General features: G+C 52.5%; 57 protein-coding genes and 2 tRNA genes (2 of these 59 only partly in view). 16 read left to right on the forward strand and 43 right to left on the reverse strand.

The window, feature by feature from the left end; all coding sequences use genetic code 11:
- The 9 genes from R2K26_RS04325 to R2K26_RS04365 all read right to left on the reverse strand — a co-directional run.
- Positions 1 to 1,307, reverse strand: the 5' portion of a protein-coding gene (locus tag R2K26_RS04325) for a DUF5067 domain-containing protein (protein WP_316518942.1). Its footprint begins 547 nt before the window's first position; 1,307 of the gene's 1,854 nt are visible here — the first part of the coding sequence; it begins with the start codon at positions 1,305 to 1,307; its stop codon lies beyond the left edge, outside the window.
- 104 nt (positions 1,308 to 1,411) lie between these two features.
- Positions 1,412 to 2,068, reverse strand: a complete 657-nt coding sequence (locus R2K26_RS04330; RefSeq protein ID WP_316518943.1) for a TM2 domain-containing protein — start codon at positions 2,066 to 2,068, stop codon at positions 1,412 to 1,414.
- A 59-nt stretch (positions 2,069 to 2,127) separates the two neighbouring features.
- The gene (locus R2K26_RS04335; RefSeq protein WP_316518944.1) at positions 2,128 to 2,457 is read right to left on the reverse strand and encodes a DUF5640 domain-containing protein; all 330 of its coding nucleotides are present in this window, start codon (positions 2,455 to 2,457) and stop codon (positions 2,128 to 2,130) included.
- A 40-nt stretch (positions 2,458 to 2,497) separates the two neighbouring features.
- Entirely contained in the window at positions 2,498 to 3,268 is a 771-nt protein-coding gene (locus R2K26_RS04340) for a DUF4428 domain-containing protein (RefSeq protein ID WP_176821163.1), read from the reverse strand.
- Between the two features lie 43 nt (positions 3,269 to 3,311).
- On the reverse strand, positions 3,312 to 3,719 hold the full coding sequence (locus R2K26_RS04345; protein ID WP_316518945.1) for a hypothetical protein: 408 nt from the start codon (positions 3,717 to 3,719) through the stop codon (positions 3,312 to 3,314).
- A gap of 110 nt (positions 3,720 to 3,829) precedes the next feature.
- Complete coding sequence (locus tag R2K26_RS04350) at positions 3,830 to 4,393, reverse strand: hypothetical protein (RefSeq protein WP_316518947.1); 564 nt, start codon at positions 4,391 to 4,393, stop codon at positions 3,830 to 3,832.
- Complete coding sequence (locus R2K26_RS04355) at positions 4,390 to 5,808, reverse strand: SPFH domain-containing protein (RefSeq protein ID WP_316518948.1); 1,419 nt, start codon at positions 5,806 to 5,808, stop codon at positions 4,390 to 4,392. Before R2K26_RS04355 ends, R2K26_RS04350 begins: the two co-directional genes overlap by 4 nt.
- 25 nt (positions 5,809 to 5,833) lie before the next feature.
- Positions 5,834 to 6,328 (reverse strand): DUF6935 domain-containing protein, encoded by a 495-nt coding sequence (locus tag R2K26_RS04360; RefSeq protein WP_316518949.1) that lies wholly within the window; start codon positions 6,326 to 6,328, stop codon positions 5,834 to 5,836.
- Between the two features lie 454 nt (positions 6,329 to 6,782).
- Positions 6,783 to 6,992 (reverse strand): hypothetical protein, encoded by a 210-nt coding sequence (locus R2K26_RS04365; RefSeq protein WP_316518950.1) that lies wholly within the window; start codon positions 6,990 to 6,992, stop codon positions 6,783 to 6,785.
- A 69-nt stretch (positions 6,993 to 7,061) separates the two neighbouring features.
- Between R2K26_RS04365 and R2K26_RS04370 the strand changes: the two genes are divergently transcribed.
- A complete protein-coding gene (locus R2K26_RS04370; protein ID WP_316518951.1) occupies positions 7,062 to 7,406 on the forward strand; it encodes a hypothetical protein in 345 nt (114 codons plus the stop codon).
- Between the two features lie 485 nt (positions 7,407 to 7,891).
- Here R2K26_RS04370 and R2K26_RS04375 read toward each other — a convergent pair whose 3' ends face one another.
- Positions 7,892 to 8,275: a hypothetical protein gene (locus R2K26_RS04375; protein ID WP_176821169.1), complete on the reverse strand. Its 384-nt coding sequence runs from the start codon at positions 8,273 to 8,275 to the stop codon at positions 7,892 to 7,894.
- 227 nt (positions 8,276 to 8,502) lie between these two features.
- Between R2K26_RS04375 and R2K26_RS04380 the strand changes: the two genes are divergently transcribed.
- From R2K26_RS04380 to R2K26_RS04390, 3 genes are read left to right on the forward strand one after another with little or no spacing between them, the layout of a single operon-like run.
- Entirely contained in the window at positions 8,503 to 10,149 is a 1,647-nt protein-coding gene (locus R2K26_RS04380) for a histidine kinase N-terminal 7TM domain-containing protein (protein WP_316518952.1), read from the forward strand.
- Positions 10,150 to 10,155: 6 nt separating this feature from the next.
- Positions 10,156 to 11,124 (forward strand): hypothetical protein, encoded by a 969-nt coding sequence (locus R2K26_RS04385; protein WP_316518954.1) that lies wholly within the window; start codon positions 10,156 to 10,158, stop codon positions 11,122 to 11,124.
- On the forward strand, positions 11,105 to 11,731 hold the full coding sequence (locus tag R2K26_RS04390) for a response regulator transcription factor (protein ID WP_316518955.1): 627 nt from the start codon (positions 11,105 to 11,107) through the stop codon (positions 11,729 to 11,731). Before R2K26_RS04385 ends, R2K26_RS04390 begins: the two co-directional genes overlap by 20 nt.
- Before the next feature lie 171 nt (positions 11,732 to 11,902).
- Here R2K26_RS04390 and R2K26_RS04395 read toward each other — a convergent pair.
- A tRNA-Ser gene (locus tag R2K26_RS04395) sits at positions 11,903 to 11,992 on the reverse strand.
- A gap of 23 nt (positions 11,993 to 12,015) precedes the next feature.
- A tRNA-Ser gene (locus tag R2K26_RS04400) sits at positions 12,016 to 12,104 on the reverse strand.
- Positions 12,105 to 12,345: 241 nt separating this feature from the next.
- Here R2K26_RS04400 and R2K26_RS04405 point away from each other — a divergent pair.
- Positions 12,346 to 12,873 carry a DUF1836 domain-containing protein gene (locus R2K26_RS04405; protein ID WP_316518956.1) on the forward strand — a complete coding sequence of 176 codons (528 nt, stop codon included), beginning with the start codon at positions 12,346 to 12,348 and terminating at the stop codon, positions 12,871 to 12,873.
- Between the two features lie 135 nt (positions 12,874 to 13,008).
- Here R2K26_RS04405 and R2K26_RS04410 read toward each other — a convergent pair whose 3' ends face one another.
- From R2K26_RS04410 to R2K26_RS04420, 3 genes are read right to left on the reverse strand one after another with little or no spacing between them, the layout of a single operon-like run.
- Complete coding sequence (locus tag R2K26_RS04410; RefSeq protein WP_316518957.1) at positions 13,009 to 14,079, reverse strand: Ger(x)C family spore germination C-terminal domain-containing protein; 1,071 nt, start codon at positions 14,077 to 14,079, stop codon at positions 13,009 to 13,011.
- On the reverse strand, positions 14,076 to 15,179 hold the full coding sequence (locus R2K26_RS04415) for a GerAB/ArcD/ProY family transporter (protein ID WP_316518958.1): 1,104 nt from the start codon (positions 15,177 to 15,179) through the stop codon (positions 14,076 to 14,078). Before R2K26_RS04415 ends, R2K26_RS04410 begins: the two co-directional genes overlap by 4 nt.
- The gene (locus R2K26_RS04420) at positions 15,176 to 16,633 is read right to left on the reverse strand and encodes a spore germination protein (RefSeq protein WP_316518959.1); all 1,458 of its coding nucleotides are present in this window, start codon (positions 16,631 to 16,633) and stop codon (positions 15,176 to 15,178) included. The genes R2K26_RS04415 and R2K26_RS04420 overlap by 4 nt, the downstream gene beginning before the upstream one ends.
- Positions 16,634 to 16,743: 110 nt before the next feature.
- Here R2K26_RS04420 and R2K26_RS04425 point away from each other — a divergent pair, with 110 nt between their 5' ends.
- Entirely contained in the window at positions 16,744 to 17,439 is a 696-nt protein-coding gene (locus R2K26_RS04425; protein ID WP_316518960.1) for a DUF421 domain-containing protein, read from the forward strand.
- On the forward strand, positions 17,436 to 17,816 hold the full coding sequence (locus R2K26_RS04430; protein WP_316518961.1) for a DUF4363 family protein: 381 nt from the start codon (positions 17,436 to 17,438) through the stop codon (positions 17,814 to 17,816). The genes R2K26_RS04425 and R2K26_RS04430 overlap by 4 nt, the downstream gene beginning before the upstream one ends.
- 54 nt (positions 17,817 to 17,870) lie before the next feature.
- Here the strand turns inward: R2K26_RS04430 and nrdR are convergent, their stop codons facing one another.
- Positions 17,871 to 18,332: a transcriptional regulator NrdR gene (nrdR, locus tag R2K26_RS04435; RefSeq protein WP_176821179.1), complete on the reverse strand. Its 462-nt coding sequence runs from the start codon at positions 18,330 to 18,332 to the stop codon at positions 17,871 to 17,873.
- 243 nt (positions 18,333 to 18,575) lie between these two features.
- On the opposite strand from nrdR, the gene abc-f reads away from it, so the two are divergent.
- From abc-f to R2K26_RS15435, 3 genes are read left to right on the forward strand one after another with little or no spacing between them, the layout of a single operon-like run.
- Positions 18,576 to 20,504: a ribosomal protection-like ABC-F family protein gene (gene abc-f / locus R2K26_RS04440; RefSeq protein ID WP_316518962.1), complete on the forward strand. Its 1,929-nt coding sequence runs from the start codon at positions 18,576 to 18,578 to the stop codon at positions 20,502 to 20,504.
- Between the two features lie 19 nt (positions 20,505 to 20,523).
- Positions 20,524 to 21,816 (forward strand): tRNA (N(6)-L-threonylcarbamoyladenosine(37)-C(2))-methylthiotransferase MtaB, encoded by a 1,293-nt coding sequence (gene mtaB, locus R2K26_RS04445; protein WP_308448349.1) that lies wholly within the window; start codon positions 20,524 to 20,526, stop codon positions 21,814 to 21,816.
- Between the two features lie 18 nt (positions 21,817 to 21,834).
- A complete protein-coding gene (locus tag R2K26_RS15435) occupies positions 21,835 to 21,984 on the forward strand; it encodes a DUF2087 domain-containing protein (protein ID WP_396897226.1) in 150 nt (49 codons plus the stop codon).
- 59 nt (positions 21,985 to 22,043) lie between these two features.
- On the opposite strand, the gene R2K26_RS04450 is transcribed toward R2K26_RS15435, so the two are convergent.
- The 4 genes from R2K26_RS04450 to R2K26_RS04465 all read right to left on the reverse strand — a co-directional run bounded on the left by R2K26_RS04450 (position 22,044) and on the right by R2K26_RS04465 (position 25,948).
- On the reverse strand, positions 22,044 to 22,883 hold the full coding sequence (locus tag R2K26_RS04450) for a putative manganese transporter (RefSeq protein ID WP_316518963.1): 840 nt from the start codon (positions 22,881 to 22,883) through the stop codon (positions 22,044 to 22,046).
- A 139-nt stretch (positions 22,884 to 23,022) separates the two neighbouring features.
- Complete coding sequence (locus R2K26_RS04455; RefSeq protein WP_316518964.1) at positions 23,023 to 23,277, reverse strand: DUF6171 family protein; 255 nt, start codon at positions 23,275 to 23,277, stop codon at positions 23,023 to 23,025.
- Positions 23,277 to 24,740: an alpha-N-arabinofuranosidase gene (locus R2K26_RS04460; protein WP_316518965.1), complete on the reverse strand. Its 1,464-nt coding sequence runs from the start codon at positions 24,738 to 24,740 to the stop codon at positions 23,277 to 23,279. Before R2K26_RS04460 ends, R2K26_RS04455 begins: the two co-directional genes overlap by 1 nt.
- 101 nt (positions 24,741 to 24,841) lie before the next feature.
- Entirely contained in the window at positions 24,842 to 25,948 is a 1,107-nt protein-coding gene (locus R2K26_RS04465; protein ID WP_316518966.1) for a D-TA family PLP-dependent enzyme, read from the reverse strand.
- Positions 25,949 to 26,077: 129 nt separating this feature from the next.
- On the opposite strand from R2K26_RS04465, the gene R2K26_RS04470 reads away from it, so the two are divergent.
- Positions 26,078 to 26,329: a hypothetical protein gene (locus R2K26_RS04470; protein WP_316518967.1), complete on the forward strand. Its 252-nt coding sequence runs from the start codon at positions 26,078 to 26,080 to the stop codon at positions 26,327 to 26,329.
- Positions 26,330 to 26,435: 106 nt separating this feature from the next.
- Here the strand turns inward: R2K26_RS04470 and R2K26_RS04475 are convergent, their stop codons facing one another.
- From R2K26_RS04475 to R2K26_RS04550, 16 genes are all read right to left on the reverse strand, one after another.
- Positions 26,436 to 26,681: a hypothetical protein gene (locus R2K26_RS04475; RefSeq protein ID WP_316518968.1), complete on the reverse strand. Its 246-nt coding sequence runs from the start codon at positions 26,679 to 26,681 to the stop codon at positions 26,436 to 26,438.
- 36 nt (positions 26,682 to 26,717) lie between these two features.
- Positions 26,718 to 28,115, reverse strand: a complete 1,398-nt coding sequence (locus R2K26_RS04480) for an MATE family efflux transporter (protein ID WP_316518969.1) — start codon at positions 28,113 to 28,115, stop codon at positions 26,718 to 26,720.
- A 244-nt stretch (positions 28,116 to 28,359) separates the two neighbouring features.
- On the reverse strand, positions 28,360 to 29,931 hold the full coding sequence (locus R2K26_RS04485) for a sugar isomerase (RefSeq protein ID WP_316518970.1): 1,572 nt from the start codon (positions 29,929 to 29,931) through the stop codon (positions 28,360 to 28,362).
- Between the two features lie 2 nt (positions 29,932 to 29,933).
- On the reverse strand, positions 29,934 to 30,896 hold the full coding sequence (locus tag R2K26_RS04490; protein ID WP_316518971.1) for a glycosyltransferase: 963 nt from the start codon (positions 30,894 to 30,896) through the stop codon (positions 29,934 to 29,936).
- The gene (locus R2K26_RS04495; protein WP_316518972.1) at positions 30,862 to 31,875 is read right to left on the reverse strand and encodes a glycosyltransferase family A protein; all 1,014 of its coding nucleotides are present in this window, start codon (positions 31,873 to 31,875) and stop codon (positions 30,862 to 30,864) included. Before R2K26_RS04495 ends, R2K26_RS04490 begins: the two co-directional genes overlap by 35 nt.
- A complete protein-coding gene (locus R2K26_RS04500; RefSeq protein ID WP_316518973.1) occupies positions 31,835 to 33,046 on the reverse strand; it encodes a polysaccharide pyruvyl transferase family protein in 1,212 nt (403 codons plus the stop codon). The genes R2K26_RS04495 and R2K26_RS04500 overlap by 41 nt, the downstream gene beginning before the upstream one ends.
- Positions 33,027 to 34,046, reverse strand: a complete 1,020-nt coding sequence (locus R2K26_RS04505; RefSeq protein ID WP_316518974.1) for a glycosyltransferase family A protein — start codon at positions 34,044 to 34,046, stop codon at positions 33,027 to 33,029. Before R2K26_RS04505 ends, R2K26_RS04500 begins: the two co-directional genes overlap by 20 nt.
- Complete coding sequence (locus tag R2K26_RS04510; protein ID WP_316518975.1) at positions 34,039 to 35,052, reverse strand: glycosyltransferase family 2 protein; 1,014 nt, start codon at positions 35,050 to 35,052, stop codon at positions 34,039 to 34,041. Before R2K26_RS04510 ends, R2K26_RS04505 begins: the two co-directional genes overlap by 8 nt.
- A complete protein-coding gene (locus tag R2K26_RS04515) occupies positions 34,988 to 36,232 on the reverse strand; it encodes a glycosyltransferase (RefSeq protein ID WP_316518976.1) in 1,245 nt (414 codons plus the stop codon). The genes R2K26_RS04510 and R2K26_RS04515 overlap by 65 nt, the downstream gene beginning before the upstream one ends.
- A 28-nt stretch (positions 36,233 to 36,260) precedes the next feature.
- Positions 36,261 to 36,971 carry a glycosyltransferase gene (locus tag R2K26_RS04520; RefSeq protein WP_316518977.1) on the reverse strand — a complete coding sequence of 237 codons (711 nt, stop codon included), beginning with the start codon at positions 36,969 to 36,971 and terminating at the stop codon, positions 36,261 to 36,263.
- Entirely contained in the window at positions 36,968 to 37,879 is a 912-nt protein-coding gene (locus R2K26_RS04525; protein ID WP_316518978.1) for a glycosyltransferase family 2 protein, read from the reverse strand. The genes R2K26_RS04520 and R2K26_RS04525 overlap by 4 nt, the downstream gene beginning before the upstream one ends.
- Positions 37,845 to 38,978, reverse strand: coding sequence for a glycosyltransferase family 1 protein (locus R2K26_RS04530; RefSeq protein WP_316518979.1), 1,134 nt, complete (start codon positions 38,976 to 38,978; stop codon positions 37,845 to 37,847). The genes R2K26_RS04525 and R2K26_RS04530 overlap by 35 nt, the downstream gene beginning before the upstream one ends.
- A 14-nt stretch (positions 38,979 to 38,992) precedes the next feature.
- A complete protein-coding gene (locus tag R2K26_RS04535) occupies positions 38,993 to 40,087 on the reverse strand; it encodes an EpsG family protein (protein ID WP_316518980.1) in 1,095 nt (364 codons plus the stop codon).
- Positions 40,088 to 40,097: 10 nt separating this feature from the next.
- Positions 40,098 to 41,201 (reverse strand): glycosyltransferase family 4 protein, encoded by a 1,104-nt coding sequence (locus tag R2K26_RS04540; protein ID WP_316518981.1) that lies wholly within the window; start codon positions 41,199 to 41,201, stop codon positions 40,098 to 40,100.
- A gap of 411 nt (positions 41,202 to 41,612) precedes the next feature.
- Positions 41,613 to 42,557, reverse strand: a complete 945-nt coding sequence (locus R2K26_RS04545) for a transketolase family protein (protein ID WP_308448366.1) — start codon at positions 42,555 to 42,557, stop codon at positions 41,613 to 41,615.
- Between the two features lies 1 nt (position 42,558).
- Positions 42,559 to 43,404: a transketolase gene (locus R2K26_RS04550; protein ID WP_316518982.1), complete on the reverse strand. Its 846-nt coding sequence runs from the start codon at positions 43,402 to 43,404 to the stop codon at positions 42,559 to 42,561.
- 278 nt (positions 43,405 to 43,682) lie between these two features.
- On the opposite strand from R2K26_RS04550, the gene R2K26_RS04555 reads away from it, so the two are divergent.
- Positions 43,683 to 43,982 carry a DUF3892 domain-containing protein gene (locus R2K26_RS04555; RefSeq protein ID WP_308448368.1) on the forward strand — a complete coding sequence of 100 codons (300 nt, stop codon included), beginning with the start codon at positions 43,683 to 43,685 and terminating at the stop codon, positions 43,980 to 43,982.
- Positions 43,983 to 44,030: 48 nt separating this feature from the next.
- Here the strand turns inward: R2K26_RS04555 and R2K26_RS04560 are convergent, their stop codons facing one another.
- The 5 genes from R2K26_RS04560 to R2K26_RS04580 all read right to left on the reverse strand — a co-directional run bounded on the left by R2K26_RS04560 (position 44,031) and on the right by R2K26_RS04580 (position 49,272).
- Complete coding sequence (locus R2K26_RS04560) at positions 44,031 to 45,203, reverse strand: glycosyltransferase (protein ID WP_316518983.1); 1,173 nt, start codon at positions 45,201 to 45,203, stop codon at positions 44,031 to 44,033.
- A gap of 76 nt (positions 45,204 to 45,279) precedes the next feature.
- Positions 45,280 to 45,942: a flavin reductase gene (locus R2K26_RS04565; protein WP_176819960.1), complete on the reverse strand. Its 663-nt coding sequence runs from the start codon at positions 45,940 to 45,942 to the stop codon at positions 45,280 to 45,282.
- 34 nt (positions 45,943 to 45,976) lie between these two features.
- Positions 45,977 to 47,248 (reverse strand): replication-associated recombination protein A, encoded by a 1,272-nt coding sequence (locus R2K26_RS04570; protein WP_308448370.1) that lies wholly within the window; start codon positions 47,246 to 47,248, stop codon positions 45,977 to 45,979.
- Positions 47,249 to 47,260: 12 nt separating this feature from the next.
- Positions 47,261 to 48,517, reverse strand: coding sequence for a serine hydroxymethyltransferase (gene glyA, locus R2K26_RS04575; protein WP_308448371.1), 1,257 nt, complete (start codon positions 48,515 to 48,517; stop codon positions 47,261 to 47,263).
- Positions 48,518 to 48,597: 80 nt separating this feature from the next.
- Positions 48,598 to 49,272, reverse strand: a complete 675-nt coding sequence (locus R2K26_RS04580) for a TraX family protein (protein ID WP_316518985.1) — start codon at positions 49,270 to 49,272, stop codon at positions 48,598 to 48,600.
- Positions 49,273 to 49,418: 146 nt separating this feature from the next.
- On the opposite strand from R2K26_RS04580, the gene nth reads away from it, so the two are divergent.
- From nth to R2K26_RS04595, 3 genes are all read left to right on the forward strand, one after another.
- A complete protein-coding gene (gene nth / locus R2K26_RS04585) occupies positions 49,419 to 50,057 on the forward strand; it encodes an endonuclease III (protein WP_308448373.1) in 639 nt (212 codons plus the stop codon).
- Positions 50,058 to 50,123: 66 nt separating this feature from the next.
- Positions 50,124 to 51,917: an adenine deaminase gene (gene ade, locus R2K26_RS04590; RefSeq protein ID WP_316518986.1), complete on the forward strand. Its 1,794-nt coding sequence runs from the start codon at positions 50,124 to 50,126 to the stop codon at positions 51,915 to 51,917.
- A gap of 48 nt (positions 51,918 to 51,965) precedes the next feature.
- Complete coding sequence (locus tag R2K26_RS04595; protein ID WP_308448375.1) at positions 51,966 to 53,153, forward strand: MalY/PatB family protein; 1,188 nt, start codon at positions 51,966 to 51,968, stop codon at positions 53,151 to 53,153.
- Between the two features lie 80 nt (positions 53,154 to 53,233).
- Here R2K26_RS04595 and R2K26_RS04600 read toward each other — a convergent pair whose 3' ends face one another.
- A complete protein-coding gene (locus tag R2K26_RS04600) occupies positions 53,234 to 53,857 on the reverse strand; it encodes a ribonuclease H family protein (RefSeq protein WP_316518987.1) in 624 nt (207 codons plus the stop codon).
- Between the two features lie 20 nt (positions 53,858 to 53,877).
- Positions 53,878 to 54,813, reverse strand: a complete 936-nt coding sequence (gene cysK, locus R2K26_RS04605; RefSeq protein ID WP_316518988.1) for a cysteine synthase A — start codon at positions 54,811 to 54,813, stop codon at positions 53,878 to 53,880.
- 190 nt (positions 54,814 to 55,003) lie between these two features.
- Here cysK and R2K26_RS04610 point away from each other — a divergent pair, with 190 nt between their 5' ends.
- Positions 55,004 to 56,321, forward strand: partial view of an efflux RND transporter periplasmic adaptor subunit gene (locus R2K26_RS04610; protein WP_316518989.1) — the 5' portion only. 152 nt of this gene lie beyond the right edge of the window; only the first 1,318 of its 1,470 coding nucleotides appear in the window; its start codon is at positions 55,004 to 55,006; the stop codon falls past the right edge of the window.

Genomic DNA, 56,321 nt, shown 5'->3' on the forward strand with positions numbered 1-56,321 from the left:
TCACGGAAGTTAACGTAGATGAAATGCGAGCTGTCTTCGCTCGAAATCCACTTGTAGTAGCGGTAGTTCGACTGCATGTGGTCGCTGTACTCTTCCTTGACAAACTCGCCTTCTACGCCGAAGTAGGCAACAATATCCTCGTAAGTAGCATCAAAAATATTATTATTGACCTCGTTCATCCAAACGTAGCCCTTCTGCACCTGCTCCTCGGTCACGATGCCGTTTCCGCCGGGAGCTGCCGCATTCGTCTGGTTGGTCGGAGCATTCCCCTCCGAAACACCTTCTCCGATGGCATCCGGCATAGACTTGCCTGCGTCAATCAGAGGCAGATACCAATCGGTATACCGGTAGGGATACGCATCTTCCTCCATGTCTTTCCAATAAAGGCCCCACGGGCGCAGATAGATGTCATAGTGGAATTCGTCATCGCCGTCTTCATAGTCGCCGCTGATCCAGATCATATCATCGTAGTCCAAAAGACCGGGGTCAACGATCCAATCGGCATGCTCCAGTGTTACGTTTGTAAACCAGCCACCTTCGGACATCACCGTACCGTGCTCGCCGGTTCCGGCTTCGCTCAGACTGACCTGCGCGGAAGCCATAGGTTTGGATCTCGTGTAGTCCTCATCCCAAAGCTCAATTGTGCCTGTGTAGTCCTTGTCGAAATCAATGACGCCGCAGACATCCCACCAGTCGCCTTCCATGCTTTCATAATCGCCGTAGCAACCGCTCATCTTCCACCAGCCGTACCATTCGCCGTTCCACCAATCGAGCAATGTGTCTCCGGTCGTACCGGTGGTCTCCGGTTTCGTATCGGAGACCGTTTCCCGGCTGAGCGTAGCCGGGTCAACGGTGATTGTACCTTTTTTGCTGCCGAGAAATTCCTCAAAGGTCGCTTTGACTTCACTGGTCGTGTCTTTTAGCACGAAGGCTGTCCGCACTTCCAGCGTTGCACCCGGCGCAACATCCGTAAACTGATCGCTCACTACGGTTTCAAGGTTCTCATAGTCCGTGATAATAGATGCAGGTTCCAGCTCTACACCGTTTTGCATAACCGTCTCATCGACACTCCAGAGATATGAGGCGTTTTCCTTGCTGTTGTTTGTGAAGTCCAGTGTCAGAACGATTGCGTCGTTTCCGTCCGAATCTTCCATGATGCATGCGCCCTTGTAGAGCAGCTCATAGTCACCGAGCTTGAGCAAATTGGAGTCTTTCCCCTCCTTATCCTTTCCGCAGGCGGTGAGGCCGCTGAGCAGCATCAGTGCCGCAAGAATCAGGCATAGAAGCTTGGTCTTCGTCTGTTTCATAATTTCCTCCCAATATCCTTCAGGGTTGCACAAATCTGCCAATCAGCAGAAAACAACGTATAATCCCGGCAAAAAGCAGCCGTGCCTACCTGAGACATTTTTTCTTATTTCTTTTCGCGCCGGATAAGGTTTCCGTCCTTGTCGGTAAACTTACCGCAGAGAATCTTGATAAAGTCGACAAGGTATCCGATGCCGAACAGGCCTGCCGTCAGCGTATAGAGAATGCCTGTGCCAATCTTACCGACATAGTAGCGGTGGACACCAAGACCGCCAAGGAAGAAGCAAAGCAAGAACGTTGTCATCCAGTCCTTCGTTTCGACCGGAACCTCCGGCGCAACATAGTCCTCTACTGCCTCACCGTTCAAAATCTTCTTCACGGTTTCCGTTACGGTGTCAATATAGGCGCCACGCTCCGTTGCAAGACCGACCGTCGCACCCTTGAGACCCTTGCGCAGTGCGCTGTTCTTATCAACGCGCATACCGCCAACCGACATCTTGGCCTCCGTAATGACCGGCTGAATCCGAATGTGTGTGCCATCCTTGAGGTAAAGCCAGAGGCCAACGTCCACATTTGGTTCTTTCTCAAACGAGATGCGCTGTCCGGGAACGCCTCCTTTGATCTGGAATGGCATCTGGAACGCTGCTCTGCGCGCATTGAGTTTCTGCATGATTTCTTCCAGTGTGGTAGAATAAGGAAGATCAAATTCACGGGGACTGGTAGCGAATGCAACGTCTTTCATACTGCCTGTAAGGTTATTCATCGTTTTTTCTCCTTTCTAAGAGGTCAGAGGGCGGATAGTGTTAATGGTAAGCTGCACGGCTATTTTTTCGTAAAGGTGCCGCTGATGCCGTAGCCGGAATTCTCATTCATGGTAAGGCTGTTTCCATCTACGGAGAATGTATAAGTAGATGGATCACTCCATGCCTCCAGTGTCACCGTAAGCTGATCACCTTCAATGGTGTACGTACCGTCCTGTTTCATGTAAGCATTTTCCATGGTGCATTTGCCGCTTCCGTTGAATGTCCATGTGATCGTACCGTCTGCGCCAAGTTCGGCGGACCATGTTCCGGCTAACGCATCCTTGCTACCACAGGCAGCAAGTGTTAGAAGCGTAACCACAATCAGAAGCAATGCTACAAACTTTTTCATTATTTTGTCCTTCTTTCTTTAATTATCATTTGATGGATATTTATCCTCTTACCGCGCCACCGCAATATTCACAACAGCCGTTCACGTCCGGTGTGGTCGTTGCGCCACAGTAGGGACAGGTGACTGCCGTTTTAGGTGCGGCCTCCTGTTCAATCTGCTGGCGCACATCCTTGCGGACCTGCGTCAGAACCTGCCGGATTTCCTCGCCGAGCTTTTTGCAATTGCGGTACTCAACGTTAGTCTCCGGATTGCATCGGGTCGTCATTCCCGGTCGCATTGCGGGAGGCGGTGTAATATCTACGGAATCGGAATTGATCTTGAAGCGTATTTCGTCAAAGTAATCGTTGTTGACGAATATGGTGATGTAGAAATCATAGGAGTATTCATACCGCGGGGGATTGTAGCTAATCTCCCTCCCCTCCTTATCCTCACGCTTAAGTTCCGTGCGGCTCTCGTCAATGTCGAGATTACAGCCGGTCACGTCTGCAAAATCCAAAACATCCGGGTTGGCTTCCACGAGATTTCTGGCACGTGTCACCATAAATTTTCCCGCGTCCTCGTCAAGAAGCACCTTGGTGTCCGCGCCGAGCGTTCTGGTTGTGTGGAATGCCGCGACCTTTTTCTGGTTTTCTTCCCTGTAATCAAGCTGTGCCTTGATTTCCTCAACAGTGCTGTTGCGTCGATCAGAGAACCAAGGGGAAAGCTTTTGGGCGCAGTTTTTGCAGAGATTGCCGTTTTCAAGCTTGCGGTTGCCAAGTAACCCTATTTTTTCTCCGCAAATATCGCAATATTTTTTATCAAACAGTCCCATATATGTATCAAACTCCTTTGTGTATGCTACTTGAATTATACGGTTACTGCGTGTCTGCCTTGGAATTGAGTACCGCACCGTAGATATACAAGGCCGGAATAGCTATTCCTGTCAGGATGCTTACGACATTAAACTCGCCGCCGTTGACCAGACTCATCACAATGCTCAATACGCTGAATACGGCCACAATCACGCCCCACACGATGAGCTTTCCTGCTTTTTCGCTGCGCTTTCTGTGCTTAATGCCTTTGATTCCGGCAATCATCTGGCAAATTCCTCCGACCAGCGTCAGGAACAGCGCCGCCCAATATGGAAATGTCAGACCGGATTCCGCACCGAGTCCCGCCGCCAATACACCCAGTCCACCGACAAGAACACCCGCAATGATGGAAAATACTGCGGCAATGATCATCAAAATTCCGGTAACCTTCAAAAATTTATGTCCTTTCATGGTAAATCCTCCTGTTACAATAAATCGTATGGTTTGTTTTTATTCTTTCGCAGGGCGTTTGGCCCCGCATTCTGCGCAAAATGTACGACTGCCGTTTGGCATATCTCGCATTACTCCGTTTCAAGGTTTGACGTGGCATAAGCTTCTTCGGCAATACTCAGCACCAAGGTCTCCAGCGCTTCTGCATGGCTGCCGCTGAGCTTTTGAATCTCGTTCCCGTCATCGGTGCGCCAAATGACCCGGATTTCGCTGTCGGTTTCGTCCTGGACATTTGGAGACAGCTTTCGGTACGCGGGCAGATCCGACTCTGCCAGCATATTCTGAAGTTCAAACCATTGCACCCACGTAAGCTGCCAAGGGATTGGGTTGGAAAACGCATCCGTTTCGCTTTCTCTCATCTCGTCGCCGGATCGGTCCGGAAACCGGCCGGTCAGCAGAGGCATATCCTTCTCCCGGTAGAATTTCAGTGAAAAGCAGCTGTAAAAATTCCTGTGGTTCTGTCGCCACTCAAATTCCACCAGATCTTTTCCTGTTCTGTATGTATCCGGGTTTTCCATCCTACCTCCATCTTGAATCCGGCTATCGATATAATACCGATACAGCGATACGCCCGCCAGTGCGATAAACACAACCGCCGACGCGATGGTCAGAGCGATTATGGATGCTTTTCTCACTTCAAATCCCCGTCGTCAAACGGATCGCCGCATTCCGGGCAGAACTTGGGCGGGTGTGTCGGGTCAGCCGGCTCCCAGCCGCATTTGTCGCATTTGTACTGCGGAACACCGGCCGGTTTCGGCTTGCCGCATTCAGCGCAAAACTTTCCTTTGTTCACCGCACCGCAGCTACACGTCCAGCCGTCTGCCTGCGATTCCGGCTTTTTGGTGCCGCATTCTGGGCAGAATTTTCCGCTTGCCGTCGCGCCGCACTGCGGACATTTCCAGCTTTCGGCAGCAGGCTTTGGTTCCGGCTTTTTACTGCCACAGTTCGGGCAGAATTTTCCGGTAATACCGCTCTGTCCACACGAACAGTTCCATCCTTCAGCAGCTGCCGGAGCCGGAGCAGGCTGCGCTGCTTGCTGCTGTGCGCCCATCTGATAGAGATTCTGCGCGTTCATGCCGCCCGCCTGACCTGCCATGTTCATGCCCATAAACGCCATTGCAGGGCCTGCACTCTGATTCGACGCCGCAGATTGCATCGCGGAAGCCTGTGCACCGACAAGATAGGCTGCCGCTCTCGTCGGATCCATAAACGCCGCATTACGTTGCAGCTCCTTAATCATCTGCTCATCCTCTTCGCTCGCCTTGACCGACGAAACGCCAAAGGAAACGATCTCAAGTCCACGCAGGTAGCGCCATTTTCCGGATAAAACTTCATTCAATGCCTCGGCCAGTTCCATTGTATGACCGGGTAGCGCGGAATAGCGGATTCCCATGTCGGAAATCTTCGCAAACGCGGGCTGAAGCGCCGTCAAAAGCTCGGTTTTCAGCTGACCGTCCAGACGGTCGCGGGTATAGTCTTCACTGACGTTGCCGCATACGTTCGTGTAGAACAGAATCGGGTCACTGATTCGGTAACTGTACTCGCCGAAGCAACGAATGGCGATGTCAATGTCAATGCCCGCGCGCTGGTCGACAACACGGAACGGCACCGGAGAGGGCGTGCCGTACTTATTGCCAATGAGCTCTTTCGTGTTAAAATAGTAGACACGCTGATCTTTGGGCGGCTCGCCGCCGAAAGTAAAGCGTTTGCCGATATTCTTGAACGTGTCTAAGATGCTGGTTCCCAACTCACCGGAGAAGATCGTCGGCTCCGTCGAGCTGTCATAGACAAACTCACCCGGCACGGCGCAAAGCTCCGCAACCTTGCCCTGATCAACAATGATCATACACTGTCCGTCCGCCACCGCAACGACGGAACCGTTCGAGATGATGTTTTCGCTTCCCTTTGTGTTGCTGCTGCGCCCGGAAACGCGCCGCTGTCCCTTGACCGCCATAACGTTTTCCGGAATTGATTCACAGTAAAAATACTCTTTCCATTGGTCGGCCATTACGCCGCCGGCCGCACCCAATGCTGCTTTAATGAGTCCCATTTTCTGTACTCCCTTTCTTTACTTATTATGCCCACGGGTCTTCCGCCGCGGGAATACGGATGCCGCTGAGAATACTGGAATATTCCCAGAGGAACCATTCGCCGGTCGAAGCCTTCTGCCGCAATTTCATGGGACGCGGTGAATCCGCGCCGGACGTTTTAAGAAACACGCGCATATAGCCCGGCTCTATATCCTGAGGTCTGGGGTCTGCCAGCACGTTCAGCGTGTATGGCACGCACGGCTGATACCCATTTTCCGGCGTTGCGCCTTCAAAATATGCAAGCGGCAGATAGACCTTGCCGCGCAGTCGGTCGCGCAGAAATTGACAGTCATACGGTGTCATGGGCTTAGGACCGCGCAGAAGGTTCATCGCGGCAGCGCCTGCATCTTTGTCCCTGTCAAACAGCGCCAATGCACACAGAAACAGTGCGCAGATATGTTCCGGCTGCCGCCCTTCAGCGGCAAGAATTTCAAATTCCTGCGAATTTTCCGGAATTTTCTGAATTACAACCTGCAACATAACCACTCCTTTCTAAAGTATATCAATCACACCTGTGGAATATATCGGTAATCCCAATGTGTAATAAAATTATCAATCTGCCAATCTTTCATGAACGGTCGCTCCTTGGCGGGACGCGCTGTACGATGAGCTAACCTCTTCACTATCCGGAAAGAATGTCCGTTAAACCTGTCTTTTTTTCTTTCTCCAAACGAGTAGAAAAACGACGACGGCAACAATCAAAAGCGTTGGCACAAGTGTGAATACAAGGATTTTTCCCACGGAGAAGCTGCGCTCTGCTGTCTGCGCATTGTTTTTTTCGTACTTTTGAGGAACATCTTTACCGACAGCGTTCTCACCAAATCCGTTCTTTTCGCCCCTATCGCCATTCTTTCCGTCGCTATCCGCTGTCCCGACAATTGATGCGCCGGGCGAAGCCGTAGGCGAAATACCCGGCGAGGCCGAGGCAGCCGCATTAGGTGATGCTGTTGCCGAGGCCTTCGGCGTAGCCGTGGCGGATGTGTGCGGTGAAGCCGTGGGCGAGGCCTTCGGTGTAGCTGTGGCGGATGTGCGTGGTGGAGCCGTAGGCGCCGGAGTCGGTGTTGTGCGCGGAGCCGCTGTCGTTCCCGGTTTGAGCTTGGGAATTGGATTTGTGCGTATCGTGCCGCACATATTGCATATCCATTGCATAACTCCCTCTTGGCTTGTTGTCGGTTGTGCGACCACTTTCCCGGCGTCCCAATTGTGATCCGTCTTGGCAATCGGTTTTGTCTCCGTTACACTGCATTGCGTACACTCCCGCTTTTGGATGCCGGTCTCCATGCAGGTAGGCTGCGTCGTGGTGAACCACGCGCCGAATTTATGTCCCGTCTTGGGGATCCCGCGGCTCTCCGTCGCACCGCAGGTTGCGCACTCCCGCTTCTGCATGCCTTCCTCCGTGCAGGTGGCCTGCGTCGTGGTAAACCATGCACCGAATTTGTGGTCCGTCTTGGCAATCGATTTTGTCTCCGTCGCACCGCAGCGCGTGCACTCACGTTTTTGGATGCCGGTCGCCATGCAGGTGGGCTGTGTCGTAGTAAACCACGCACCGAATTTGTGACCCAGCGCAGGCATTGTGACAGTGTCTCCTTCCGTACCGCAGTCATCACAGATAAAACGAGTGTATCCTGAAGTAGTACAGGTCGCGAATACGCGGCTATCAATAACCCAAAAATGATCCGTTGGCGGCGCGGGCATTTCATACCACTTGTTGCATGTACTGCAATACGCTCGCTTTGTGCCGGATTGTGTACAGGTAGGTTCTTTACCCGGAACAACTTCCCACGGTCCAAAGCTGTGGGGCAAGGCAGGGTCAGTTTGATAAGTGCATCTCATCCCACAGACGGTACATTCCAGTACATAGTATCCTCCCGCTAGACAGGTTGGCTTTTCCTCATCGGTCTGTATAATGTTTTCATGATGTTCCGGATTACTGTCTTCCGGCGAGCACGCAAGCGCGGTAATCGCGGACAGCGCCGCCATGAGTGCAAATACCAGAAATATTAGAATCAATCGCAGTAGTTTTTTCATTTCTCACCCATCCTTTCAAAGCGTGTCAATTACGCCCGCGAGGTAAGTCGGCGATACCGATGCATAAATAAAATTATCAACCAACTGATCCTTTACCGCCTGCCGCACTTCGGAGGCAAGCAGTTTATCCGCGTCCTCATCCACCAAAAGCAGAACCTTACACGTCCAACCGAGTTGCTTTACGGCACTGCAGATCTTGAGTCTCTCACTCAGCTTCCAGATTCCCTGTCGGATGACCTCCATCACCAACACATTGGCACGGCAGGTCCGGCACAACGCCAGCGTTTCTTCCGGCTTTGAAGAACGGTAGATAAGGAAATCCGGGTCGCATCCCGAAAGTGATTGCATGACCGCCTCCGACAGAAGTCCGCCCTTCATATCCAATACAATTCTTCGCATTTGTGCTTTTCCACCGCCTTTCTCTTCCTTTGAATCCTTCATCTATATTTTAGCCGTTATCTTCCGTTTCCGCCCCCGCCAATTGGATAGGATTTGTAATTATTTTCCGTTGCAAAGCCAAATTTCGTCACAGTTCTCTGTATAAAGAGGACAAAACGTGTTGCCTTTTGTCTATCCGCATGATATACTATCCATATAAATATACTGATTTTTGGGGGGCATGCGGCATGAGCAAAACGACGAAAAGAAGCCTTTTGTACGCCGTGGGCTTGCTGGTGCTCATTGCGTTTGCCATGTGGCTCCGACATGCAAGCCGGTATTATTTTCATTCTCCGGCTGTCAGCTACCTGCGAAGCGCAATCTATTTATTTTTGTTCGGCGTGTGGTGCTACTCTCTTTGGGCGCGCATCGTACAGGTACAGGTGCGGCACTACATGCTGGCGATTTCGGCGCTGATGGTGCTGTGGATTCTGCTGCGCTCAATCAAGTTTTCCATTGATAACACGGATGCAGAACGCCTGCTGTGGTATTTCTATTATTTTCCGATGCTGTTTATCCCCATGCTGTCGGTCTTCGTTTCCCAGTCGCTGGGCAAGGGAGAGGACTTTCGTCTGCCGCGATGGACAAAACTTCTGTATCTTCCGACATTGCTGCTGCTTTTGCTCGTTCTGACCAATGATCTGCATCAGCAGGTATTTTCTTTCCCGTCCGGCATTTTATCGGACCGGGAGTATCGGTATGAGGTCGGTTTTTTCTTCGTGCTGGGCTGGGAGGCTCTGTGCGCAGGGTTTGCGTTTCTTTCGATGGTGAAAAACTGTCGTATCCCGCATAGCAGGAAAATTCGCTGGTTGCCGCTGGTTCCGTTTGCGCTTTCGCTGGCGTATGTTTATGCGTATGCCAAAAATGTCTATTGGGTCTGGGTGCTTGCGGGCGATATGACCGTGTCACAGTGCCTGATTTTTGCAAGCATCCTTGAATGCTGCATTCAAAGCGGACTGATTCATTCCAACCTCGGATACGATGAGCTCTTTGAAGCGACAAGCCTGCCTGTTCAGATTACCGATCAAGCGTTCTGCTCCAAATATGTATCTGCCGCCATGCAGGGGACTTTGCCGCAAAGTAAGCTAAGGCATATACAGCAGGATACCGTCTATCTGGATGACGATACACTTTTGAAACGGCATAAGTTGCGCCGCGGCTGGGTGTTCTGGAAGGAGGACATCTCAGCGCTGAGCCAGGTTCAAAAGAAGCTGGAATTGACACGAGATGAGTTGCATGACACCGGCGACGTTTTGGCGGCGGAGAATGCACAGCATGCAAGATGGTTGAAGCTGACGGAGCAAAACCGCTTGTACGATATGATGGAGGCACAGATTGATCGGCAGATCGCGATGCTGTGGGATCTGCTGGCTGAATTGCAGAAAACGGAGGACCAAAACCGAGCCAGGCGTTTGCTCGGGCAGGTCATCATTATCGGAACTTACATCAAACGCAGAAGCAACCTGATTTTTGTCGGCGCACAGCGCGGTGCGATCAGTGTGCAGGAGCTTCGGTTATGCCTCAATGAATCTTCCGAGAATATCTGTGTCTATGGCGCTGACTGTAAGGCAATTGTCAAGGGGGATGACCAGCTTACCCTCGAACAGGCGACGCAGATCTACGACCTGTTCGAGGCCGTCGTGGAAACGGAACTGGAATCCCTTCGTGCAATGCTGATCTCCATAGATGTCGGTGCGCAGGTAGAAGTGTCTTTTTGTGTTTCAGCGGCAGAGCCGCTCAGTGGGCTGCGCGCGCATTTTCAAGGTTTGGAATGGGAGCAGGATGAGGACGGGCTGCAATATGTGACGCGGAAGCTGGAAAGATCGAGGAGGTAAAAGCGCATGGATAGGATCAAGGAAAGTTTTGACAGTCTCCCCATCGCGGCCTGCTTTTTCGATAAAAACGGCGTGGTGCGGCTCATCAACCGCCGGATGCTTGCCATTACGAACTGGCTGCAAAAAGGCGGTATACAGTCGCTGGCAGAGATGCAAAGCGCCCTGCAGGCGCCGCCGGCAAGTGTGTGCTGTCTGGATCCGCACCTTCGGATTTACCGCTTTCCGGACGGAACAGCGCTGCGCTTTGCGCAGGAGCAGATCACAACAAAAGCAGGTGCCCGATATACACAAATCACTGCCGCAGACGTTACGGAGCTGATTCAGAAGCAGAACCAGCTAAAAGCGGAAAATGCGAAGCTGGAGAAAACAAACAAGCGGCTCAGGCGGCTGCTTGCGCAGATGCCGGAGATCATTCGGGAGGAAGAAACGCTGGCCATGAAGTTGCGCGTGCACGATGACATTGGACACAGCATTCTCGCGACGCGGCGCGTGCTGCTCCAAAACACAGACCAGAAGGAAATTCGTGCAACCGCAGCGTTGTGGGAGCAGTCCATTTCAGTGCTTTACCGCTCCAGTCAGATGAGAGCGCAATCCGAACCGTTGGAAGCCGCAAAAGAACGAGCGGAAAAGCTTGGCGTCAGAGTTCTGCTGGCAGGAGATGAGCCGCGAACGCAGCGTATGCGCGCACTGATTGCACTGGCAATCAGCGAATGTGCATCGAACTGTGTCCGTCACGCCGACGGAACAGAGCTGTATGTGTGCTTTTGGCAAAAGCCGGACTGCATAGCGGTCTCCCTAACCAACAACGGTGCGGCACCAAAGGGAAAAATCACAGAAGGCGGAGGTCTTTCTATGCTGCGTCAACGCATAGAAGAATCCGGCGGCAAAATGGAGATCCAGAGCGTCCCTCGCTTTAAGTTGATGCTCAGTTTGCAGGAAAAGGAGGAAGCAGCATATGAAGGTGATGATCGTTGAAGACCAGACCATGATTCGCAGTCTGTTGGAAAGCTATTTTCGCGCCGAGGACGGATACCGGATCACGGCGTCCATTCCAGGCGCGAAACAAGCAGTCGAGATGTGCAGGACAAATTCTGTCGATCTGATTTTGATGGATGTGCAAACAGAGAACCGTGAGAACGGGTTGATTGCTGTTCGCCAGATTAAAGCCATACAGCCGAAGATTAAAATCATTGTTGTGACTTCGCTGATCGACGGTGCCGTTCTGGATGAGGCAAAGAAGGCCGGGGCCGACAGCCTGTGGTACAAGGACTCGACGCAGAAGCGCTTGATGGATGTCGTCCGGCAAACGCTGGCGGGGGAACATGTTTTTCCGGACGCACCCCCGACAGTTGAGATCGGCATGGCAAAAAGCACGGAGTTTACAAAGACGGAACTGAAGGTTTTGCGGCATCTGCTGCGGGGACTGTCTTACACGCGCATTGCGGCAGAGATGGGCTGCGAGATGTCAACGGTCAAATTCCATGTGTCAAATATGCTGCAAAAAACCGGGCTGGAAAACAAGCTTCAGCTTGCGCTGGCCGTCAGCGACGTCAAGTTGATTGCCGATCTGGCGGAAGAATGATGGGATTTGATTTTCTGCTTGTACAGCCTCGCAAAAAATACGAACCCCGCCGCAGAATTGCTCTGCAGCGGGGTTCGCTTATGTGCTGAAACAGCCGAAAAGCCTTATTTTAAGCGGTTTTCGGGCATAGAAAAAGTCCACCGTAATTCTATCAAAATTACGGTGGACTTTTGGCGGAGAAGATGGGATTTGAACCCATGCGCCGGTTACCCGACCTACTCCCTTAGCAGGGGAGCCCCTTCACCACTTGGGTACTTCTCCATGGTGAATATAAAAGAAAAATGTGGCGGAGAGGAAGAGATTCGAACTCTTGGTCCCTTACGAGATCACTAGTTTTCAAGACTAGCTCCTTAAACCACTCGGACACCTCTCCATTTCAGAACAAGTGGTATTATAACACACAGAGCATGCTTTGTCAAGCACATTTTTTGTGCATTTTACAGAGCCGATTTGACTGTTATTAATTATACAAAAACTGAGTAGGTTTGTCAAGCCCATAATGGAATTTTGACCGTTTTTTTCCAAAAACAATAAAACAGCCAAAGAAAAGCGCTTGCAATGCGAAAAAAAATGCCGTATACTGTTTATGAAAAACAAAAGGAGTCGTTGTGAAAATGAGCAAGATTGAATTTGATTGCGGTAAATGGCTGCAGGAAGCCGAAGAATTTGCACTGCCGAATTGGAGCGCCCTACCCTCTATTCCCCTTTATATGGATCAGGTGATGATGTTTACAGGTGAAGCGCTGTCTCTTTTTGAACGCGATGAAAAGCAGAGTTTATTGACGAACAGTATGATCAATAATTACGTGAAAAGCGGCGTTGTGGATCATCCCGTGCACAAAAAGTACAGCAAGGAGCATCTTTCTAAGCTGATGATGGTGGGATTGCTGAAGCAGGTGCTTTCCATTCAGGATATTGCCGTGCTGTTTTCCGGCGATGAAGACGCGGAGCAGCTTTATAAAGACTTTGCGGCGGCGCAGAGCGGCGCTTTGCACGAGACGGCAGCGGGCGTGCACCCGGAAAGTGACGCAGCGGCCTTGCGTGCAGCGGCGTTGAAGCTTGCAGCGGAAGCTACGGCGCGGCAAGCGGTTGCCCAGCGCATTTTAATGGCGCTGTCCGACGAGAAAAAAGCCAAGAAATAATCAAATTTGTAACGAACAAAAGCCTGCATGGCGCATAGAATGTTCTATTCGAAAAAAGGATGGAATATGATGTGCGATTTGCAGGCTTTTCCTATGCGCTCCGGCGACCGATTGCTATAAAGTGCAGCTGTTGCTCTAAAAATACGGAATATCCTCCTCTTCCACGCGCTGTACTTCGGCAGTGACGTGAAGGGTAATTTCGGCTTTTGAGAGCTTTTCTGCGCGGCTTTCCCCCATTTCACGCCACACATTTGGCGCGGTGCGGAAAATGACTTCGCTGAGACCTGCGGCATCGGCTCCGTTTGCGTTTTTGAGATAAGCGGCGATGCGTTCCTCAGTGCAGTTGGCAAGGGCAGTCTCAAAGCGCGGAAATGCTTCGTTCCCTACGTGCTTTGCGGTATTTGTGACGGCAGAAACTTCGGCGATAACATGAATTCTGGCGGTAAACTTGGGATGTTCTGCTGTGCCTGTGAAGATAATGTTGCTGTTTGTGCTGCGGACTTTAAGCGATACCGTGCCGAAAGCTTCGTCTTTTACGGTGAATTCGCCGCCCGAAAGTGTACCCTGCAAGGCACTAAGCCCTTGTGTTTCCGCCGGCGTGAGCACGGCGCACAGGCGGTAGCTTTGCAGAACGGCTGTGCCGACGGGCGTGGGCAAATCATCGGCGCGCAGAACGGGCAGCGCGGCAGTGGTGTTTATGCCGTAAAGACCGTTTACAAGCTGCAGCAAATTCACGTCTGCCGCGGCCCCGCTGTATTTTGCGCCGTTTGAAAGCTGCATGAAGCGTTCGGCGGTGAGATCTGTCTGTAACAGGACGCTTTCGGCGGTATCTTCTGCGAGGAAAACTTTGGCGGTCGGGCGGGAATCGTAGTGGCGGATAAAGAAATCCAGTTGTTCGGCGATACCGCTTTCTGCGCATTGCATACCGAAAAGGATGGCGGCGTTGTGCGAATACAGCGGCGTGCGGCCGCTTTCGAGCGCGATTTGACTGAGCGCTTCGGGGACGGTATCGCCCTCACCGGAAAAGGTGCTCTGCCCTCCGTCCTCCGTCGTTTCGGAAGCGAGCACCGTCACGCGGCAGCCGGTTGCCGTGCGGTCTACGCCGATTGCGCTGATGAGCAAGCGCTCGTAAAGCTCCGGCGCGCAGCCTGAAGCGGTGAGCGTCAAAATGAGCGAAAGTAAAACGGATGTGAGTGCTTTTTTCATGCGGCGCGTCTCCTCTTCTTTTTGATGCAGTCGAAAAACCAAAGCAAACTCGGCAGCATAGCGCCGGTCAAAACGGAAAACGGCAGCAGATACGCGGTGCGGAACACGGCCCCGACGCGTGCGGCGGAGTCTGTGAGCCATAGGGACAGAACTGCTGTCAGCGCGGCTATGAGTGCCGTCAGCCACGCACGCGGGCGTGTCGGGATAGGTGTCATACACACGGCGATGCAGAATAATCCGCAGGCAATACGCACGATGAGCGCCATCATGCTGATGCCGATGAAAAGCGCGTCCAGCCGCTGAATGCCGGCAATCTCCGCGATGGAAGCGAGCGTGTATGCGGGGAAAACTTGCAGCGCGGCGTACTCGCCGAGACATGAGACGATGAAAAACAAAAGCACGCCCAAAAACACGGTGATGCCGCCGTTCCAAACGGCAAAGCCGAGCACGCGGTGACTTTTACCGCTTTTTGTATCCGTATTTGTAAGAAACGGCATCAAAACGGCAAACTCGGCAAGCGAAGAACAGCGCGCTGTGAAGACGAGAAACCCCTGTACGGTTTGGTCTATGCCGTCATAGAAAAGCGGCATGAGATAATGCGGCGTGACGTTCGGCGAGACGGCGAGAAAAATCATCCCCATGCCGAGCATGAACAGCGTGAAAATGCATACCGAGGCGCGCGAGATGGTTTCTATACCGCGAATGGCACCATAAAGTGCGATGCCGAGCACGACAAGGACGATGGAAAAACGCGAAGCGACGGGGTCTGTAGTGTTGACGAGCAGCGTCAGAAAAAGCGAAAGACTGAAAATGTTCATCACTATAAAATAAAGCGCGTAAATTGCGGACATCGGTACAGAAACACCGCGGCCGCAGTTGTTCTCTGCGATTTGCAGAAGCGATGCTTCCGGGTGGCTTTTGTGCAGCACGAAAAGCGGCAGAGAAAACACCGTAAGGTACAAAAACAGCCCGAGCGAAGAGAAAATACTTTCAATCAAATTGCTGCCGCCAACGGTTTGCACATTGATTGTGATGCTGACGATAACGCGTGAAAGAAACAGCATAAGGTAAAGCTGCAAAGCACTGATCTTGGTTTTCACAGGTGCTTTTCCCCCTTTCCCGCGCCGGGCATGCGTTGTACGGAGGCGTTATGACGCACTAATCGTTTCCATCCCGCGCGTACAAGCACATCCCGCATGGCGGAAAGCCGAAATGGTGCGACCGGGGCCAAAAACGGCACGGAAAAGCTTGTTTTGCCGCAAAGCTCGAATAATAAAAACGTAAAGCCTGCAAGCACGCCCCACACACCCCATATACCGCCCACCAAAATAAAAGTAAGACGCAGTACAGCCATGGGCTCGTATAATTTCGGAACCGTGTACCCGGTAATGACCGTGACGGCGATGACGACGAGCGACGGTGCGCTGACGAGCCCTGCGGAAACGGCGGTCTCGCCGATGACAAGACCGCCCACGATGCCGACAGAGCTGCCGAGCGGTTTCGGTACGCGCAGTCCGGCTTCGCGCATCAGTTCATACATAAAGTAAAGCAAAATCGCTTCTAACATGACGGGAAACGGCGTACTGCGCTCTGCCTGTGCAATGGTAACGAGCAGTGTTTCCGGCAGCAGCTCCGGATCGTGTGCGGCGATGCCGACATACAGCCCCGGCAGAAAAATCGCAAGGAAAAACGCAATGTATTTCAGCCAGCGCGTGAACGTGGCGTAAAACGGACGGTTTGCATAATCGTCGGCGGTCTGAAAGTTTTCAACGAAGAGATACGGCACGTAAAGCGCTGTGGGCGTGCCGTCTATAAGCAGCCCGATGCGCCCCTCATGCAGTTTGCCGCATAAGGTATCGGGGCGCTCGGTAAAACCTACGCGATCAAAAATCGCGGGACGCTCCAAGTAACCCGCCAAATATCCTGCTGCGAGCACGTCTTTTAGATTACATGCGGAAAGCCGCTTTTTGAGTGTGTTAATGATCTTCGGGTCCGCGATGTTTTTTAAATAGCACAGCGCAGCCGGTGTTTGGCTCTCTTCGCCAACCGTCACCTTTTCAAATTTGAGCTCGGTCGTTTTGAGACGGCGTCGTAAAAGCGAAATGTTTGTCTGGTAGGTTTCCACAAAGCCTTCGCGGGAGCCGCGCTGCATAACTTCCGTATCGGGCTCATCTACCCCGCGCGCAGCAAAGCCCTGCGTGCCGAACGCGAGCGCTGTCGGACAGTTATCGAGCAGCAGCACCGCAAAGCCGTTCATCATGCGTTCGAGCACTTCACTGACGGTGGAAAGCTCGGCTTGCTCTACGGCGCACAGCACGTTTTCTTCGATAAACAAAAGCGTTTCTTTGCCGTTATCCGTCGGAATTTTCGCGCGCATCAACGGATTTAAAATGCTCAAAGTAATGTGCTGCTTGCTGACGAGCCCGTCCATGGTGAGCAGCGCGGCCGGTACCGTGCCGACCATAAATTCGCGCTCGATATAATCCATGGCGTTTTCAAATAACCCATTTATATATGTTATGTTTTCCTTTAAGTGTTCAGATAAGTTTTCCATTAGCAGTTTCCTTTCCGCATGGTTCTCCTGTGTAGATTTTACTGAAAGGCCGTATTTTATACGCTCGAAGACGCATAATAGCGACGAAGACATACGGAAAGGAAAACGCCATGTTTATTTCGTTTGTGCGCACGATCATCTTGTATTTTACGATTATTTTGGCTGTTCGCGTTATGGGCAAACGGCAGATCAACCAACTGCAAACGAGTGAATTGGTCGTGACGCTGCTCATCTCCGACCTTGCGGTGATCCCGATGCAGGACAGCGGTCAGCCGCTTTTCAGCGGGCTCATCCCCATTTTGGTGCTCATTGCGCTCGAGGTGCTCGTTTCGGTTTTTATGCTTAAAAGCAGCCGTTTTCACCGGTTGGTGTGCGGCAAGCCGGTCGTCATCATCAAAGATGGGCGTATCATTCAGGAAAACATGCAGGAGCTGCGCATGAGCGTAGAAGACCTTTTTGAGCAGCTGCGGCAAAAGGATGTTTTTGTGCTTTCGGATGTGACATATGCCATTGTAGAGACGAACGGCACGCTGAGTGTCGTTAAAAAAGCCGCCGTCGATTACCTGCGTCCGAGCGATATGGGCGTGAAAGTGAAAGACGAGAGTCTTGAAGTCGTTGTGGTGAGCGACGGAGACCTTTCTGTGGGCTCTATGCACTTGTGCGGCAAAAATGAAGAGTGGATACACAGCATATTAAAAAGCGAAGCCGTACCGCTTCCCGAAGTGTTTATTCTAACGGTAAACACAGCCGGACATTATACGCTCATTCGGCGGGACGGCAGCCTAAAAAAGGGAGTGAAAAAATGAAGCGCATGGCCTTTTCAATCGTTTTGGCGGTATTTGCTGTGGCGGTGTGTATCTTTGGTTACTGCAACACGGCAAGATCTGCGAATACACTGATTGTGTCCGCGGAAAATATCGACCGGCTGCTTTCCGACGGCGAAGCGGAAAAAGCCTTGGAGGAAAGCCGAAAATTGCAGGCAGACTGGGAGAAAATACACGATAAACTGTGCGTTTTCCTGCCGCACGAGCATTTGGAGCCGCTGGAAAACATTTTCGCCGTGCTGCCCTATTATATTGAGCAGGAGGAGGTGTCCTTAGCGCGCGCCGAATGCCAGATGGTGAAAAACACGGCGGAGCACATTCAAAAAACAGAGCGCATCGCATTTGAAAATGTGTTTTAAAGCAAAAAACAGCAGCCCCATATCGCGTTGGGACTGCTGCTACATAATCTGAATTTATCGGTTGCGCTCGGCCTTGATCTTATTGAGCTCGTCCATGAACGTATTGATGTCTTTGAATTCACGGTAAACGGAAGCAAAGCGAACATAGGCGACTTCATCGACCTTCTTGAGCTTATCCATGGCATAAGTGCCGATGAGCGTGGACGGCACTTCACGGTCGAGCGAGTTTTGCAGGAGCGTTTCAATCTCGTCTACGATGCGCTCCAGTGTTTCAAGCGGTACGGGGCGTTTTTCGCAGGCGCGCAGAAGGCCGTTCAACAGCTTGTTGCGGTCAAAAGCCTCGCGGGATTTATCTTTTTTTACAACGACCACCGGCACAGTCTCAATGACTTCATAGGTCGTAAAGCGTTTTGCGCAGTTTAAGCACTCACGGCGGCGGCGAATGCGCTCCCCCTCATCGGTTGGCCTGGAATCGATGACCTTACTTTCACTGTATCCGCAATAGGGACATTTCATGGAAAACCCTCCAAAGTTCTAACACACCAAATCTGTCTCTTAAAGTAGTGTTATTATACAACAGTTTTCGGGGAAAAATCAAGCGAAACCGTATACTTTTTTCTATTTTGACCTTAAAATCGGAAAGAAACGTCAAATCTCTGCGATTTTCGCCCGCAGGGCGTGATTTTGTCCTGGTTTTTGCTTGATTTGAAGGCTATCTTTCGGTATAATAAAACGGAATATGAACCGAGGAGAACAACTATGGCAATACTTACGGTGAACAGCATAAAAAAGATGTTCGGCACCGATGTGATCATTCAGAATATTACATTTGAAGTGCAGAAAGGCGACCGTATTGGCCTTGTAGGCATTAACGGCTCCGGAAAGACGACGCTTTTCAAGGTACTGAACGGAGAATATACGGCGGACGAAGGCACCTTTACCCCGGCGCGCGAAACGTCCATCGGCTACATGGAGCAGCATGTTTGCCGCGATATGGAAAAACCGGCATTTGACGAAGTGATGACGGTGTTCGCGCCGCTGCTCAAAATGGAAGCAGAGATAGAAGTGCTCACGACGAAAATTTCGGAAATGCCGGAAAACCTTAACGAGCTTATCGAAAAGCAGGCGGAGCTAAACGATCGTTTCATCGCAGACGGCGGCCTCACCTGCCGCAACCGTGCAAAAAGCACACTCATCGGTCTCGGCTTTGCGCCGGAGCAGATCTATGCTCCTATCGGTGTTTTGAGCGGCGGACAGAAAGCGAAAATTCAGCTCGCAAAAATGCTGCTCGGCGAATCGAATTTGCTGTTGCTGGACGAGCCGACGAACCACCTTGATATTCCGTCTGTTGAATGGCTGGAGGATTTTCTGAAGAATTACAACGGGTCGTACATCGTTATTTCGCACGACCGTTATTTCCTTGATGCTGTGACGAACCGCACATTTGAGATTGAAAACACGCATTTGACAGAATATAAGGGCAATTATACGAAATATTTGCAGCTGAAAGAAGAAAACCGCCTTGCGATGCAGCGCGTTTACGATAACACCCAGCGCGAGATCAAGCGCATAGAGGGTATCATTGAGCAGCAGAAGCGGTTCAATCAGGAGCGCAACTATGTGACGATTGCGAGCAAGCAGAAATCCATTGACCGTTTGCAGGCGACGCTTGAAAAGCCGGAGGATGATCCGGATACCATCAAATTTCAGTTTAAGGCGAGCCAGCGCGGCGGCAATGATGTTCTGGAAGCGGAAGAGCTTGCCCTCTCATTCGGCGACCACAGGCTCTTTAAAAATGTGAATCTCGATATCAAACGCGGCGAAAAGGTGTTCCTCATCGGCCCGAACGGCTGCGGAAAAACGTCTTTGCTGAAAGTGCTGTTGCACATTTATAAGCAAACCTTCGGCGATTTCCGCTTTGGCGCGAATATCGACATCGGCTACTACGATCAGGCGCAAGGCAATTTAGATGAGAGTAAGACGGTCATCGATGAGATCTGGGATCTGCACCCCTACATGACGCAGACGCAGGTGCGTAGCGCATTGGCGGTGTTCCTTTTTAAAGGCGAAGACGTGTATAAGCCCGTGAAAGGGCTTTCCGGCGGCGAGCGTGCGCGCGTGCTGCTTTTAAAGCTGATGCTTTCCAAAGCGAACCTTTTGATCCTCGACGAACCGACGAACCACCTCGATATCGGCTCCTGCGAGGCGCTTGAAAACGCACTTTTGGGCTACGATGGCACGCTGTTCGTCGTTTCGCATGACCGTTATCTTATCAACAAGCTTGCGGATAAAATCTACTATCTCACCCCTTCCGGCACAACGCTGTACCTCGGCAACTACGACGCATATCTTGAGGCCCGTCAAAAGCAGGAAGCCGCAAAAGCCGCTGCCGAAGCGGAAAATGAAAACGCTGTGCCGAAAGCCAATACAGTCTATAAACAAAAGAAAGAGCGTGCCTCTGAAATTCGGAAGCGCCGTGCCGCACTTTCGAAATGCGAGCGCGAGATCGAAGCGGCGGAAGCGGAAATTGACACGCTGAACGGGCAGCTCTCCAACCCCGAGACGGCGAGCGATTACGAAAAAATGATGGAAATCACGAATAAGATCACTGAGCAAAAGGCGCTTGCGGACAGCCTGATGAATGACTGGACGGAGCTGACGCTTTGGCTGGAAGAAAACGACGTGTGACGAAAGGAAATTAAAATATATGATGAAAGCAAAGGTCATCACCCTCGGCTGCAAGGTGAACCAGTATGAATCGGAAGCGATGCTCTCTTCCCTTTTGCAGCACGGCTTTGCCGCAGCGGAGGACAAGGAAACGGCGGACGTCGTAATCCTCAACTCCTGCACGGTCACGGCCGAAAGTGACCGCAAGGTGCGGCAGATTTTTCGCCGCGCGAAAAAAGATAACCCGGATGCCGTTATGGTGCTGACGGGCTGCATGGCACAGGCGTTCCCGGAGGACGCAAGGCGACTGGAGGAAGCCGATATTATCCTCGGCACCTCGAACCGCAAGCGTCTGGTGCCGGATCTGTTGGCGTTTCTTTCTGCACGCCAGCGCATCATCGACATTGCGCCGCACACGAACGATGAAAAATTTGAGAATCTCAATGTGGAGAACTTTACAGGGCGCACGCGTGCATTTGTGAAGATTGAAGACGGGTGCAACCGCTTTTGCTCATACTGTATCATTCCCTATGCCCGCGGCCGTGTGCGCTCGAAGCCGCTTGAAGACCTCAAGGCGGAGCTTGCGGGGCTTGGCGCGAACGGCTACAAAGAAGTGGTGCTGACGGGCATCAACCTTTCGGCATACGGACAGGAGTTCGGTCTGCATCTGTGTGACGCCATTGAAGCGGCCTGCGCTACGCCGGGTATTGAGCGTGTGCGCCTCGGCTCCTTGGAGCCGGAGCAGCTTTCGGAAGACGTGATCCGGCGCATGGCAAAGCAGAAAAAGCTGTGCCCACAGTTCCACCTCTCCTTGCAAAGCGGCTGCGATGCGACTTTAAAGCGCATGAACCGCCACTACACCGCAGACGAATACCGCACCATCGTGCGCAACCTGCGCGCAGCGTTTGAAAATGCTGCCATCACGACGGACATCATGGTCGGCTTCGCGGGCGAAACGGATGAAGAATTTGCGGAATCTTTGGCGTTTGCAGAAGAGATCGCATTTGCAAAAGTACACGTGTTTGCCTATTCCCGCCGCCCCGGCACCCGTGCCTATGACATGGGCGATCAGCTGACGAATGCCGTAAAGGAAGCGCGCAGCCACGAGATGATCCGCGTGACGACCGCAACGCAGCAGGCGTTTTTTAAAGCGCAAATCGGTCGCACGGAGGAAGTGCTTTTCGAGCGCGAGATTCAAAAAGGCGTTTGGGAGGGCTATTCCATGAACTATACACCTGTTGCGGTGGCAAGCGGTACGTCCCTTGCGGGCGAGATTCGCTCTGTGCGCATTGAGAGCTGCACCGATACGCACTGCATGGGTGCCGTGTTGTAAAGTTCACCTCAAGAAGTTATCAACACATGGACGTGCTTCAAAGATCCCGCTACCCTGCGCCGCGAGCTTTATAACAAATATCTTTTAGACCGCGAAGCGGACGGCAGCCGATACCGTAAGCATGAGGAAATTCCCTCTCTATCGGAATTCATCGAGAAATACATGTAAACAAAAACGACCGAAAGCGCTGTGCAAAGGCTTTCGGTCGTTTTTGCATATATTTAAGTCTAGAAAATCAAATTTACAAGCATGCCGGTCACGACGGAGCAGGCGTACAGCGTACCGACGATGGCAAGGTTCTCTTTTACGCGGTGGTTTGTGCGGAACAGCACGACAAGGCCCACGCCCGCACCGGCGCATAAGCCCGCCACGCAGGAGCCGAATTGCAGGCTGCCCAGCGTGAACAGCTCCGTTAAGATCACGGATGCCGCACAGTTCGGAATGAGTCCAATGAGCGCCGTCAGGAACGGCTGAAAGACGCTGCCGTTTAAAAGTAAGCCGGAAATGCGGTCTTCCCCGATAAAATAAATGGCATAGCCGAGCACGAGGTTTACGACGAGGATAAAGAGAAAAATGCTGATTGTGTGGTGCAAGGCGGAGTGCAACAGGCTGTGGTGGTCGCAGTCGCAGTCCGCGCACAGCTCCTCAAACGGCTTCTCTTTTTTAGGGTGGAAAAAGCGCTGTAAAATGAGGTCGGCCAGAAAGCCGAACACGATGCCGGAGGCGACTTTGATGAGCAGCATCGGCAAAATGTACTGCATCTGCTCCGGGTGTGAGAACAGAATCGGCAGGGCTTCATCGCTTGTGGAAAGGAACACGGCGAGCAGTGTGCCGACTGTGATGATGCGTCCGGCGTAGAAATTTGCTGCCGCCACGGAGAAGCCGCACTGCGGCACAACGCCGAGGAGCGCGCCGCCGATGGGGCCGAATTTGCCGAGCTTTTGCAGACCGCGTTCCATTTTGCTGCTTGCACGGTGCTCTAAATACTCAATGAGAAAGTACGCGGCAAACAGAAACGGCAGCGTTTTTAACGAATCGATGAGTGCGTCGAGAAAGACATCCAGCATAAATAAATCCTTTCAAGGTAGAGGTAGCCCGTCGAAACGACGGGATTGCGATGCCCGAAAACACAAAAAGTGGTATACAGGCTTCGAGCCAGTATACCACAATTTTGCCGGATTGACAAGTAAAAATCAGAACCGATTTTTACCAGATTTCTGCGTTTTTTGCGCAATGTTGGCGCACTTTTGCTGCCCGTACCTCTACAAAGCAGCCGCACAGCGCACACATGCCGTTGACTAAGTGGTCGCATGATGTGCATTTTTTCAAACGGTCTTTGTAAAGTGCATCCGGGGTTTTCTGCTCCGGGGGAATGTTTTCGATATATTCGTAGATCGAGTGAAAATAATCTGTGTCGCTGAGGTCTTTCAGCAAACACCGCCTGCAGGGAATGCGTTCCATCAGGAGACCGTGATTTCCATGACGGCACACGCCGGAATATTGAAGTGCAGGTTGTTGTTTTCAAGCGTCAGCGCGTCGAAATCCGTAATATTGACGTCTTCGGGATGGTCGAAGTCGTTGTATGCGCCGATGGAGTTTGTCAAAATGCGTGCAGATGCCGTATTGTACTTCTTGCCGGTCAGCGCACAGTCGATCGGGTACGCGGTGTCGGCGGAAATGTTCGCGAGCGTGATATGCACGACGCCGTTTTCGTCTTCCGAGGCGGAAACCGTGAGGTTCGGTACGCCGGCGTAGACCCCCTCCGTTTCGAGGTGGCTATTCAAAAGCGTTGCATCGTGATGGTGCTTATAAAGATCGAATACATGATATGTCGGCGTAAGCACCATTTTCTCTCCCTCGGTGAGGATGACGGACTGCAAAACGTTTACAAGCTGTGCGATGTTTGCCATGACGACGCGGTCACTGTGTGCATTGAAAATGTTCAGCGTTACAGCGGCGACAATGGCATCGCGCATGGTGTTCTGCTGATACAGGAAGCCCGGATTTGTGCCCGGTTCCACATCGTACCATGTACCCCACTCGTCTACGATCAAGCCGACTTTGTGCTCGGGATCGTAACGGCTCATAATCTCCGTGTGGCGCGTGATAAGCTCTTCCATGTACAGTGCCTTGCGAATAGTCTCGTAATACATGTTGGTATCAAAGCCTGTTGCAGCTGTTTTCTTCTCCCATGTGCCCGGCACGGTGTAATAGTGTAGGCTGAGGCCGTTCATGTAGTTGCCTGCAATGCGCATAACCTCTTCCGTCCAGTTGTAATCGTCGGAGTTCGGGCCGCAGGCGATGCGGAACACGCGGTTGTCGCCGTAATTGCGGACATAGGTCTGGAAGCGGCGGTAGAGGTCGGCATAATAGGACGGGCGCATGTTGCCGCCGCAACCCCAGTTTTCGTTGCCGACACCGAAGTATTTCACCTTCCACGGTTCGGCATGACCGTTTTTGGCGCGCAGGTCCGCCATGGGCGAAACGCCATCAAACGTCATGTACTCCATCCACTCACTCATTTCCTGCACGGTGCCGGAGCCTACGTTGCCGTTGATGTACGGCTCGCAGCCGACCTGGCGGCAGAACTCTAAGAATTCGTGCGTGCCGAAGGCGTTATCTTCCACAACGCCGCCCCAGTGCGTGTTGACCATCTTTTTGCGTGTTTCCTTGGGGCCGATGCCGTCTTTCCAGTGGTATTCATCCGCAAAACAGCCGCCCGGCCAGCGTAGCACCGGCAGCTTAATAGCTTTCAGCGCTTCCACAATATCGGTGCGCATGCCGTTTACGTTCGGAATATCACTGTTTTCGCCGACATAAATGCCGTTATAAATGCAGCGACCGAGGTGCTCGGAAAAATTGCCGTAGATATTGCGGCTGATTTTGCTTTTCTTTTCGTCAGTATGAATGGAAAGTTTTGCCATTTCAAAAATTCCTCCTCGTAAAATCGGCGATAAGCATCACCTTGTGTATGTTCAATATAGCATACGAGAGTACGAGTGTCAAGAGTTGTACGTACAAATATTTATCGGCGCGCGTCGACCGTCCAATGCTCTGTGATGGCGTGGTTTTCCGCGACGAGCACTTCGCTGTACAACGCCGTCGTTGGGCAGATGTGCGTCGGGATCACGTAGAAAACGTCACCGATCTTCGGACGCTCGTTTTCAAAGCCGGGCTTCATGCGCCATGTCCAGTGCTCTTCGCTTTGAAACATCGGCTCGGCGTTTTCAAGGCCGACAACTTTGCCGCGCACACCGGGCGGGTCGCTTGCGATGCCCTTGCAGCCGAGGTCAAATGTAAACACGCCGAGCGCCGGGTGACTGATGACACGCGTGCAAACAGCTGCGGCGGGGATGTACGGCAGGTCAGGATAATTTTCTTTGTAGCTGCTGTCCCACAAAAACACGGTGCCGGGCGACAAAAAGATATCCGGGTTTGCGGCGTGACATGGGAACGACGGACTGCCGCCCGCGATGATCATCGGCACCTCAATGCCGTCTTCGCTGAGTGCATCGAGCACATCGGCAATGCTTTCCACCATGTCCGTCACCTCGGCTTCGCGATCCATGAGGTCGGTGGTGTGCACGTGGCCGTCATAGCAATGCAGGCCGCTGAATGGAATATTTTCGGACGGATTTTCGAGTGCTGCTTTGATGAATTCGTAAAGATGCGCCGTTTCCACGCCGGTACGGTTCATACCCATGTTGACATCCGCAAACCAGCCGAGCACAGCATTTTGCTTTTCGGCTTCGGCTTGAAGCGCATTCAGGCAGCTTAAATCATCTTCCAGCGCGTAGAAATGCGTTTTGGGGAATTCTTTTACGAGCGAGATAAACGCTTTGATGTTCGGCCCGACAAGCGGGTAGGCGAGCAAAATGTGCTCTGCCCCGCATTCGGCAACCATTTTGACTTCCGCCAAAGTCGCGCATTTGAAGCGGTGAATGCCCATAGCCTTCTGCATTTCGATCATCTTTTTCATTTTGTGCGACTTCACGTGCGGCCACAGTCGCTCTGCCCCGCCGGCGATTTCGATTGTCTTGCGGGTATTTCCGAAAATTTCGTCTTTATAGTAGATCAAAGCGGGCGTTAAAATGTTCTCTACGCCTTGTATCGTATAGAGCTCAGTCTGCATTTGTGCAGTCCTCCTCAATTTTTTTATTATATTCAGTATACGCTGGTAAAATTGCCCTGTCAAGCCTTGATAAGTTCTGCATGCAGCTGTAAAATTATGCTGATTTCCTATGATTGGGAGGTATGCGTTATGATTTTGTTTCGTCATGCGCAGATTTATGGCGGCACGGGCCAAAAGTCGTTTTTAGGCGATGTTTTGGTAAGAAACGACCGCATTGCGGAAGTTGGGCAAAATTTGGAGGTGCCGGAAGATACAGAAATTTTGGAGGCAGACGGCAAGCTGCTCTGCCCCGCCTTTATCGATATTCACCGCCATGCCGATGTGCAAACGCGGATTTTTCCGGCAGAAGCGAATTTGCGAGTGGCCTTTGACGCAGCATGATCGGCGGCGAATTTGCTGTAAAGGATGATGCTCTTACGAGCGCTGCCCCCGGCGAGTTTTTACACGCCGGAACAGGGTCAGGTTTTCGCACGCGATGCGATTACGATTAGCCGGCAGTCGCAAACGGCGCGACGAAGCTGCTCGGCGAGCTGTTCGGCGAAGAGATCGGCATTCCTTCCCGCTCCGCGGTCGGCATGAACGTGCTGCCGGGCAATCTGCCCATCGAGATCGAAGCGATTTTTGGGCTGTACGAATAATTAAAAATCGCATAAAAACAGCACCACGCAAAGAGCTTTACGGTTCTCTGCGCGGTGCTTTTATGTTCTATCAGAGAAAAAACGGGTCTGCACACAAAGAAGCTGATCCGTTTTTCTGTACGAAATAGGGCTTAAACCTGCACATCTGCCGGTTCGGGCACATCGTCGTTGATGATGGACTTCTTCTTCCAACGGCCCATGCGGAACGCGATGGAGGTGAGCACGGCGCCCATGACCCAGCTTGTGAGCAGGGAGATGAACAGCGCATCTGCAGAGTGCATCAGTGCTGCGAGGCCGTATGCGATCGGCACACGGATAACGACGGTCGTGATGAGGGAGATCCACATTGGGGTCATCGTATCGCCCGCGCCGCGCATAACGCCGGAAAGGATCTGCGTGACGGCCATTGCAATGTAACCGATGGCGAGAATGCGCATCATGTGCATGCCGGTATCAATGACTTCCGGCGTGCTCGTAAACATTTCCATGAGATAACGGCCGAAGAATAGGATCAGCGCAACAAGTACCACGGAAACGGAAAGGCCGAGCTTTAAGCCGTCCTTTGTGCCCTTTTCCACGCGATCCAAACGACCTGCGCCGATGTTTTGGCCGGTGAAGGTCGTCGTTGCCGTGCCAAAGGTGAAGTTCGGCATCATGGCAAAGCCGTCCACGCGCATAACAACGGTGGAAACCGCGATGATCGTGGTACCGAAGCTGTTTGTAAGGGACTGCACGACCAGCATGGCGAGCGAGAACACCGCCTGTGTGAGACCGCTGGGCAGACCCAAACGGATGAGCTGGAACAAAAGCGCTTTTGTCGGCCACAGGGTGCGCCACGTGATGTGCAATACGTCACGCATTAAGAGCAGACGCACAAGACACAGGATGCCGGAGACTGCCTGCGAGATGATGGTTGCCCACGCAGCGCCCGCAACGCCCATTTTAAAGCCCGCGACAAACCAGATATCCAGACCAATGTTCATGCCGCATGCCACGAGCAGGAAAATGAGCGGCATGACGGAATCGCCGAGGCCGCGCAGAATGCCGGAAATAATGTTGTAATATGCGCTGCCGAGAATACCGAGGAAATTGATGATGAGATAATCACACGACATAGTGTAAATATCCTGCGGTGTTTGCAGTGCAGACATGATCGGGTGTGTAATGAGCGGGCCCACGACCATGACGAAGATGGAAACCGCAAAGGTTGCCGTGATCGCCGTACCTACAGAATGCGAAAGTCGCTTTTTGTCTTTTGCACCGAAATACTGCGACGCCATGATGCTGGCACCGACCGATACGCCCATGAACAGTACGAGCAGCAGGTTGATGATCGGGCCGCTGGCACCGATGGCGGCCAACGCGCTGTCACCCACATAATTGCCGACCACGATGGAGTCCACCGTGCTGTACAGCTGCTGCGCCAAGTTGCCGATGAGAAGCGGTGTGGAAAACCGAATGAGATTTGTCGCCGGGTTGCCCACCGTCATATCCTGCGCTCCGAAAAATGCAGAGAGCTTTCCTGCCATAATAAAGAATATCCTCCTCGCCCTGAGATATACTCGAAATTTGGTGATTTTGCAAGCATATAGCCTTACAAAATCACTTGTGTTTTATTGTTTCCGAATATTCTCCAAAAGATTTAACGCTTAACAGTATATCAAAAAAGGCGAAAGAGGTCAATTAAATACAAAGAAGATAATTAAATTTTGGTATTTTGCCGAATTTAATGGTTGATTTATAGCGAAATTAGCAAACAATTTCGTCAGAGATTCATAACGCGGAACGGTGTGTGAAAATGTGCTTCTCCCCTATTTTGCGGCGAATGTATTGGCTTTTTTGCAGAACGGTCATTGCCGTTCTGCGCCAGATGGCGAAAAGAACGCGGCGGGCATCACAATCCAGCGCAGAGCCGAGCACGGTAAACAGCAAAAGGCTGAATATGCAAAATACGGCGGCTGATAGGAGCAGTGCGGGATATGAGTTGAGTGGAAGCGGCAAAGCTTTTGCGAAAAACCACAACAGAACGAACAATACCCCGTTGCACAGGAATTTTCGGTAAGTATGCTGTGCGGGTGCATGCAGCAGCTTGTGGGACGCGTAGAAAATCATATCGTTCGTGCGATACAAAAGCGCTACGATTGTCCCGATGAGCACGCCGTACATGCCAAGCGGCACCACAAGCAAAAGCGATATGAGAAGATTGATGACGGATTCGATGACGGAACGGTTCTGCGTTTTTTGAAAATGCCCGGCGTATTCGATGACGCGCTGCGCGGCTGCACGTCCGTTTGAAAGCAGGTACGTGCAGACAAAAAGATGCGGCAAAACGGGATCGAGATACGAAATATCCGTCACACCGGCGGTGTAGAGCTTCAAAAACGGCAGAATGAACACATCCGCCGTGAGATACAGCGCAAATGTGAGCGCCATATTGTATGTTTCAAATGCGCGGTAAAGCCGCAAAAAATGCGCGCGGTCGGTGTGATAGGTTTGCCCCAGGACGAACGACACGCTGCCGTTTATGGCGGAGACCGCCGTGCCGACCATGCCGAAAAGCATCACGTACATGGAGTAGACGCTCGTTGTTTTTAGTCCGCAGACGACAGAGAGCAGTAAAACATCGGTGTTTTGAAAGATGAGCCCGGAGATCTGGTGTACGAGCACGGCACGGTGCTGCGCGGTGGCAGTTGTATCGGGCGGCACGGCGCGGTTAAGCCAGCTATACTGTTTTTTGGCGTAGAGTGTGAGCAGTGCGGTTTGCAGTAAGCCGCACAAAAAGCAGAGCAGCTGTACGGCGATGAGCGAAAGTCCGCAAATTAGCAGTATGATTTTGCCGATGCTGATGGAAACAGTTAAAAGCAGGTTGGCGTTGATGAGCACGTATCCTCTGCCCTCTGCCTGCAAAAGCACGCGGTATTTTGCCTGAAACAGAAAGCGCACGGCTTGTCCCATGCCGCCGAGCAAAACCGTGAGCAATACGGTAAAAAACGGCAGTTCGGTTTTGATGAAAAACGGAAACAGCACGGAAAGCCCGCAAACGAGTGCGGCGTAAGCGATGCCGACTTTGGCATATTCCCGGCGAATCGCATTGAAGATACCACTGACGGCGGCTCTGTCCTGTTCGGCGGCGGGTTTATAAAGTGCCTGCAGCGCTGCCGTGCCGATACCGCTTTCAAGCAGGTCAAGATACACGAGCGCCTGCTGTGTAGCGGAGAGCAGGCCGTTGGCTTCGGAACCGAGCTGCACGAGCACGAGCCGCGGAATGATAACGCCGAGTGCGACGGAAACAAACTGGCTGAAAAGCCCGGAAAAGGCATTGAAAAAGCTCCTTTTGGCACGCATGGCTACTTTACAAACACGTCGCATAGCGTGCGGATGATGCGCTGATCCCGCCAGCGCAGATAGCGGCAGCCCGCGTGCCAGATGGTGCGCAAAGCGGGTAAGATGACACTGCCGTCCTCCGGCAGGTCCTTGAGCAGCTGCGGCGAAACGGCGGCGTTTGCCTCGAGTAATAGTGCGAGCAGCTCCGGGTCTTCCGTTTTCAAAAAGCGCTGGGCGTAAAAATCCGCCTCACGCATCAGGCGGTCGCAGCACAGCGTGTGAATTTCCGGCAAGTCTTTTTTCTTTGAGAGCTTCAGCTCAGCGATGAGCCCGCGCAGATAATCTTTGGTGCAGGCGAGCGTGATACGTTTATTGGAATGCGTGCCGTTGTAGCGGTAAACCACGTCGGGCACGGCGTAGTATTCTTTGGCTTTTAAAAGCGTGCAGAGAAGAAAAATGGGATCTTCATAGACACGCAGCGGCGGAAATTGCAGCTTGTTTTCAAGCAAAAAATTGCGATTATAAATAAAGCGGGCGAAAAAACGGTCGAGCGGCTCATCGCAGGCGTTATGAAAGCCCTCCTCCGTGAAAACAAACATGGGGTGCACATCGTTCCCCTTGGCTTTTTCAATAGAGCCGCCGCAGACCATGGCACCGCTTTTTTCGGCGGCAGCTAAAAGCGTTTCGAGCGCATACGGGCCCGGATAGAGATCATCGGCATCGAGAAATGCAATGTACTCCCCTTTTGCCTCCGCTATGCCCTTATTGCGCGCCATGCCTGCGCCGGCGTTTTTCTGCGTAAGGCACCGCACGCGGCCGTCTCTGCGCTGGGCGCTCGTTAGAACGTCTGCGGAATGGTCTGTGGAGCCGTCGTTGATGCAGAGAATTTCTATATCTGTGAGCGTCTGCATGAAAACGCTGCTAAGTGCCGTTTCGAGGGTGTCTTCCGCGTTATAAACGGGCACGATCACCGAAATTTTGCACATAGTTCTTCCCTCCTTCATAAAACTTAAAGCACAGCTTGTGCAGCACAGTGCGGTTTCGTCGATAGAGCTTTTTAATATCGCGAGTGACGGCACCGTACTTTTTCAAAATGGCATATTGTTCCTGCAAAAGCACTTTGTTCCGAAAATCGATTGCCGTGTAAAAGCGCTGCAAGGCGTATCGCTTTTCGATCTCGTCTAAGCACTTTTGGTACTCGGCTTCCGGCATTTTGATCTGCTTAGCGGTTTGAAGCAAGATCGTCTCGTGCTCTGCGATGCGGCGCAGCTTGTCGGTTTCGGTCACATCTCCCGCAGACATGCCGTTTTGATATTTTACATAGCCGTAAAGCGGTTCGTCTAAAAAAGTGTGCGGAAATTTGTAACACACCGGCAGCATGAGCTGATAATTCTGCCCGCGCCGCGCGGGGTAGATCATGCGGTTCGGCACGGCTTCATCAAAACAGCGCATGCGGATCATGTGGCAGCCGGCGCACACCATGCCTTCGCCGCGCAGAAGATACCAAAACTGCATGAGTTCAAAACGGTGCGAAAACCGCGCAGCCTCGCGGTAGAGCGGCATTTTGAGGTCGCTCTCGTCAAAAACGAAGGCGTCACTGCTCACCGCGCCGCACGCCGGGTGCTGCAGCAGGTACGTAGCGCGTTTTTCAACAGAGCCCGGTAATAAAAAATCATCCGGATCTGCCCAGCAGAGAAAATCACCGTGTGCGTGGAGCAGCCCCGTCTGTATCGCGCCGCCAAGCCCTATGTTTTCCTGCGTCACCACAGTATACTGCACGCCGCTTTCTTTCAAAATCGTCTCGAAGTTTTTCAGCAGCTTTGCCGTATCGTCTGTCGAACCGTCATCAATGCAGATGAGCTCCAACGGGCGGTAAGATTCGCTTATTACGGAGCGCATGAAGCGGTCAAGTGTTTTTTCACAGTTATAGCACGGCAGAAGCAGCGTTACGAGAGGTTTTTCCATCTTTTCCCTCCTGCAAAGTGCGGCGAAACGCTTTTAAAGCGTCTTCATATGCGGCCGTTTTGGCACGCAGCGTTTCGGTGATCTCCGGCGCGTGGCTGCGTAGGCGTATCCACCTGCGCGTGACGGCAGTTTCATCCGCAATGTTTTCAATGGGCAGCACATAGGGCGTATCGACACCGAAAATGTCTTCTGCAAGGCCCTTGGCTTTTACAGAATACCCGAGTGCGAGCGTGGGTACGCCGGAAGAATACGCCGCGATGACAGCATGTGTGCGCGCGCCGATGAACGACGAGCACAGCGCAATAATCGATTTAAGCTGCGACGCGCTTTGGTCTTTGATGAGGCACACGCGGCCGCTGCCTTGAAAGGCCGCGTATAATTCTTTAAGCGGATCGCGGTCATCATTGCCGTTTTGCACGGCGTGCGGGATGAGCGCCACGGCACTGTCTGTTGTGCGCAGGATTGTGCCAATCAGCGCGATGAGGTTATCCAAAATAAGCTTTGCATTTCGTGCACGGCGCAGTAAAAGCGGGCTTACATTGATGCCGACGGTGTTGTGCGGCTGAAACACTTCCGGAATCTCCGCACCGCGCGGCTCCAGCAAGAAAGCGGAATCCGGGCAAAAGGAGACGTTTCGCAGCCCGGCGCTTTGCAGCGCGTGCAGCGTTTGTGTCTCGCGCGCTGTGATGCGGTCAAATGCGGCGAGGTCACGTAGCAGAGCCTTACTGCGAAGAAGCTTCGGTTCAATCGAACAGCCGAGCAGTATGCTGCCGCCTGCATAGCGCCGTGCGAGGTTGTGCAGCCGAATGTGCTTTTGCATATCTTCGTAGCAGTACACATCGCCGCCGATAGAGACGAGAATATCGTCGCGCGTGAGCGTTTGCAGCGCGGCACGGTACGGCAAGACATCGAGCGGTGTGTAATCGTTTAAAAGCTTTAAGCGCAGATAGGCGCTCCAAAATGCGGGCGAGCTTTTGCGGATCACATCGCTTCGCGCGGGGCGCACATCCTGCACAACGAGCGGGCGCGCTACGCCGTATCTGGCATCTTCCTCCGGCGCTTCGGAAAGCAACACCGTGCGGCCGGGGCCTAAAAGCTTAGAAACGGTGCGCACAAGCGCTTCGCACCCGTGGTTTGCGCTGCCGATGTGGTCATGCAGAATGTAACGCACGCGTATTCTCCCCTTTCAAAATCGATTTTGCGTGTTTTGCGGCGCGGTATGCGGCAAGATGCAGCTGCAATGCGGGCAGATTTTGCTGCTTTAAGCAGTGCACGATGCACCGAAAAACGCCGTGAAGCTCCGCTTCGGAAAGCAGTGCGCAAAGCGCTTTATCTTTCATGATCTCTTTGGCTTTCGTGATGGGGTCAAGCCCGATATCCGGCGCGTAAAAAACGGAGAATGCCGTGTATGCACTGAGTTTTTTGCGAAAAAACGGCTTAAATTCCATGTGCTTTTGCTCTGTGATGACCCAGTGTGCAATCTCTTTTTGCAAAAGGAGCTGCTTAAAGTGGTCTGCTTCCCGGCGCAGCGGGTGCGCGGCGTATTGCATGGCACAGTGTGGCGTGAGGAGTACGCGGCTGTTTGCGCGGTAAAGCTGTACTAAAAATTGCAGATCCTCAGCAAGCGTCATGGATTCATCAAATACAGCGTCGACGGAAAGAATTTTCTCGCGACGCAGAAGCTTGTTCCAAAGATAGCCGAAATACCCGGTTTCGTACTGTGCTTGCATGAAGCAAACAGGAAGCGTTTCGGAATCTATGAGACCGTATTTTGGTAGTGTTATGCGGGTAATCTCACCGTTTAAATCCATTTTTAGGTAGCTGCCCATGAGAATGTCTGCGTCGTTTGACTGCGGCTCATGCAGGGCTTTTTCGAGAAAGTTCAAAAGCGGCAGGTCGTCGCTGTCTACAAACCACACCCACTTTCCGGTGGCGGCTTCCAAAGCGAGGTTACGTGCGCGGGAAACGCCGCCATGGTGCTGCGCGAGTACCGTGATACGCGCGTCTGCGGCTGCAAAGCGTTCTAAAATGCGGCGGCTTTTATCGGTGGAGCCATCGTCTACGGCAAGCAGCTCAAAATCGCGAAACGTTTGGGTACACAGCGTGGAAAGCGTTTTTTGCAGATGCCTTTCCTCATTATAGACGGGCAGAATGATGCTGACTTCAGGCATAGTGCTCTCTCCTTTGCAGCCACAGGCACATAAGCGGCGTGCAGCGGTATTGCATGCACAAAAGCTGTACGGCAAGTTTAAACGGAATATGTCGCACGGGTCGGTTTTGCAGCGCACGTTTCAGCGCTTCGTCGTTTAAAATGCGGTCGATTTCCGATTTTTGTTTGACCTTTGGCAAAGCACAGACTCCGCCGAGTGCGGCGCAGGCATAATGAATGATGTGTAGGTCGAGTTGACGGCTAAAATCGTATTCCGGGCAGTTTTGAAACAGTGCGCACAGCTTTTGATGCATACGCTTGTAGCTTTCCCACGCATCTGCTTTGTGCGTTGTGGTGATGCTGCCGGGGTTGCGGTGGTACTCGTAAAGCCCTTGGCCCTTAAGATAAAAGAACGAAGCGGCGTGGTATCCTGCACACGCGCTGAATAGATTATCTTCGGAATATCGCACGGTTTCGTCGAACCGCAGGTCGTGTTCTTTTAAAAACGATGTACGGTATAAACAAACGCACACGGATAAAAGCGGGCCGTATTCGAGATTGTCGCGCATGATGAGCTGCGGAAATACGCAGCGTTTGATTTTACGTTTGTCGTAATACCCGCCGTGAAGCGATGCAGAGCGCAGCGTGGGCGGCTTGCCGGATTCTATGCGTATGAGGTCGCAGAACACAAAATCACAGTGATACTGCTCAATCTTCTGCAAAAGCGTTTCAAAAAATGTCGGCGATACGGTGTCATCGGCATCGACAAAGCCGATGAATGCCCCGCTTGCCGCAAGCAGACCCGCGTTTCGCGCACTGCTGAGGCCGCCGTTTGGCTTATGCAAAATGCGTATGCGGCTGTCCTCTTTTTTGAGCCGCGCGCACAGTATGGAGCTTGCATCGGTAGAGCCGTCATCGATAAGTAAGATTTCAATGTCGTGAAAGGTCTGTGCGATGAGGCTTTTAACGCACCGCTCGAGATATTTTTCGGCGTTGTAGATCGGCACAATGACGCTGATCTTCGGCATAACTTTCCCTTCCTTCTGCAAATCTCAGGATTTTCTCCGCTTCTTTATACTGTGTGAAATCGGTGCTGCGACAGGCGGCTTTGAGTGCTTCTTGTTTTTCGTTGTCTTGGATCAGCGCGGCGAGAGTATCTGTAAAACCGTCAAAATCAAGCGGCGCGATCATGCCGTCTGTGCCGTCTCGCAGCTGGCTGTGTGCGGTGGAAAAATTCGTGATGATGACAGGCTTCCCGAGCAGCTGCGCCTCCCGCACGGCGACGCATTTGCCCTCATAAACGGACGGCTGCACGTAAATGTCGCACATACGTATGTAGGGGTACGGGTTCTCCTTTTTGCCGAGCAGCACGACGAAATCTTCCATATGCACAGCTTGAATGGCTTCGCGAATTTGGGCTTCCCGGTCGCCGTAGCCTAAAATGTACCACTTAACGGAAAGGCCGCGCTTTAAAAGCACTGTGCAGATTTTCGGAATGGCTTCAAAGTTTTTCGCTTCACAAAACCGACCGACGGAAAGCAGCACGGTCTCGCCCGCTTCGCGATACATGCCGGCAGCCGGCAGCAGCGATTTGCGCTCGATGAGCTCGCGCGCAAGGCAGTTTTCGACCGTGACGGCTTTTTGTGAAAACGCAGGATACATGCGCCGAAAGGCTTCCGTGCAGCTTTCGGAAACACTGACGACATAGTCTACGTTCGTATACACACGGCGATCAAGCTTTGGATTTGGGTGTTGTGTGGCGTAATCCGTGTGGTTCCACGCGACTTTGTACTTGGCGTTTACCTTGTGCACAAGCGTATCGGCGACGCCGAGGTACTGCGCGGCAAGATCATACTCGCCCGGGATATTCGGCAAAAATGGCTGCAAAAATGCGGAGATATACTGCAAGTGCGTCCATGTGCCGGTGGGTTTTCGCATGAAAGTACCGTACAAAAAAAGCGCGAGCTTTGCGAGTAATCGTGCGGCTGCAAATCGCAGTCTGCCATGTTTTACCAGCGACAAGATCGGCTCTGTATAAGCGTGGTATGCAGGGATTTCCGGCAGCAGACGCACATATTGCGGCAGGTCTTTTATGAATTCTCCCTCGCGGCGGTACAGAAAAACGGAGACCTGCACGCTTTTGTTTTCGAGCGCTTCCAACAGTCCGATAAGGCTGCGCTCTGCCCCGCCAATCTCCAAAGACGGCAAAATAAAAAGCAGTTTTTTCGGTTCCGTTTTAAACGCCGCCTTTCACTTTTTCTTTGATACGCGGATGGTCGGCGAGCAGGCGATGCAGCGGGCGCGTGAGCTTGCTGCGCAGCACGGTACGGCGGTTCATCCAGCTTTTGGCGTACCAGTGCACGGTGTAGGTGCAGTCTGTGATATAAAGCCGCCCCGTGGCATCCTCGTAGGGGTTAAAATACGCTTTGGGAAAGACGGCTGCGCCTTGCACGGTTTGTCGCTTGCCGTTTGGCTTTAAGCCGCATTTTAAAAGCGCCTGTGTGTTGAGCTGCGGGCAGCCGATGACGCCGTGCTTGCCGTCGAGCAGGGGTGCATATTGCTCCAGCATGAAGTGCACGAGCGGATGGTGTTTTTCTGCGCCGAAGCCGAGGCCGGTCGCAATCATACGGTCGGTCTCAAAGGCAAAAAACGCGTGCTCGCTGCAAAGCGGGTCCAAACTGCGCACGAACTCGACATCTACATCAAAGTAAAAGCCGCCCACGTTTTCGATGATCTGCAAGCGGGCGTAATCGGCGAGAAACGCGTACTTTTTCTCTTTACAGCACATTTCGGTGTAACCGTTTTGGTGAACGTCAAAGTTATCTTCGTTCCATTCCAAAATCGTATAGTCCGGGCAGTGCTTGCGCCAACTCTCTATGCACTTTTTGGCTTTGTCCGGCAGTGGTGCGCGACCAAACCAGCAGTAATGGATGATTTTCGGGATCATACAGCCTCCTTTTGCGCTTTGCGTTCGGTGCGCGCGGCCATCAGGCGGATCAAAACGGAAAGCCCTGCGCCAAGCGGTGTGCACAGCATTGTAAGTACCTTTTTCGGTGAGCGGAGCATCAGTGTGGGTTCTTTCGCGAGAAAACACGCGGCATCGTAATGGATACTGTCGAGCACCGTGCGCGTTGCAGCAGCCGGGTACGTAAGGCAAAGCTGCCGCCAATATAGAAAGCCACGCGGGTTTTTGGCGTATTGCTTCCACATGGTGTGCGAAGAACCGTCTTCTAAATACGTCACGTGGCACAGCACGCGATTTAAAACGGCGAGTTTGTAATCGCGGTCGATCAGCCGGTATTTTGCGGCGAGCGCCACGTATTTTTCATCTGAAAACTCCGGGTACGGCGGGTATTTTCGGATGATGTCGGTACGGTACACGAGCTTTTTGTCGCCTTTGCCGCCGCCCGCATAGTAACTGCTGAGCGTCGTTTCGGTGAGATCCGGCGGAAAGCCGGTGCCAATAAGCTTGCCGTTTCCGTCGTCATCAAGCCCGATGAGCCCGGCGTAATTCTTGCTTTTTATCTGTGCCCAGCGCTTTTCAATTTGCTCTACGGCATCCTTTGCCAAACGATCGTCGGAATCAAGGCAAAGGTTCAGCTCGGTCTCGATGTGTGCATAAGCGGTGTTGTGTGCAGCGTGCATGCCGCCGTTTGGACGGTATAGGTAACGGATGGCAAATGCTTTCTCCGCCTGCATCCAGGCGGAGACCAACGCGGCGGTGCGGTCGGTGGAACCGTCATCTACGATGAGCCATAGGAAGTTTTTAGATGTTTGCGCTTTTAATGAGCAATATGCTTCCGGCAGCGTGTGTGCGCGGTTATACGTCGGCGTAAACACGGTCAGCAGAACCATGTGCGGTTTCCCTCCTTCTTTGGGCATCCTTTTGCAGATAATACGCAGTGAGCATACGTGCGTTTTCACGAATATCGAAGCTTTGCAGTACAGGCGGCGCGGCGCTGAGCACCTTACTTTCAGCCAAAATAACCTCCGCCCACTTAGAAGGCGGTGCGGAAAGCGGAAGCTGCCGTGCACGCGGCGTTTGAAGACAATCCTTCGGTACACCGTTGGAGACAAGGCACGGTAGCCCTGCGGCCTGCGCTTCCAAAACGGCGAGTGGCATGCCCTCGTACAGAGACGGCATACAAAATACATCCATTGCATGCAAAAGTGCCGGAACATCTTCCCGCACGCCTAAAAACAGCACATACGGTGTAAGACCGAGTGCGGCGGCGCGGTTTTGTACGGCTACCCGCTTTTCACCGTCGCCGACAAACAGCAGCTTCGATTTTGTACCGCATGCGCGCAGACTGTGCAGGACATCCAAGAGGAAAGTTTGGTTTTTCTCTTTGCGAAACTGCCCCACATGCCCGATGAGAAGTTCTTCTTTTGTGATACCGAGTGTGCGCCGCATGTCTTCGCGCATGTTTTTATCAAAGCGGAATTTTTCTGTATCGATGGCGACCGGCAGCACCAAAAACGGCGCACTGCCGAACATCCAGCGCCCGGCATCTTCTCCGCAGGCAAGCAGATCGGTCGCGGTACGCGGAATGATGCGCTTATACAGACTTTTTATTGGATACTTGAAGTCGTGTATCTGATTTGTGGTGTGTGCGTGAGCAATGCGTACAGGCACGCCGTGCTGCTTGGCGCAACCGAGCACAACGCCGGAAAGACAATCAAGATGGGCGTGCACAACGGTATACGCCGGGTGAGCGGAGAAAAATTTGTGCAGTGCATGGCGGTATGCGGGGCTGAACGGGTTTTGCCGCGGCACGGTGAAAACTTTGCCGCCGAGAGAGTAAATCTCTTTATCGTACGCGCCTTCCCGTGCGCGGTGCGTCAGAAAATCGAACTGCACGCGTGTGCGGTCTATGTGACGGTAGTAATTCATCAGCATCGTTTCCAGTCCGCCGCGGTCCATGCAGGTGACAACCTGCAAAACACGAAGCATAACGGATCCCTCCTTTATAAAAGGCCGAAGGTCTTCAGCCCGTAGAAATAGAAAAACAGATAAAAAATGAGCATCATCACGGTTAAAATGCGCACGGAGCGTTTTGAAAACATGTGGTGCAGCTCCCATGGCAGCAAAATGTAGTTATAAAGTGAAAAGTATATGGGCAGCCGCCCGACAAAAATGCCGCTTGTGAACGCGGAGAGAATGTAAATGCCGGTCGATACAATGGACATGTTGACGCAAAGGTCGATGAGTGGGTCATTTTCTGCACGGATAAACCGTAAACCGATCAAAGAAAGCAACGTCGGCACAGCGTAGACCAGTACGCGCAGCAGGTTTGTACCGTTGTCCTCAAAGCCTTTCCAATCGCTGACGACATTTTTGTACTGCGTTTCCTGCAAAAGCAGCTCCAAAATGTTTGTGAAGCGGTCGATGAAAAGCACGACCAAAACAGTGAGCAGAAGAAACAAAAGCGTTTTTCGGTTCCATGCTTTTCCGCGTGTGAGAAAAACAAACGGTAGTGCGAACAGTGCCGAGGCATGCAGTGTGGCGGCAAGTAGAATGATGAGCGTGGCTTGTCCGTATCTCTTGCGCAGCAAAAGCGGACAGCAGGCGAACACGAGCGCCGCCGCCAAAAATTGCCGCATGCCGTTCATCATCCAGGAGATATAATCCGTGGAAGCGATGAACAAAAGCAGACTGATGCAGTAGCTTTCCGAATAAAGCCGATAGTTTTTAACGAGCGGCCAGAGCTGAAGCGCAGCGAGAATGCAAAACCAAACGCGCACCTGCCCGCCGCACAAAAGCTTGATGAGTGCGGAAAGCAGGAAAAAGCCGTGATCTTTCTGTAAAGACTGGATGTAATCGGGCAGCGCGCTGAATGTGCTCGGCATTTCGGAAAACGCGTGCATGTAGTTATAGGTATCGCCGATATCACCGCGCAGCGTACAGAAGATGAGCAGCGGCAGCACGCCGAGCGTTGCCCAGAGCTTCGTGAACCGCACTGTCTGCACGCCGCAGACAGTTTCGCTTTGCTGTACTTCCAACACGGCGGAGAGCGCCGTGTAAATCAGAAGCCAAAGGAGCATCCAAATATAACCGGACATGTGTTCTCCTCTATGCCGTGACGCGCCGGGGCTGCGGTGCCGCTTTTTCGGCGGTGACGATGCGCAGTGTTTCTGCAACAACGCTCGCTTTATCGAATTCACGCTCCATTTTGCGGCGGCCGTTTTGCCCAAGTGCTGCTTTTTGCTCTGCGGAAAGCGCCAAAAACGCACGCATGGCAACATATAGGCTGTCCGCGTCTTTTGCGCGGCACAAAAGGCCGGTTTTGCTGTGCTCTACGGCTTCCCTGCACCCGGGAATATCGGACGCGATGATGGGCCTGCCGACGGCGGCAGCTTCTAGCAGCACGTTGCTCATGCCCTCATGGTAGCTTGGCAGCACTACGCAGTCGCAGTTTTGGTAAAACGGCAGCGGTTCTTTTTGAAAGCCGAAAAATTCTGTCATGCCGCCGGAAATCAGGCGGTCTACCTCTTGCCTGTACTGCTCCTCAAAAAAGCCGAGCAGCTGCAAATGCACGTGAAAGCCCTCTGTCCACAGCCTGCGCACGGCGCAAAACAGCTCCTCTACCCCCTTTTCGCGCATCAAACGGCCGACGAACAGGAATCGCGGCGGATCGTGAGCGGTGTACGGCGTGTAGATATAGCGGTTCAGGTCTACACCTGCACCATGCAGAACGACCTCTTTTTCGGGTGGCAGGATGTGTCTGCGGCAAAATTCTACCGCATTGGACTGATTTTCAAAGAATACGTTCTGTACACGCAGAAACGAAAGCTTGTAAAGGAATGTGGCAGCGCAGCTGAGCCACGGGCGCTGAAAAGCGCTGCCGAGTCCCTGTACGGTGGCGTAAAACGGAATGCGGTAGCACGTGCAGAGAAAACCCATGTATACATTCGGCTTAATGGCGTATGTAAGCACGAGATCCGGCTTTTCCAGACAAAGAACACGTTTGTACGCCTGTAAAAGACGCAATTCAGAAAGCACCTGCACGCGCCGCCGCTGCATTTTCGTTTCCGTGCAGCGTATGCCCATGCTTTCAAACACTTCTTCACCGGTTTGAAACGGCGCTGCAACGATTACCTCATACCGGGATTGCAGCTCTTCAATCAGCTCCCGTCGAAAGCGGTACAGCATATAAAAATGATTTGCCGCAATCAATACTTTTTTGCGCCTGTATTCGGAAAAGTCTTCGCTTATCGCGGAATTTTCACGTTTTTTTGACACAAATTTGCTGAACAAGGTCAAATGCAGCAGATGTGCCGAAAAGCGCGGTGTTTTGCTTTTACACATTCTAAACCTCCGTATAGCAAGATGAAATGTATCTGTACCGGTGCTGATACCGTTATTGTACAATGCGAGAAAAAAGAAAGTGGTCGAATTCTTTGTGAAAGCAGACATTTATTTTTGCTTTTTCATTGTGTCCGTCAAGCGAAGACGTTTTACTATTACTGCGGGGGCTTTGAATATAAAAAAGCTCCCTTTACGGGAAACCGTGCGGATGCACACAGTTCCTGTAAAGGGAGCAAAATTGCTTTTATGCGGTTTTAAAGCGGAAGCCTGCGGAAAAGCTTACTTTGCGAGCTTTTCTCTGATGACCTCTGCAATATGCTCTGCAGAAAGGCCGAATTCCTTCAGCAGATCCACAGCCGGGCCGGAGTGGCCATACACATCGTTGACACCGATGCGCGTGACAGGCGTCGGGCAATGCTCGGAAAGTGCGGTGGAGACCGCTTCGCCGAGACCGCCGATGATGTTGTGCTCTTCAACCGTGATGACACGGCCGGTCTTCTTTGCGGAAGCAATAACAAGCTCTTCATCGAGCGGCTTGATGGTATGGATATTGATGACTTCAACGCTGATGCCTTCTTCTTTCAGTGCATCGGCAGCCTTAACGGCTTCCTGTACCATGAGACCGGTCGCAACAACGGTGATGTCCGTGCCCTCGCGCAGCGTGATGCCCTTGCCAAGTTCGAACTTGTAATCGTCATTATTGTTGATGCTTTCCACAGCCAGACGGCCGAGGCGGATATAGCACGGGCCCTTGTGCTCAACAGCAGCGCGAACCGCGGCCTGCATTTCGTAATGATCGCAGGGGTTCAGAATGACCATGCCCGGGATGGTGCGCATGAGTGCGATGTCCTCGCAGCACTGATGTGTAGCGCCGTCTTCACCGACAGAGATGCCGGCGTGGGAGCCGACGATCTTGACATTCAGCTTCGGATAACCAACGGAGTTGCGGACCTGCTCAAACGCTCTGCCTGCGGAGAACATGGCAAAGGACGCCGCAAACGGAATTTTACCGCAGGTGGCCAGACCGGCAGCAACGCCGACCATGTTGCACTCTGCGATGCCGCAGTCAAAGAAGCGTTCCGGGTATGCTTTTTTGAAGATGCCCGTCTTGGTGGCAGCAGCAAGGTCTGCATCCAGAACGACGATCTCCGGGTATTCAGCGGCGAGCGCGGTAACGGTCTCGCCAAAGCTTTCTCTTGTTGCCTTTTTAACCATTTCAGCCATATCAGCAGCCCTCCAGTTCATGCAGTGCAGCGGTGAGCTCCTGCATAGCGGTCTCATACTGTTCCTTGTTCGGCGCGGTACCGTGCCAACCGACCTGATTTTCCATATAGGAAACGCCCTTGCCCTTTACGGTCTTGGCAATGATGACGCTCGGCTTGCCCTTAACGGTCTTTGCATGTGCAAAAGCCGCTTCGATGGCGTCGAAATCGTGTCCGTCGATGGTCTGTACGTCAAAGCCGAAAGCCTCGAACTTCTTGTCGATCGGTTCCGGGCCGGCAACTTCACTGACCGGGCCGTCAATCTGCAGGCCGTTGAAGTCGACAATCAGGCAGAGATTATCGAGGTTGTTGTGGGATGCAAACATAGCAGCTTCCCAAACCTGCCCCTCTTCAATCTCGCCATCGCCGAGCAGAGAGTAAACACGGTAATCTTTGTTATCAATCTTGCCGGCAAGCGCCATGCCTGCCGCAGCGGAAATGCCCTGACCGAGAGAGCCGGAGCTCATATCGATGCCGGGGGTGCCCTTCATATCCGGGTGACCCTGCAGCATAGCGCCGATGTGGCGGAGTTTTTTTAGCTCATCCACAGAGAAATAGCCGCGCTGTGCCAGTGCAGCGTAAAGACCCGGTGCGCAGTGACCTTTGGAAAGAACAAAACGGTCTCTGTCCGGATCCTTCGGGTTCTGCGGGTCAATGTGCAGTTCTTTGAAATAGAGATAGGTGAAAATATCCGCAGCGGAAAGGGAACCGCCCGGATGGCCGGATTTGGCGTTGTAAACGCCTTCGATGATTCCAAGTCTGACTTTGGCAGCCGTGATCTTAAGCTGCTGCTTATCGCATGAATTCATGGAAGCCTCCTGTGTTTTTAGCGCCCGGCACGGGCAATCCCGTAAAAACCGCAGCGCGAGTCATTATGGTCTTATTATAGCGCATTTCGGTGGCCTTTGCAACGCTCCACGCCAAAATTTCGCCCGTTTTTTCGTGCTTTTTGCATATTCACCGTATGTGGAGAGACAATAGGCACAGCGGCGCTTATAAAAGCCTTAATCGGTACGTACAGCTTTTGGCTGCGCCGGAAAAACGGAAAGGACAAAACAAAATTACAAACGGAAAGGAACATCGTTTTATGTCTCAGAGGATCGGCAACCTGCCTGCCAATATCAACATTATGAACCCTGTACCGAACAAGGATGCGAAGACCATCATGAAGCTGATCCGCACGAATGGCAAGATCTCCGGCTACCAGCTTTCGGATGGCACGGTGCTTTCCAAGGCGGACGGCGTGGCGCTTGCAAAGCAGGGCGGCATCCGCGGCGTGGCGATTGCGAGCCGCAACGGCAGTGAATATCTGCGCAGCATACCGGACGGCAAGGAGAGCAACAATTTAGGTGACCTCCCAAGCACCGGCCTGCGCGGTCTTTCCTAAAGAAAAGGGAGCCTGTACGTTTTGAAACGCAGGCTCCTCTATTTTTGTTTATTTTGTGTTTTCGAGCGCTTCACGGTAAATTTGTACGGCGTGTTCGGCAACGGCGACGCTGTCAAACGGCTTTGCCGCAGCACGAATTTTGGCTTCATCCAGTGTGTCCGACCGTGCAGCCATGCGCAAAATTGCATCTTCCATATCTTTCGGGTCATGCACATTGCAGAACTCGGCGCAGTCATCGCTCAAAAAGCTCTCCGGGCCTTTGCACCGTGTAGAAATCACCGGCACGCCGGCCGCGAGTGCTTCCACGGCAGGAATGCCGAACGTCTCAATATCCGAAGCCATCAAAAGGGCGTCGGTCTGGCTTAAAATCTCCGCAATCTCACTTTCGGTCTTGCGCCCGACAAAGGATACAATGTCGTTCAGCCCGAGCTCAGATGCGGTCTTTTTATAAAACGCTTCCTCCTGCCCGTCGCCGACAATCGTATACAAAAACGATTTTTCCGGGTGTTGCTCCCACAAGAGCTTCAAGGCCTGCAAAGCGTCTTCCATGCATTTGCCGGGGCGCAGTGCGGAAACCGTCGTCAAGCGAAAATGTGCCGGGTCTTTCGGTTTTTTTGCGCCGCGAAATGCCTTGGTGTTGACGATGTTCGGCAGAACTTCGGCAGGTATATTGTGCTTTTCTTTTAAAATGTCCGTCATATAGCCGTTGACGCAGGTCATCACGCTGTGCCGTGCAGCATAGAGTCCGTATTTTGCGGTGCTACCCTCAAAGAAGCGCTCAAAATATGAGGAGTGCTCCGTGATGACGACCGGAATATGATATTTTTCGCCGAGCTTTGCAGCGGCGTATCCGGCGGGCACGGTGACATGTGCGTGCAGAATGTCCGGCTTGCCGTGCTGCTTCACGTAGGCTTTGTAAAGCTTTTCAACGGTGCGGCAGTAAGCGTTGAGCTGTGCGTCTGCGCTGAATTTGGAGATGTCCAGCATACGGCGGCAGTATGTCACATAGCCGGTGTTCGATTCTTCGTAGACCTTCTGCATCGTGGGGTACTTCGGCAGTGAAGACAGTCCCTGTCGGTCTGCATAGAGCATGTTGGTTTTTACGCCGTATTCCGCAAGTGCCGTGCAGAACAGCTTGTGGTAAACGCCGATCAGTTTATCCTCACCGTTTGGGTACCATGTGGGAATGACCAAAACGTGAAGCGGAGAATTTTTCTGCATGAGTCTTTTGGTTCCAATAGCGCGCGATGCGCAGTCTATCGAAAAATCCTTTCATTCGTAGTATGGAAAAAGCTGTTTAATTTCTGCGCACGAATGCCTTTTTCGGCATTTTGCAGACCGGGCACACCCAGTTGTCCGGCAGTTCTTCAAAGCTGAAGTTCGGGTCGCTGTACACATAGCCGCACACGGAGCAGACAAAGCTTTCACCGCTGCTCTTATCAAACGTGCTTTCCGGTGGCACATAGGTCGGCGAGCCGACCGGCGACAGACCGTGCATTTCACTGCGGTAGAAATCATACGTCATCGGCGTGCCGATGGCGCTGTCGCTGCCCGCTATGATCTCGGCGGCGAAGACCATCTCCTGCCCTACGTCCATGCCGGAGATGACCTTGCATAAAAACCAACAGCAGGTGTTCTCCTTTACGACGGGCACGCCTTCAATGAGCACCTTGTGGCGGATGTTTTTCAGCTTGTCTGCATTTTTACCGCTGACAAGACCGAGTGCGCCGATGACGCTGGCAGGTGTATCTGTGGAGAGTACAGAAATGGTAAAAATGCCGTTTTCGCGGATTGCGGTGCAGCTGTGCGTATCTTTTGTCAGCGCAATGAGCACTTTTTCGGGGTCGCTGCTGGAAATTTGGATGACTGAGTTTGCCACACAGGCGTTCGGGCGGCCGTTATATTTTGTGCCGATGACGTACATGCCGTATGACAAATTTTTAAGGACTGCCGGGTTCATGGCGGTGCACTTCCTTCCGTTATGTTAATAGAGTTTATGAGCTGTGCTTTCGTTTTATGTTTTCCCAATACGCTTTAAACGCCTGCTCGTTTTTGTTGTCTCCGTAGTGATAGTACGAAGCGCCGAGCAAGGCATCCGGAAGATACTGCTGGTCGAGCCAATGATCCGGGTAATCGTGCGGATAGCGGTAAAACTGGCCTTTTTTAGCGACATCTGAACCGTCATAATGCACGTTTTGCAGCGTGCGCGGGATCACACCGAGTTTGCCGGCCTTCACATCGCGCATGGCGGCATCTATGGCAGATTCACCGCTGTTCGATTTCGGCGCCGTCGCCGTTAAAATGACGGCATCCGCAAGCGGGATGCGCGCTTCCGGCAGACCGACCATCATGGCGGCGTCTACGGCCGCTTTCACGATGGGGATGATCTGCGGCCACGCAAGGCCCACGTCTTCGCAGGCGCACACCATCAAGCGGCGGCATGCAGAGGCGAGGTCGCCCGCTTCCAAAAGCCGTGCGAGATAATGCAGCGCCGCGTCGGGGTCGGAGCCGCGCATGGATTTTTGAAACGCCGAAAGAATATCGTAATGCGCGTCGCCGTCTCGGTCATACCGCATGGCACTGCGCTGTGTAAGCTGCTCTGCAAGTTCCATGGTGATGCGCGGCTCGTCTTCGCTTCGTACGGCAGCCGTGCAAAGCTCTGCCGCGTTCATTGCTTTACGTACATCGCCGCCGCAAGCGGAAGCGATATACGAGGTCACGCCGTCTTCGAGCCGGATTTCTTCGCCGAGGTCTTCCGACAAAATGCGGAATGCGCGGTCTACGGCGCGGGCGACCTCCTCTTTTTCCACGGGCTTGAACTCAAACACCGTGGAGCGGCTCAAAATGGCGTTATATACGTAAAAATAGGGGTTTTCCGTTGTGGAAGCGATCAGCGTGATGCTGCCGTTTTCGATGAACTCCAAGAGCGTTTGCTGCTGCTTTTTGTTGAAATACTGGATCTCATCAAGGTACAGCAAAACGCCGTTTACCGCTTGCAGTGTGTTTACCTGCGCCACCACGTCGCGAATATCGGCGGTGGAGGCCGTGGTGCCGTTTAACTTGCACAGGTGCATGTGGCTTTGCTTTGCAATGATGGACGCCACGGTGGTTTTCCCTACGCCGGACGGCCCGTAAAACACCATATTCGGGATAGTGCCGGATTCGATGATGCGCCGCAGTACCTTATTAGGGCCGAGAATATGCTGTTGTCCCACCACATCATCGAGCGTTTTCGGACGAATGCGGTCTGCAAGCGGTGCGTTCATCGTGTTCTCCTTTTAGTCGTTATAAAGCGGATATTTGCTCAAAAGCTCTGTGACCTTTGCGCGGATGGCGTCGGCTTTGTTGTCAAAATCGGTCGCACACAGGTGGATGCACTCCGCGATGACGTCCATATCGGCTTCCTTCAGGCCGCGCGTGGTGACGGCCGGTGTGCCGAGACGCACGCCGCTTGTGACGAACGGGCTTCTCTGCTCGTTCGGAATCGTGTTCTTGTTTGCGGTGATATACACTTCGTCGAGTCGGCGCTCCAGCTCTTTGCCGGTCAGCTCGCCGTCGGAAAGATCGAGCAGCATCAGATGGTTGTCCGTGCCGCCGGAAACGAGCTTCATGCCGCGTTTTGTAAGGCCTTCGGCAAGCGCTTTAGCGTTTTTTACGGTCTGCTCGGCATAGGTCTTAAACTCCGGCTTCAGCGCTTCGCCGAGGCACACGGCTTTTGCGGCGATAATGTGCATCAGCGGGCCGCCCTGCGTGCCCGGGAAAATGGCTTTGTCGATTTTTTTCGCGTACTCCTCACGGCAGAGAATCATGCCGCCGCGCGGGCCGCGGAGCGTTTTATGCGTTGTTGTGGTGACGACATCAGCATACGGCACCGGGTTCATGTGGCAACCGCCCGCAACAAGACCCGCAATGTGCGCCATATCGACCATGAGGTACGCGCCGCATGCATCGGCAATCTCGCGGAATTTCTTAAAATCGATCGCGCGCGGGTATGCGCTTGCGCCGGCGACGATGAGCTTCGGTTTAAGTTCGCACGCCTGCTCCATGAGCTTATCGTAATCGATGCGGTGCGTAACGGGGTCAACGCCGTAAGCCGCAAAATTATAGTAGGCGCCGGACATGTTGACAGGAGAACCGTGGGTCAGATGGCCGCCCTCTGCAAGGTTCATGCCGAGCACGGTATCGCCCGGCTGAAGCAGCGCGAAATATACGGCAAGGTTCGCCTGTGCGCCGGAGTGCGGCTGCACATTGGCATGCTCTGCGCCGAACAGACGGCAAGCACGCTCACGGGCGATGTTTTCCACAATGTCTACATCTGCACAGCCGCCGTAATAGCGGTGACCCGGGTAGCCCTCAGCATATTTGTTTGTGAGTACCGTGCCCATCGCAGCCATAACGGCAGGAGACACAATGTTTTCGGAAGCAATCAGCTCCAGATTGCGGCGCTGGCGTTTGAGTTCCAGCTCCATCGCTTCGCCGACCTCGGGGTCTGCGGTTTCAACAAAACCGATCGTGTTCAGAAGATCACCGTACATACTTCATCTTTCCCTTCTAAAAATAATATGCTCTGCGGTTTATGTGCCGCAGTACTTCACTAAATTATACCCTATTCCATTTAAAATGGCAATAGATGATTTGCAAGCACATAATGGATGGCGTAAAGCAATAACATATGTGCCGGATAGCTGATGTAGAAAAAATATTTGAGCGAAAGCGCGCCGCGCTTGCCGTTATAGAGCAGTACGGGGATCGCGGCGGCGATGGCATACAGCTGTGTCGTGTTGCCGTCCTGCGTATATTGCCCGTAGGTCAGCGCCGCAAACGCCACGGCATCAATACCGCGGTACTTCTGGAACAAATAGAAACAAAGCACCGTTAAAACACCGTAAACGCCATAGCTGAAATGCAGGAAATACGGCAGGATTGTCAAGATCACTGCGCCGATGAACATGAAAATATTGCGGCTTTTCGCGGAAGCATCTAAAAGTTTCATCACAAAAAGCGCCGTTAAAAACGTGAACAGGATATTTTGCCGCTGAAACTCAAGCCATGTACCCTGAAATAAAAGGTCATACGGCACTTCGGAGAGCAAAGCAAAAATACCCATGCGCAATGCGTAGCGGTTAAAATTACGTGTGTGCATGTAGCCCTGCACGAGCAAAAACGCGTAGATCGGCATAGAAAGCCGCCCGATATAGCGCAGCCAGATAAACTGCGGGAAGAAAATCGCCCCGACATGGTCGATGATCATGGTGACGAGTGCGATGAGCTTTAAGGTAAACGCAGACATTCTTTTTCCCCTTTGCGGTTATTTGTCGGTCTTTCAATAAAAATAAATTTACCACCCTTTTCCGGTATTGTCAACCGAATGAAAAAGTTGTAGAATAAACGTAAAGCATTCAGACGGGCTTGCCCGCCGCTTTTTCGGAGGTCTGTATGACAAAAAAGGAACGTGCGCTTCTTGCTGTGGAAGCGCTGAAAAAAGAATATCCCGGCGCGGTATGTTCGCTTGAATATCAGGATCCGCTGCAGCTGCTCATTGCGACGCGACTTTCCGCACAGTGTACGGATGCCCGTGTGAACCTCGTTACACCGGCGCTTTTTGCCCGCTTCCCTACGCTGGAAGCCTTCTGCGAGGGCAGCGAGGAAGAAATTGCGGAGCTCATCCGCTCCTGCGGGTTATATAAAACAAAGGCTCGTGATATTTTTGCTATGTGCCATGTGCTGCGCGATTCGTATAACGGCGTGATTCCGGACACGGTGGATGAGCTGACAAAGCTGCCCGGTGTGGGACGCAAAACCGCAAATCTCGTTGTGGGCGACATTTACAAAAAACCTGCCGTTGTGACGGACACGCACTGCATCCGTATCACGGGACGACTCGGTCTGACCGAAAGCAACGTGCCGCTCAAAGTCGAAAAAGACCTGCGCGCAGTCTTGCCGCCGGAGGAGAGCAACGACTTTTGTCACCGTACCGTTTTACACGGCAGAGCGGTCTGTACAGCGCGTAATCCGAAATGTGCTTTGTGCTGTATGAATTCGTTCTGCAAAAATCCCGTGAACCCGATAGAGTAAATAAAGCTAAAAACGCAGCGTTTTTCCGTTGTGTTTTTCTTGATAAAAGAAAGGAAGCTACTTTTTATGTTCAAGTTTTGTAAGACCCAGCTTTGGGAGTGCTCCCGCACGCTTTCCGACGTTGCGATGGGCAGAAAGCCCGCAGAGACGGTCATTCGCAATGCGCGTCTCGTAAACGTCTGCACGCATGAAATCCTCGACAACATCGATGTTGCAATTTCCTGCGGCCGTATTGCACTTGTCGGCGATGCCGCACACTGCATCGGTGAAAGCACAAAGGTCATCGATGCCGAGGGTCAGCTTATCGCTCCGGGTTTCCTTGACGGTCATATCCACATTGAGTCCTCCATGATGACGCCGATTGAATATGCAAAGGCCGTTATCCCCCATGGCACCGTCGGGATTTATTATGACCCGCACGAAGTCTGCAATGTGCTTGGCCTTAAAGGCGTTGACCTGATGGCGGAAGAGGCGGAAAAGACTCCGCTCAAGGCTATGCTGACGACCCCCTCCTGCGTTCCGGCTGTTCCGGGATTTGAGGATTCCGGCGCGGAGATCACCGCCGCGGATATTGCCTCGGAAATGAAGCACGATTATACCGTTGGTTTAGGCGAAATGATGAACTTCCCGGGCATCACCGCTTCCGCGGAGCCGACGCACAACATCACCGGCGAAACGTTGAAAGCCGGCAAAATCATCACAGGTCACTATTCCATCCCGGAGACGGGGTGCGGCCTCAATGCATACATTGCAAGCGGCGTGCGCTGCTGTCATGAATCCACCCGTGCGGAGGACGCACTCGCAAAAATGCGTCTCGGCATGTATGCCATGCTGCGCGAGGGCTCCGCTTGGCACGATCTGCAGGAGGTCTCCAAGGCCATCACGGAGCACAAAGTGGACAGCCGATTTGCGACCATGATTTCCGACGATACCCACCCGCATACGCTGGTTGCAAACGGTCATCTCGATCACATCGTGCGTCGTGCCGTCTCCTTCGGTATCGATTTTGTCACGGCCATCCAGATGGTCACGCTCAACTGCGCACAATGCTTCCAGATGGATCACGAGCTCGGCTCCATCACCCCGGGCAAGTGCGCGGACATCGTATTTATTGATAACGAAAAAGACATCCGTGTCACCCGCGTGCTCATCGACGGCGACGTTGTTGCAGAAAACGGCAAGCTGACGATTGACCTGCCGAAGTCTGAGCTTCCCGCATGGGCACTCGACACGATGCACGTCGGCGAGACGATCACCCCGGAAACCTTTAAGGTACATACCGATAAGGTTGGCACGGCAACCGTCCGTGCGATCGAGATTATCCCGGTACATGTCGGCGACTATGAGCGTCACGTTGAACTCAAGGTTGAAAACGGCGAATTAAAGAGCGATGTGGAGCAGGATGTTTTGAAGACATTCGTCTTCGAGCGCCACAATAAGACCGGCAAGCACGGCGTTGGCTTTGTCAAGGGATTCCACGTCAAGTGCGGCGCAATGGCTTCCACCGTTGCACACGATGCACACAACCTGCTCGTTGTCGGCACGAATGACGAAGATATGGCACTTGCTGCAAACACACTCATTCAGTGCGGCGGCGGTGAGTGTATTGTGCAGAACGGCAAGGTGCTTGGCTGTGTTCCGCTGCCGTTTGCGGGTCTCATGAACACAAAGTCCGCTGAAGAAATGGACGAGCTCGTCGAGGACCTCGGCAAAGCTTGGGAAACGATCGGCTGCGACATTCAGTCTCCGTTTATGACGATGGCTTTAATCCCTCTCGCCTGCCTGCCGGAACTGCGCCTGACCGACCGCGGTCTTGTAGACTGCACCACCTTCTCTTTTGCAGACCTTGAGGTTGAATAAGACCGTTTGAAAGTAGATTACCTTATTTTAGAATGGGAGGAATTACCAATGATCCATGATTTTGAAACGCTGGTTTCCAGAAAAAACACCGGCTCCGGCAAATGGGACGAGATGACAAAAGAGCATCCGAACCTGCCGGAAAACGTTGCACCGCTTTCCATTGCGGATATGGAGCTGAAAAACCCGCCGGAGATCGTAGAGGGTCTGAAAAAGTACATCGATACGCATATCCTCGGCTATACCGGCCCCACAGAGGAATACTTCGATGCGGTATGCGGCTGGATGAAGCGTCGCAACGACTGGAATATTAAGAAAGAAGAAATTGTTTCTACACACGGCGTCGTAACGGTTCTGGCTGTTTCGGTTCTGGCCTATACCGATCCCGGCGACGGCGTTATCACCATGCCGCCGGTTTATTATCCGTTCAGAATGACCATTGAGCACAATAACAGAAAAAACGTGGAGTGCCCGCTCATCAACACGAACGAGACATACACGATTGACTTTGACCTCTTTGAGAAGCTGTGCGCAGAAGAAAAAAACAAGATGTTTATCTTCTGCAATCCGCACAACCCGGTTGGCCGCGTTTGGACGGAAGACGAAATCGCAAAGCTCGGCGCCATCTGCGCAAAGCACAATGTGATTGTTGTCAGCGACGAGATCCACTCCGACCTCATCATGCCGGGTCATAAGCACGTGGCATTTGCAAACGCCTGCAAGGATGCACTGCCGAAGTATCTTGTTTGCACCGCGCCGAGCAAGACGTTTAACCTTGCGACGCTCCAGACCTCGAATATTGTTATTCCCGATGAAGAACTGAGAACAAAATTCCAGAGTATTTTACAGCAACACTTCACGCCGTCTGCCGGTGCGCTCGGCCTTGAGGCCTGCCGTCTCGGCTACACGGAGTGCGAAGGTTGGCTTGCAGAAGTCATCGACCTTATCTACAAAAACTACAAGAACTTCTGCAAGTTCATCGACGTAAACTGCCCGGGCGTTACATACAGCGATCTGCAGGGCACGTACCTCATGTGGATCGACTGCACGACGTTCGGTCTCGACGATGAAGCGCTCGATAAGCTCCTGCGCAAGCATGATCTTTTCTGCGACGCCGGCACGCTGTTCTCGCAGGGCGGCACCATGCATACACGTGTAAACCTCGCAGGTCCCGAAAAGATGCTCAACGCCGCGATGCAGCGCTTTAAGGACGCGTACGACGAAGCGAAAAACGCGTAAGCTTGCGCCTGAAATTCCGTAATGTATAACAAAAGGCGAACCGCACAACTCCGTGCAGCTCGCCTTTTTGCTATGTTGTTTTACTGAATGCCGAGCGCGTCTTTCGCTAAACGGTCGGCGAGGTCATTGTATTTGTCGCCGGAGTGCCCCTTGACTTTCACAAAGCGGAAACGGATGTGCTTTGCGGCTGCGGCACAGAATTTGCGGTACGCAATGGTGCCGGGCTTTTTTGCTTTCCATTCTCCCGTTGCCCATTTTGCTACACCCTCGTAATCATGGTAGATTGTCACGGAGAGCACATCATGCTCGATGCAGTAGCGCAGAACAGTTTCGGAGCCCTTGATCTCCCCTGCCACGTTGCGCATTTCGGCAAGGTCGGGGTCGGTGAATCTTTCGGAAAAATGCAGCTCTTCGCCGTTTAAAAACAGCACAGCACCGCAGGAAAACTCCTTTGTGCCGATGTGGTAGCTACCGTCTACGTAAGCCACGGCGCCGTCTTCTTCAGGCGCTTCGGTCGAGCTTTCTGCCGGAGTGGCTTTCGTCAGATCGTTTTCACCGCGCATATAGGCTTCGGCTTCTGCAAGCGTTGGAAAGCTTTTGAACGACGCGCCTTTAAAGCCGGTCGTCTGCGCACGGCATTCATCCCACGTTTCAAAAATGCCGGTTTTGCGCCCGGCGCGGACGGCGTAGTATTTTTTTGCCATAAAATGAAATTCCTTTTCGTTTATTCAAAGATCGGGGTGGAAAAATAACGGTCGCCGCTGTCGGGCAGGAGCGCCACGAGCGTTTTTTCTGCATTTTCGGGCATGCGCAGCAGGCGCACGGCTGCGGCAAGCGCCGCGCCGGACGTGACGCCGACGAGGATGCCCTCTGTGCGTGCCAATAATTTTGCCATTTTGTACGCTTCTTCATCCGTGACGGTCAGCACTTCGTCCACAACGGAAGCATCGTAGTTCTTCGGGATGAAGTTTGCGCCGATGCCCTGTAAGCCGTGCGCACCGCTTTTGCCCTGTGTGATGAGCGGTGAAGTCGCCGGTTCCAAACCGACGGTGTGTACCTGTGGCAGATGCTTTTTTAAATAGCGCGCCGTGCCGGTGATAGTGCCGCCGGTGCCGATGCCCGCAACGAAAATGTCGAGTTTGCCGTCTGTCTGTTGTACAAGCTCCGGACCGGTCGTTTCATAATGTGCGGCAGGGTTTGAGGGATTCTCAAACTGTGCGGGGATGAAGCTGCCGGGTGTACTTTTCGCGATCTCATCCGCCTTTTCAATCGCACCGCGCATGCCGTCTTTGCCCGGTGTGAGTACGATTTCCGCGCCGTATACGGAGAGCAGCTTGCGGCGCTCGGCGCTCATGGTTTCCGGCATGGTGAGCACCACGCGGTAGCCGCGCGCCGCTGCAATAGATGCGAGGCCGATGCCCGTGTTGCCGGAGGTTGGCTCTACAATGACCGCGCCGGGCTTCAATTTGCCGGTCTTTTCGGCGTCTTCAATCATTTTCAGTGCCGCACGGTCTTTTACGCTGCCGGCGGGGTTTAAATATTCAAGCTTCAAAAGCGGCGCGTTGGAAATGTTTGCGGCTGCCGCAAAGCGGGACGCACGCAGAAGCGGTGTTTTGCCGATGAGCTCGGTTACAGATGAAGCGATGTGTTCATTTTTCATAAGACAGATCCTCCCTTTCTATATCGATACCATTGTACCCCCGATTTTACGCGCGGTCAAGAGCGCGATTTTTGCAAATCTTTTGCGTTTGTAAGAGTTTCTTAAGTTGTTTATTTTTTGGCTTACCTGTATAATAGAACCATCAGAGAGTCCGCGCCGGGTGTTTTGCGCGGAGGAAAGGACTGACTTTATGACTAAGAAAAAGATTTTCACAATCGCCGGTATTGCCGTCGGCGCTGTGATCGTGATCGGTATTGTAATCTGGCTCATTTTCTTCCGCGGCGGCAGCGTTGCGCCGAGCGACCCAAATGAGATGGTTTATGTGACGAGCGTTGCGGACATCACCGGCACGGGTTCACTTGGTATGACGGCGAAATACTCCGGCGTTGTGGAGCCGGAAAAGACGCTCTCCGTGCAGAAGGACGATACAAAGAAAATCGCAGAGCTGTATGTGACGGTCGGCCAGGAAGTGAAAGTTGGCGATAAGCTATTCAGCTACGATACGGACGACCTGCAAATGCAGCTTGAAGAGGCGCAGTTACAGCTGGAAAGCCTTAAAAACCGCATTTCCACGCTGAACCAGCAGATTGATTCCCTGCAGAAGGAAAAGAACAAAGCGTCTTCCGACGAACAGCTTTCCTATACCCTACAGATTCAGTCTGCGCAGCTTGAAGTGAAATCGACGGAATACGATCAGTCTACGAAGGCGAAAGAGATTGAAAACCTCAAGAAATCGCTTGAAAATACGGATGTCGTGGCAGAAATGACCGGTGTTGTGAAGCAGATCAATAACGGTTCCAACTCCAACACAAGCGGCAGCAATTCTTCAAACGCGTATATTACGATTCTCGCGACGGGTTCTTACCGTGTAAAAGGCACGGCAACGGAGCTGAATATCCATTCCTTGCAGGAGGGCATGAAAATGAAGGTCGTCTCCCGCGTAGACCCGGAGCAGACTTGGACGGGCACCGTGGAGAGCATTGAACGCGAAGCCGCAAACGATAATAACAACAGCGGTATTTCCTACGGTTCCGAAAGCTCGTTTACAAAGGCGACAAAGTATAACTTCTACCTTGTGCTCGATGATTTCAAAGGTCTCATGCTCGGTCAGCACGTTTACGTGGAGCCGGATGAGGCCGAAGACGTGAAGACCGGAATTTGGCTGCCAAGCTACTATATTCTCAACGAAGGCAGCAAAAACTACGTTTGGGCCGTAAACGATAAGAATCGCATCGAAAAGCGTGAAGTGCAGCTCGGCAAGTTTGACGATACCCTTTCCGAATATGAGATTACGTCCGGCGTGACGGCAGATGATCGCTTGGCCGTTGTGGAAGACCGTGTGCACAGCGGCATGTATGCTACGGACGATATTTCCTATAAGAACCAGGGTGACGATTCCAAAGATATGGATGCCGCAAACGGTGACATGAACGATGCCAAAACGGACGATGCAAACGGTATTATGCCCGCAGAAAACGGCAGCGATATGGACGGCAACCCGAACGGCT

Origin of the sequence: Neglectibacter sp. CSJ-5 (assembly GCF_032490475.1) — a bacterium.
GTDB classification, from domain to species: Bacteria; Bacillota; Clostridia; order Oscillospirales; family Acutalibacteraceae; genus Hominenteromicrobium; species Hominenteromicrobium mulieris.

Bases quoted from the DNA above. Each gene is read 5' to 3' on its own strand.
- R2K26_RS04545 (WP_308448366.1), bottom strand. From the start codon at position 42,557: ATGGCTGAAATGGTTAAAAAGGCAACAAGAGAAAGCTTTGGCGAGACC.
- R2K26_RS04455 (WP_316518964.1), bottom strand. From the start codon at position 23,277: ATGGAACGCATTCCCTGCAGGCGGTGTTTGCTGAAAGACCTCAGCGAC.
- R2K26_RS04410 (WP_316518957.1), bottom strand. From the start codon at position 14,079: ATGAAAAAAGCACTCACATCCGTTTTACTTTCGCTCATTTTGACGCTC.
- mtaB (WP_308448349.1), top strand. From the start codon at position 20,524: ATGATGAAAGCAAAGGTCATCACCCTCGGCTGCAAGGTGAACCAGTAT.
- R2K26_RS04345 (WP_316518945.1), bottom strand. From the start codon at position 3,719: ATGAAAGGACATAAATTTTTGAAGGTTACCGGAATTTTGATGATCATT.
- abc-f (WP_316518962.1), top strand. From the start codon at position 18,576: ATGGCAATACTTACGGTGAACAGCATAAAAAAGATGTTCGGCACCGAT.
- R2K26_RS04405 (WP_316518956.1), top strand. From the start codon at position 12,346: ATGAGCAAGATTGAATTTGATTGCGGTAAATGGCTGCAGGAAGCCGAA.
- R2K26_RS04495 (WP_316518972.1), bottom strand. From the start codon at position 31,875: ATGGAAAAACCTCTCGTAACGCTGCTTCTGCCGTGCTATAACTGTGAA.
- R2K26_RS04570 (WP_308448370.1), bottom strand. From the start codon at position 47,248: ATGAACGCACCGCTTGCAGACCGCATTCGTCCGAAAACGCTCGATGAT.
- R2K26_RS04525 (WP_316518978.1), bottom strand. From the start codon at position 37,879: ATGGTTCTGCTGACCGTGTTTACGCCGACGTATAACCGCGCACACACG.
- R2K26_RS04550 (WP_316518982.1), bottom strand. From the start codon at position 43,404: ATGAATTCATGCGATAAGCAGCAGCTTAAGATCACGGCTGCCAAAGTC.
- R2K26_RS04490 (WP_316518971.1), bottom strand. From the start codon at position 30,896: ATGTGCAAAATTTCGGTGATCGTGCCCGTTTATAACGCGGAAGACACC.
- R2K26_RS04505 (WP_316518974.1), bottom strand. From the start codon at position 34,046: ATGCCTGAAGTCAGCATCATTCTGCCCGTCTATAATGAGGAAAGGCAT.
- glyA (WP_308448371.1), bottom strand. From the start codon at position 48,517: ATGTACGGTGATCTTCTGAACACGATCGGTTTTGTTGAAACCGCAGAC.
- R2K26_RS04565 (WP_176819960.1), bottom strand. From the start codon at position 45,942: ATGAACCCGGCAGTCCTTAAAAATTTGTCATACGGCATGTACGTCATC.
- R2K26_RS04375 (WP_176821169.1), bottom strand. From the start codon at position 8,275: ATGCGAAGAATTGTATTGGATATGAAGGGCGGACTTCTGTCGGAGGCG.
- R2K26_RS04430 (WP_316518961.1), top strand. From the start codon at position 17,436: ATGAAGCGCATGGCCTTTTCAATCGTTTTGGCGGTATTTGCTGTGGCG.
- R2K26_RS04520 (WP_316518977.1), bottom strand. From the start codon at position 36,971: ATGATCCCGAAAATCATCCATTACTGCTGGTTTGGTCGCGCACCACTG.
- nth (WP_308448373.1), top strand. From the start codon at position 49,419: ATGACAAAAAAGGAACGTGCGCTTCTTGCTGTGGAAGCGCTGAAAAAA.
- R2K26_RS04470 (WP_316518967.1), top strand. From the start codon at position 26,078: ATGATTTTGTTTCGTCATGCGCAGATTTATGGCGGCACGGGCCAAAAG.
- R2K26_RS04510 (WP_316518975.1), bottom strand. From the start codon at position 35,052: ATGCCGAAGATCAGCGTCATTGTGCCGATCTACAACGCCGAAAAATAT.
- R2K26_RS04465 (WP_316518966.1), bottom strand. From the start codon at position 25,948: ATGCAGACTGAGCTCTATACGATACAAGGCGTAGAGAACATTTTAACG.
- R2K26_RS04330 (WP_316518943.1), bottom strand. From the start codon at position 2,068: ATGAATAACCTTACAGGCAGTATGAAAGACGTTGCATTCGCTACCAGT.
- cysK (WP_316518988.1), bottom strand. From the start codon at position 54,813: ATGAAAAATGAACACATCGCTTCATCTGTAACCGAGCTCATCGGCAAA.
- R2K26_RS04355 (WP_316518948.1), bottom strand. From the start codon at position 5,808: ATGGGACTCATTAAAGCAGCATTGGGTGCGGCCGGCGGCGTAATGGCC.
- R2K26_RS04480 (WP_316518969.1), bottom strand. From the start codon at position 28,115: ATGGCAGGAAAGCTCTCTGCATTTTTCGGAGCGCAGGATATGACGGTG.
- R2K26_RS04595 (WP_308448375.1), top strand. From the start codon at position 51,966: ATGATCCATGATTTTGAAACGCTGGTTTCCAGAAAAAACACCGGCTCC.
- R2K26_RS04600 (WP_316518987.1), bottom strand. From the start codon at position 53,857: ATGGCAAAAAAATACTACGCCGTCCGCGCCGGGCGCAAAACCGGCATT.
- R2K26_RS04425 (WP_316518960.1), top strand. From the start codon at position 16,744: ATGTTTATTTCGTTTGTGCGCACGATCATCTTGTATTTTACGATTATT.
- R2K26_RS04580 (WP_316518985.1), bottom strand. From the start codon at position 49,272: ATGTCTGCGTTTACCTTAAAGCTCATCGCACTCGTCACCATGATCATC.
- R2K26_RS04535 (WP_316518980.1), bottom strand. From the start codon at position 40,087: ATGTCCGGTTATATTTGGATGCTCCTTTGGCTTCTGATTTACACGGCG.
- nrdR (WP_176821179.1), bottom strand. From the start codon at position 18,332: ATGAAATGTCCCTATTGCGGATACAGTGAAAGTAAGGTCATCGATTCC.
- R2K26_RS04335 (WP_316518944.1), bottom strand. From the start codon at position 2,457: ATGAAAAAGTTTGTAGCATTGCTTCTGATTGTGGTTACGCTTCTAACA.
- R2K26_RS04560 (WP_316518983.1), bottom strand. From the start codon at position 45,203: ATGCAGAAAAATTCTCCGCTTCACGTTTTGGTCATTCCCACATGGTAC.
- R2K26_RS04420 (WP_316518959.1), bottom strand. From the start codon at position 16,633: ATGGAAAACTTATCTGAACACTTAAAGGAAAACATAACATATATAAAT.
- R2K26_RS04530 (WP_316518979.1), bottom strand. From the start codon at position 38,978: ATGCTTCGTGTTTTGCAGGTTGTCACCTGCATGGACCGCGGCGGACTG.
- R2K26_RS04485 (WP_316518970.1), bottom strand. From the start codon at position 29,931: ATGCGTGCCAAAAGGAGCTTTTTCAATGCCTTTTCCGGGCTTTTCAGC.
- R2K26_RS04340 (WP_176821163.1), bottom strand. From the start codon at position 3,268: ATGGGACTGTTTGATAAAAAATATTGCGATATTTGCGGAGAAAAAATA.
- R2K26_RS04450 (WP_316518963.1), bottom strand. From the start codon at position 22,883: ATGCTGGATGTCTTTCTCGACGCACTCATCGATTCGTTAAAAACGCTG.
- R2K26_RS04555 (WP_308448368.1), top strand. From the start codon at position 43,683: ATGTCTCAGAGGATCGGCAACCTGCCTGCCAATATCAACATTATGAAC.
- R2K26_RS04360 (WP_316518949.1), bottom strand. From the start codon at position 6,328: ATGTTGCAGGTTGTAATTCAGAAAATTCCGGAAAATTCGCAGGAATTT.
- R2K26_RS04365 (WP_316518950.1), bottom strand. From the start codon at position 6,992: ATGGATATGCAATATGTGCGGCACGATACGCACAAATCCAATTCCCAA.
- R2K26_RS04460 (WP_316518965.1), bottom strand. From the start codon at position 24,740: ATGGCAAAACTTTCCATTCATACTGACGAAAAGAAAAGCAAAATCAGC.
- R2K26_RS04380 (WP_316518952.1), top strand. From the start codon at position 8,503: ATGAGCAAAACGACGAAAAGAAGCCTTTTGTACGCCGTGGGCTTGCTG.
- R2K26_RS04390 (WP_316518955.1), top strand. From the start codon at position 11,105: ATGAAGGTGATGATCGTTGAAGACCAGACCATGATTCGCAGTCTGTTG.
- ade (WP_316518986.1), top strand. From the start codon at position 50,124: ATGTTCAAGTTTTGTAAGACCCAGCTTTGGGAGTGCTCCCGCACGCTT.
- R2K26_RS04385 (WP_316518954.1), top strand. From the start codon at position 10,156: ATGGATAGGATCAAGGAAAGTTTTGACAGTCTCCCCATCGCGGCCTGC.